Origin of the sequence: Streptomyces paromomycinus, from assembly GCF_003865155.1 — a bacterium.
Lineage (GTDB): Bacteria > Actinomycetota > Actinomycetes > Streptomycetales > Streptomycetaceae > Streptomyces > Streptomyces chrestomyceticus.
In genome coordinates this window covers 402,808-459,153 of sequence record NZ_BHZD01000001.1, presented here as the reverse complement: position 1 = coordinate 459,153, position 56,346 = coordinate 402,808, and the positions used below count along the sequence as shown (strand labels likewise).

The following is a 56,346-nucleotide window of genomic DNA, read 5'->3' as shown; positions in this document are numbered from 1 at the left end:
ACGGGTACCCGTCGGGCGCGGTGCGTGACGTCCCACGCGGGAAGCTGCCGAAACACGTCTCAGGCCACCGCACTCAGGTGTCACTGCGAGGGACTCGCAACTGTGCGGTAGTGCGGACCAGTTGCGCCAGGGACAGGGCGCTGTGCGCCGCGAGAGGGTGTCCGGCGGGCAGGATGACAATCTGCCCCTCGGTCATGAAGGCTTCGCTGCCGAGCCCGAGGCGCTGCACCCCTGTCCGGCCTCACTGCGCCTTGTGACCGGCGGGGCCGTCATGCCGGTGTGCTACCTGCTCGCCGTGGCAGGGGAGTTGGGCCGGTCCGACTGACGCCGAGCGGAGGGGCGGCGGAGCTGCTTCGCCGGCCCCGCCACTCGGCTGAGTGTCAGGCCGCGTGGGGGCCGGGGGCGGCGCTGCCTTCGTACTGGTTGATGTTGGAGACGAGAGCGGTGAGCTCGGGATCGGTGTCGAAGCGTCGCTGGTGGAGAGCGGCGATCCGCTTGCCCGTCTCGGGGTCGGGGTCGTCAGTGATGTCGAAGGAGACGAACTGGTCGACCAGGGGCAGCCCGACCTCGTCGGTGCGACGGTGGGCGGGGTGGATGAGGTATTCCCAGTACCCCTCCAAGTCCGCTATCTGAAAGGTGGCACCCCACTCGTACGCGCCGCCGTGGTCGCGGCCGACGAGGAAGGACTGCACGGAGGGGATGGCCTCGCCCTGGTGGCGCAGGCTGGCGAGGGCGTCTTCGAGCTGTTCCGGCGTTGTGCCGGGCTTGATGGTGAAGCGGACGCAGTGGTGAATCATGGGAATGTTCCTTCCGCAGTTTTTTTCGCGTTGTGCAGGCCTGGTTGCGTAAGCCGAGTTGTGCGGGCGAGGCCGGGCCGGAAGGGGTTTCAGCCCGTCGAACGGTCCGAAGGGGCGCGGCTCGAACATCGTGACGGTACGGAGCGGAGGGCCGACCAGGTCGCCCCGCGCGGTGAAGATCTCGCGTGTGGTGCGAGCGGGGCGGTGGGCAGGTGCCAGGTCCGGCCGTCGCCCGAGGGATTCTCACCGAGTACGGCCAGGCCCCGGGGCACGTCGAGAATGTCGGTGCAGCTGTGCTTGAGGTCGATGTCGCCCAGCGCCGGCACCTCGTCCCCGGTGAGCCGCTGGACGCCGTCCAGCGGCTCACCGGAATCGGAACGGTCGACCAGCCGGACCGCATGCCCGCGGCGCGCCAGTTCCAGGACGCCGGAGGTGCCCGTGGGGCCGGCTCCCAGAACGGTGTGGAGTGCACCCGGTGTCGCGGTCATGTCGAGACCCCTTCAGATGAGGCGGCGAAGACATTCGCCGTTATCGCTACACGCTTTAGTTTTAGCCTATAACTAAAGCGGTTGGCTATAGCGATCGGCTGGTCGCGGCGCGTGCTCAGGCCTCGGGGAAATCCGTGATCGCTGCGGAGGCCGCAGTCGCGTCGAGGTCGGCGCGCAGGGCGTCGACCTTCGCGGTGGCGTAGGCGTGGGCGTCGGAGCCCAGCAGCTGGCGCAGGGGACCGTCGTCGAGGCCGGCGCGCTCGATGATGGCGGCGGCTCCCTTGACCGGGTCGCCGAGCTGGCGCCCCTGGAGCTTGAGGTGGTCGTCGACCATGGCCCGCACGGCCGGGTAGTGCTCCGAGGTCTCGGCGGGCAGGGCCAGCGACTCCGTGGTGAGGAAGGAAGTGCGGAAGTAGCCGGGCTCCACGACGGTGACCTTGATGCCGAAGTCCGCGACCTCGGCGGCGAGCGCCTCGCTCAGCCCTTCGAGGGCGAACTTGCCCGCGCAGTACAGGGCCCAGCCGGGCATCGTGGTCAGACCCAGGATCGAGGAGATGTTGATGACACGGCCCGCGCGCTGCTCACGCAAGACCGGCAGTGCCGCGCGCAGCACGTTCCAGACGCCGACGACCTGGACGTCGAGCATGTCCCGCACGTCCTTGGCGCTGGTCTCCTCGACGGCGGCGAGGTAGCCGTAACCGGCGTTGTTCACGACGACGTCAAGGCGGCCGAACCGCTCGGTGGTCCGGTCCACGGCGTGCTGGACCTGCGCCTCGTCCGTCAGGTCGACGTTCAGCGCGAGGAGCCGGCCGGTGTCGGCCGCGCCGCCGAGCGCGGTCGTGAGGCGTTCGGGGGAGCGGGTGGTGGCGGCCACGTTGTCGCCCTGGGCGAGCAACTGCCGGACCAGCTCCAGCCCGAGTCCGCGGGAGGCGCCGGTGACGAACCAGGTGGCGGGGACGGTGGTGGCAGACATGAGTGTTCCTCTTTCGTACGTTCGGGACGGGAAGCCGGACCAGGGCTGCTGGTCCGGCGCTGACTCAAGCCTGTGCCGCGGGGGAGCGGCTTTCGGGGCCATGCCACGCCCTGTGCGCCCTAGGCCGCGGCTGACTAGGACTGAGAGACCCAGCTTGGGCGGCCATCAGCGCATTTCGTGCCACAGACTTGTTCCCATGGCTTCCGTCAACCGTGAAATCGCCGACTTCCTCAGGCGCTCCCGTGCCCAGTGCGACCCCGAACGGGCGGGGCTGCCACCGGACGGACGGGTGCGGCGCGTACCGGGACTCCGGCGAGAGGAGGTCGCCCTCCTCGCGGGGGTCTCCGCCGACTACTACGCCCGACTTGAGCAGGGCCGCCCCATCAATCCGTCCCCTGCCGTCGTCGAAGCCATCGGGCACGCCCTGCGGCTGGACGAGGCAGGTCTTGCCCATCTCAAGAACCTCGTCGGTGTCACCGCCACCCGCCCTCCGGCACGTACGCCCGGCGTCCAACGCCTGCGCCCCGGACTCCACCGGCTCCTCGACTCCCTGGACCATGCCCTTCCCGCCCTCATCCTGGGGCGTCGATCCGCAGTCCTGGGGGCGAACCGGATGGCCAGAGCCCTGTTCGCCGACTTCGACGCCATGCCGGCCACTGAACGCAACTACACCCGCTGGCTCTTCCTCGACCACGGCGCGCGCGACCTGTTCGTCGACTGGGAAGTGCAGGCCCGCGCCGCGGTGGAGAACCTGCGCCTGGACGCGGCCCGCGCATCGGAGCGGCAGGCCACGGAGGCGCTCGTCGCCGAGCTGCGGGGACTGAGCGACGACTTCGACCGCTGGTGGCAGCAGCACCGCGTGCACCAGCGCACCCACGGCTCCAAGCGGCTGCGGCACCCCTTGGTCGGCGAACTCACCGTGGAGTACGAGACTCTCGCACTGCCCGGGGACAGCGAGACCACCCTGTTCCTCTACACCGCCGAACCCGAATCGGCATCCGCCCAGGCGCTGAGCCTGTTGGCGTCATGGACCCTGGCGGCGCCGCCGACCTTCCCGGACCGGTCGCGCGACTGATCCCGGAAAGCACCAGCATGTGCTGCCCGGCGTGGACGCTGCCTCGGCGGTGACGTTCCGCCCGAGCCGTGTCGGCGAGCAACCGGGCGCCCGGTCGGGATCAAGGGCGCGGCGCGGGAGGAACTGTGGGCGCGGGCCAGCCGGTCCATCGGTCAGCCAAGCGTGGGCCGGGGTCCGCGGATTCCGTCCAAGAGGTATGTGGTGCGGCGGTCGTACTCGTCCCGGGGAGGCCGCTGTCCGTGCTTGAGGGCGAGGGCGGTGTCGACGACGAGCGCGTGGAGGTCGCCCGCCGTGAACTCCGGCCGCACTGCGCCGCCGGCCCGCGCGGCCGCGACGATTTCGGTGTTGGCCTCGCTTCCCGCTCGGCAGATCTCCATGAGCTGCTGTGAGTGCGGATAGGTCTGCAGCAGGACGTCGTTGACGGCGGGCTGGCGGTACTGCAGATCGCGGAGCGCGGTGAGGTAATACGCGGTTCGCTCGCCGGCGTCGGCGATGGTCCGGGCGCGGTCGATGACGGCGAACAGTTCCGTGGCGACGACTTCCTCGATGACGGCCTCGATGAGGCCGATCCGCCCGCCGAACCGGTTGAAGATCGTGGCCTTGCTGACCCCTGCCGCTTTGGCGACATCCTCCAGCGGCACGGTCAGGCCCCGCCCCTGGAAGGCGCCGATCGCGGCGGCGCGGATCTGCTCGGAGTTGCGCCTGGCATCGGCGCGCAGCCGGGATGCGGAAGGTGCGGCGCCGCCCGAGGCACCGGCTCCCGCCGACTCAATTTGACCCATGGGGTCAGTTTACCTACTGTCGTAAACAGGCAGAAACTGACCACCATGGTCAACTTGAGGCTCTCCGTCCCTCCGAACCGGACCCTGCGGGTAATCAGGAAGAGGCCAGGAACATGATCGTTGTCACCGGTGCCACCGGCGGGCTGGGCGGCGCCACCGTCGAGCACCTCCTCCAGCGCGTGCCCGCCGACCAGATCGGCGTCAGCGTCCGCGAGGTGGCCAAGGCGCAGCACCTCGCCGACCGGGGTGTGCGCGTACGGCAGGGCTCGTACGAGGAACCGGCCGTGCTGCGCGGCTCCTTCGCCGGCGCCGATCAGGTGCTTCTGGTGTCCGGCAACGATCCGACCGCCGACCTGGTCCACCTGCACCGCAATGCCATCGACGCCGCCGTCGCGGCCGGTGCCCGGCGAATCCTCTACACGAGCCAGCACGGCGCCATCCCCGGCAACCCGTACCCGGCCTCAGACATCCACCGCGCCACCGAGGCCATTCTCGCGGACTGCGGCGTTGCCTGGACCGCACTGCGCAACGGCGCCTACGGCCCACTCGACCAGGTGCTCGGCCCGTGGCGACGCACCGGCGAGATCGCCCAGCCGGCGGACGGCCCGGTCCCCTACACCGACCGCGATGACGTGGCCGAGGCCGTCGCGGTCATCCTCACCGGTGACCGCTCCTTCGAAGGCCCCGTCACCCTCACTGCACCCACCGCCGTCACCTTCGACGATCTCGCCACGATCGCCTCTGATCTCACAGGCCGCACCGTCAAGCGCACCGTCCTGGACGACGAGCAGTGGGTCGCCGACCAGCTCATGACTGGTGTTCCAGAGCGAGCGGCCCGGTTCATGCTCACCTGGTACCAGGCCAGCCGCGCCGGCTACTTCGCGGAGGCCGACCCCTTGCTGGCCCAACTCCTCGGCCGAGAGCCCCGCAGCGCTGCCGACCGGCTCGCAGCCGACATCGCTGCGTGAGAAACCGCGTCGCCTCTTCGCTGTGAGCAATCCGTGCCTGTCGGTCGCTGGGGGCGGTGCCGGGCGGGGGGCGGGCCCGGTGCCGCGGCCCGGCTCGCGGAGTGCGGGCCGGGCCGCGGCGGCGAGCCCGCGTCCGCTGCTGCCGCGCCGCGGTGACCTGGTGGTTTCTGCGGCGGTGCTCGCTGGTGGTCACCGGCCGCGGTGGCGGGGGCGACCGTGCGTGGCTAGCCGGTGGGCGCGGCTCCGGGCCGCCCCGCGAGCCCGTTCTTGATGGCCTTCATCAGCGTGCCTGTCGGAGTGTCGCCGGACATCTCCCAGATCATGGCGCCCAGAAGCCCTTTGGACTTGACCCAGTCCGTCTTCTTTCCGATTGACCAGGTGTCGTCGAAGGACCACCACTGACCGTTCGCGCCGGTGTACCCGTACGTCGAGATGGACTGTTCGTCGTGGTGGACGGTCATGTCGGGGACGTTGGTCAGCATGTTCTGGTAGCCCCGGATGCCGGCTTCCTCGGGGAACTGGCCGGGGGCCGCGCCGTCCGCCGACTGCCATTCGCCGTGCGCCCCGCCGTCCGCGACGGTCTTCCAGCCACGGCCGTAGAACGGGAAGCCGATGGTCAGCTTGCGCGGGCTGACTCCCGCGTCGGTGTACGCCTTGACGGCGTTCTCGACGCTGAAGTGGAAGTCGTACGGGTCCTGGGTGTCGCGGTACAGGTTGGCCTGGTGGCCGGTGCGCTTGGGTTCCCAGGAGTTGTCGCTGCCGGAGCCGTGGAAGTCGTAGCCCTGGACGTTGGCGTAGTCCAGCGACGTGAAGATCGAGGCCAGGTCCCAGCCCTGCTGGATCTTGACGGGGTCGGCCGGGGTGAAGGCCGTCAGCAGCTTGTGCGGGCCGCCCAGCGCGTCGAGCTGCCGGCGGAACTCCTTGATCAGCAGCGCGAGGTTGGCCTTGTCGTCCGGGCTGTAGTGGTTGCCGGGGTGGCCTTCGGCTCCCGGCCACTCCCAGTCCAGGTCGATTCCGTCGAAGATGCCCGCTCCGGTCCCGGGGCCGCCCGCGCCGTTGTAGACGGGCAGGTTGCCCTTGATCCAGATGTCGATGCAGGAGGCGGCGAACTTCTTGCGGGAGGCGTCGGTGGCCGCGGCGTCGGAGAAGAACTTCGAGTACGTCCAGCCGCCGAGGGACATCACCACCTTCAGATGCGGATGCTTGGCCTTCAGCTTCTTGAGCTGGTTGAGGTTGCCGCGCAGCTTGCCCCAGCCGTCGTCGGCCACTCCGTCGACCGACTGCGCGGCAGGGAAGGCGCGCCCGTAGTCGGCGTCCGCGTCGCCCGCGCCGGTGCCCTCGTCCGGGTCCTGCGGATTGCCGGAGACGCCCTTGGTCACACCCGCCAGACAGGTGAGATTCTTGGGGTCGATGTTGGCGAAGGCGTAGTTGACGACGTCCAGGTCGGCGGCGGCTCCCGAGGTGTCCAGGTTCTTGACGAAGTACTGGCGTCCGTAGATGCCCCACTGCGCGAAGTAGCCGACCTTCAGGTACTTGCCGGGCCCGGCCACGTCGTCCGTGGTGACGGTCAGGGCGTCGGAGGCGGGGGAGGCGTTCTCGGCGGCGTCGCGCGCCGTGACGGAGAAACGGTACGTGGTGGCAGGCGTCAGGCCGTCGACCGTGGCGGCGGTGGTGCTGCCGGGAACCGTGGTGACCAGGTCGGCGCCCCGGTACACGTCGTACGCGACCACGCCGACGTTGTCGGTGGCCCGGTCCCAGGCCAGGGAGACGCTGGAGGCGGTGACCGCGGTGCTGCGCAGAGCGCGCGGCGCGGTCGGCGGTACGGGGTCGCTCGCCGGGTCCACGGTGTCCGCGGTCACCGGCGCGCTCGGCGGACCGGTGTTGCCGCGCCTGTCCTTGGCCCGGACGGTGAAGGTGTACCGGGTGGCCGGGGTCAGGCCGGTGACGGTCGCGGTGGTGCCGGTGGCGGTGGCGACCGGGCGGCCCTCGCTGAGCACCTCGTAGGAGGTGACCGGGTGGTCACCCGGCGAGGCGGCCGGCCAGCTCAGTGCGACGCTGCGCGCGGTGGTGCCGGTGACCTGGGGCGTGCCGGGCGCGGACGGTGGCACGTCCGGGCTGCCGTCGCACTTGTCACCGTTGACGGTGCAGGCCGTGGGGGTGCCGACGGGGCCGTTGGCGACGAACCAGTAGCTGAACGGTTCGGTGCTGCCGCCGGCCGGAACGGTCGCGTTGTAGTGGGCGTTCTTGACCGTCACATGGCGACCGTTCACGGTGGCGTCGCCGTAGTAGTGCCCGCTGACGGTGACACCGGCCGGCAGGTCGAACTCCAGGGTCCAGCCGGTGACGGCGGCGGACCCGCTGTTGCGGACGACGTAGGTGCCCTTCCACCAGGGGCCGTTGTCCTGGGTGGAGAAGGCCGCGGTGAGGGTTCCCGCGGCCTGGGCGGGGGCCGCCGGGCCGGTCAGCACGGCGGCCACGGACAGGATGAGCGTGGTGAGCAGGGCCGCGGCGCTGCCACGGAGTCTGCTGCGGAATCTGCGCCGGTCTTTCATGGGGCACCCCTGTGAGTGTGGGTGGTACAGGGTGTGAGAACCGAAAGTGCGCATCCCCGGCCGCGCGCCAGGTTGCGGAACCGGTGCCGCCGGGTGCCGTATGGCAGTCGCACCCTAAAAGGTCTGGACCAACCCGTCAACGGGTGGGGCGGCGGCGGCCGTTGGGGGATCTGGGGTGTGCGGAGATGCGTGGAGACGGGTGGAGATGCGCGAGATGCGTGGAGGTGTGTGGAGGTTTGCAGGGATCTTCGGGGGTGAGTGCCGGGGGGTTCGGGAGGGGCGGTCGAGCCGCATCGTGTGACCGGTCCCGGCCGCATCGCGTGACGGGGCCCAGTCGCATCGCATGACGGGTTCCGGCCGCATCGCGTGACCGGTTCAGGGCGGTCGGCTCTCGGTCGCGCCGACCGTGCGCCGGTGGCTGGTTTTCGCTGCCGGTGTGGTCAGGGCGGTGGCCGCGTACGGTCGGTTCCTCCCCTTTACCACGAATGGCGCTTCGGGGCGGCGGACTTCGGAATGGGTGGCTGTGAAGCGCTGTCGGGTCCGTCTTCCGTCGGCGCGGAGCGGCGGCGTGAGTGAAGGTGACGGGTCGTCGGGGTGGCGGCCGGTGCGTCGATGTGGTGGGGGAGAGGGTGGGATGGCGCGGTGTGCGTCCGGTGGGAGGTGCCGGGTGTCCGGGGGGAGTCGGCCGCACTGGCGGGGATGTCTGGTCGTGTGGCGGTACTCAAGTTGATGGCATGTCAGTTTCTGGGTGACCGGGCCCGGGGCGGATGGGTCCGTGTCGAGTTGGCGGCTGCATACCGCGTCCAAGAGGTGGTGCGCGCCCGTGCGGGAGTCGGGCGGTCGTCGGGGCCGCCTTGGTGGTGGCCGACGCTGTGAGCAGGGAGTTCGGCGTGTCCAAGGCCCGACAGGCCCTGGGGTGGCGGGGGTTGTCGGCGGGAGGAGGGGTGTGCGGCCCGCTGGGAACGGTGCGGAGGCCCCGGTCTCCGGCCAGGGTGTGAAGCGTGCTGACGGGCGTCCGCGAACACCCGCCGTACGGCCGGTCGCGGGCCGTTTCGGTGGGGCGCGTCTCGCCGGTGGTCTCGTCGGGGTCGGCGGGGCGGGGTGCGGACGGGTCGGTCGTACGTCGCCGGAGCGCCGGAGCGTTCGGGCGGTGTGCGTTCCTCGGCGGGGGCGGAGCCGACCGTGGCGGGCATGTCGGCGGGAAGCGAATGCGGCCCGATGCGGGCCGTTCGGGGCGCAGCGCCGCGCCCCTGGGTGCGTCTTCGCCGAGGGCAGGTGATAGAGGCATATTCGGCCAGCGGGTTGGCTCGAAATGCGCCAAACCGTGGCGTCCGGTTCAGCGACGCCGTACCGTGACAGTCGTCCGCTCCAGCGGAGGGAGCAATTCCCTGGCGGAGATCGAGAAGGGCGACGCATGAGCGACAGCGAGGTGGCGCGTTCCGAGGGCCGCCATCGGTTATCGCGGGAGCCCGCCTCGGCGGTCACTCCGCTTCCGGACGGGTCGCCGATGAGCGTCCCGCCGACGCACGCCCCTTCGGTCACGGACACTTCCGGCGTACCGTTCCGCTGCGACGCACGCCGGGCCGCCTGTTGTCCGAACGGCTCCCGGATGTTCCGGATGTCCGGCGGCCGCCGCGCCGCCCGCTGTCCGCACGGCCCCGGGACGTTCGGCCCGGCGTGCGCACCACGCCGCGAAAAAACGTTTACCCGCTCCCTGCTCCTCCCGCGCCGCGGGCTGTCCGGCGACGCCGCCCCCGCGGCCGGCGCGCAAGCACCGACGGCGGAGCTGCGACGCACGGTCTACTGGGGCGGCTCCCCGGACGCGCTGCGGGGACCTCCGCGCTGACGCCTCCCGGCCTCTCCCCGCACACCCCCGCCGGACCGCGCCCGGGCCGGGTGGGTCCGCATCGTGCTACCAGCCGTCGGAGCACGGGGCAGCGCGCGCAAGAATGCGCTGCCCCTCACAGAAGAAATGGCAGTTCTCCCACATGCTGTACGGGTACTCCACATTGCGCCGGCGGTGCCGGGCGAAACTGACCGACATCACTTTGCCGACTCCCTTTTCCGTCGAGGAATTCTGCCGGAGCATTTCCGAGCAGCGACAGCGTCCGCTGCATCTGCACGCCCTGCCCACGCACGTCGCGAAAATGGCGGCGTGCGGACTGTGGCTGGCCACCGACACGGACGACCACATCTTCTTCGAGGCCCGTACCGCGCCGCTGCACCAGGAACACATCGTGCTGCACGAGATCGGGCACCTGCTCTTCGACCACCAGATGCTGGCGGACGGAAATTCCGGCGGTATCAGTTCGGTGCTGGCCGACCTCAGTCCCCGTCTCATCCAGCGGATGCTCGCCCGCACCAATTACTCGACGCGTCAGGAGCAGGAGGCGGAAATGCTGGCGAGCCTGATCAGGACGCATGCCACGGGTCCGGGCCGGGGGCCGCAGCGGTGCGCCACCACGGACCGCGCCGACCGGGCCCTGGGCATCACCCATGACTGACCGGGGGCCGCACGGCCTGTTCGTCCAACTGGAGTGGCTGGGCCTCGCGCTGATGTGGGTCGTCACCCTGCTGCGGGCACCCGTCGCGGTCCGGACGCCGCAGCAGCGGCCCCTGTGGCTCGCGGTGGGTCTGGCCTCGGTGGCGATGACCCTCCAGCTGCCGCAGGTCTCGTCCGTCGCGACGGCGGTGCTGGACCCGCACACCGTGTTCCTGGCCAAGGAGATCGTCGGACTCCTGGCCGCCACCGCCGTGTTCGAGTTCATCTCGGCGATCGTCGGCCTGCGGCGGACCCAGCTGGCCATCCTGGCCGCGGCGGTCCTGACGCTGGCCGCGCTCGTCACGCTGTGCGTCCTCTCGCCGCCGCACACCCGGCACGTGGTCCCCAGCGGGCCCGGCCAGGAGGCGAGCCCGGACACGTACTACTGGGTCGTCCTGCTCGGCTACCACCTGGTGGCGAACACGGCCTGTGTCGCCGCGTGCTGGGCGTGCGGGCGGCAGGTGAAGAACACGCCCACCCGGGCCGGACTGCTGCTGTTCGGAACCGGAATCGCCCTGTCCGCGGTGCTCATGGCGCTGTCACTGGTCCATGTGCTCAGCCGCGATGCCACGATTCCGCACCTTTTTCCCGCCATCTCCGGGGCGGAGGCGGCGTTCATGGCGGCGGGTGCCGCGCTGCCGCTGCTGCGCCGGCCGTGGCGCACCGCGCGGGACATGGCGGTCATGTACCGGCTCCATCCACTGTGGCGGACGCTCGTACGCGTCACCCCGGACGTCACGCTCACCGACCCGCGTTCGCGCGCCGTCGACCTGCTGAGCGCGGTCCGCCACTCGGACCTGCGGCTGTACCGGCGCGCCATCGAGATCCGGGACGGCCTGCTCGCGCTGGAGGACTACTCCCCGGAGGGCACCCTCGCCCGGGCCCGCGAGCACGTGCGCGCCGCCCGGGTCGCGGACGCCTCGGTGGAGGCGGCGGTGACGGGGTGCTGGGCCAGCGCGGCAGTGGCGAACAAGCGCTCGGGCGCCGCCACGTCGGGGCGGCCGTCCGGGCTGCCGCAGAGCGGCGGCGGCGACATGGCCGAGGAACTGGATTTTCTCCTGCAACTGGCGCGCTTCTTCCGTTCCCCCCTGGCCGCCTCGTTCCTGAGCGCCGAGGAGCAGCGGCACCGGGCGGCCCCTACCGGTCAGGCGTCATGACGGCGCCCCGTACAGACGGACGGTGACATGGAAACCGATGAGTGCGGCAGATCGTGCCCTTTCCACCAGGGCGGGGAGCAATCTCCGGCCCCGCGCGGCCGCGAAAACCCCTCGCCCCGCGGAGGCCTCTCGCGCCGCGCCGCCCTCGGCCTGACGGCGGCCGGTGTCCTCGGCGTCACGGCCACAGCGTGCGGCGGGAGCGGCGCGGCGAAGGCCCCGGAACGGGCGGCGGCCACGAGCGGGGCGCCGGCCACGGCGGGTGCCCGCGGCAAGCAGCCCGAGACGGCACGGCTGCTGGGCATGCGGGCACATCCCGAGGGCGGCTGGTACAAGGAGACCTGGCGCAGCGGGAAGACCTTGCGGGTCGAGGAGTACGCCGGGAACCGGCCCACCGCCTCCGCGATCTACTTCCTGCTGTCGGCGGGGGAGGAGTCGCGCTGGCACACCGTGCGCTCGTCGGAGCTGTGGTTCTGGCACCGGGGCGGCCCGTTGCGTTTCCAACTGGGCGGTACGGGCGAGCGGCCGGCGGCCCGCCCCACGGACGTACTCATGGGCCCCGACCTGGCAGGCGGGCAGCGGCCCCAGGTGTTGATACCGGCGGGCACCTGGCAGCGCGCCCGTCCGGTCTCCGACGAGGAGGTGCTGGTGAGCTGTGTGGTCTCACCGGGCTTCCAGTTCGAGGACTTCCACCTGCTGCCGGAGGCGCCGGCCCGCTGAGGGCCGGCACGACCGCGCGCATGCGCAGGGCTCTTACGCCGGGCCGTGGCCCGCGTCCCGGACGTGGGGCGCGGGCCGCCGGCTCTAGAAGAACTCGTCCAGCAGCTGGTAGTAGGCCGTCTTCGTGGCGTCCACGCGCTCGGCGCCGTACCGCTCGACGAACCGCTCCACGCAGTGCGGCCCGAACCACGGGTCTTCTTCGCGGGACAGTTCGCGCATCGCGAGGGCCAGGTCGGCGTGCCGGTCGGCGCGGCCGAGGCGGCCCACGTCGATCACTCCGGTCAGCCGGCGGGTCTCCGGGTCGAGCAGGACGTTGTTGGGGCACAGATCGCCGTGGCAGACGACCAGGTCCTCCTGGGGCGGGCGGGTGCCTTCGAGTTCGGCGCGAAGTCGACCTTCCGACCAGCCCGCCCGCTCCTCCTCCAGGTCGTCCATGTCGACCAGGCCCGCTTCGAGGTGGTGCAGGGCCTGCGGGATCATCACGTCCAGGCTCGCGTCGAACGGGCAGTCGGCGACGGGCAGTCCGTGCAGCTGCCGGGCGACGTCGGCCATCACCTCCGCCACCTCGGCGCGCTGCGCCGACGGCCACTCCTCGGCGGCGGAGACACCCGGTACGGCCTCGGTGATCAGCCAGGACGCGGCGTCCCCGGAGCCGAAATCGACCACGCGGGACACCGGGACGCCCTGTCCGGCGAGCCATTCCAGGCGGTCGGCCTCGGCCTTGAGGTCGAGACCGGTGTCCGGCCGGGCGGGGACGAGTTTGGCGTACAGCTCGCTGGGGCCGGTGAGGTGGTGGACGAAGGCGCCTGAGTCGCCGTCGGTGACCGGCGTCCAGGTATGGCGGGGGTAAAGCTTGAGTACTTCTTCGTTCATGGGCGACATCTTTGCCGACAACCGGCCCCGGTCGAACGGGCCGTGCGGGCCGGGGGCGGGAATGAGCCGTTCCCGGGCGGTCACGGCGCGGCGGCGGGCGGTTCTTGCGTGCCGTCGCCGCCGGCCTCCGGGGGTGCCAGGTTCTGCACCTTGCGGGCCTCGTCGACGATGGTCAGCAGGGCGTCCAGCGCGGCCGGTGACAGGCCCTCGGCGCGCAGCGCCAGGTTGCGCACCCGGGTGTCGCGCAGCGCCACGGCCAGCCGGAGCTGGGAGTTGACCCGTTCGGCCACGTCGTCGCTGAGGAAGTATTCGGGGGGCACGCCGAAGTACTCGGCGAGCACGTCGAGTTGTTCCAGGGTCACGTTGCGCTTCTTGCCGGTGGCCAGCTCCCAGAGGTACGTACCGGAGATGGCGCCGCCCGTGGTCTCCCGGATCTCCTTGGCGAGCCGGGCGTATCCGGGGCGTTTGCGTTCGTCGGGGTGCAGAGCGGCGATCAGCTCGTTGAGGCGCTGCCCGAACGCGCGCAGCAGCGGGCGGCCCTCCTGGTCGGTTGCCGATGTGCGGTCACTCATGCGCCTTTTCCTGCCTGCGGTGATTCGGCCGGACGGGCGTCGTTGCCCGCCAGGGCGGACGACTCTATCGCGTTCGCGTGCGTACTTGTTCGCTCTTGTTGGCGCCTGGCCGATTAGTTGGCGTACGCTCGCTGCCTATTCTATCCGCTAGAGCTGATGACGCTGGCGGGGCCGCGCGCGGTTCCGCCGGTTCGGAGGTCCAGCACGATGAGATCGACGTCATTGCCCCCGCAGGTCTTCCGCCGCCGGCTTGCCTGGTCGGCCGCCGCCCTGGCCGTCGCCGTGACGGCCACCACCGTCGTCACCGCCACGGCCGACGCCGGCGCCGGTCACCGGCCCCGGACGGCGAAGAACGTCATCCTGCTGATCGGCGACGGTATGGGGGATTCGGAGATCACCCTGGCCCGCGACTACACGGTCGGCGCGGGCGGACGGCTGCACATGGACGGCTTCCCGCAGACCGGTACGTACACCACCTACTCGGTCGACAGCCACGGACGGCCGGACTACGTCACCGACTCCGCCGCCAGCGCCACCGCCTGGTCCACCGGCCACAAGACCGTCAACTACCGTATATCCAAGACGCCCGGCACCGACCGCCCGATGCCCACCATCCTCGAACTGGCCCGCCGCCAGGGCCTGGCCACCGGGTCGGTCACCACCGCGGAACTCACCGACGCCACCCCCGCCGCGATGGCCGCGCACGTCGGCGACCGCGACTGCCAGGGCCCGGCAGACATGGAGGGGTGCCCCCGCGACACGATCGGCCGGGGCGGCCTCGGGTCGATCGCCGAACAGTCCGTACGGCTGCGGCCCGACGTCCTGCTCGGCGGTGGCCGGCAGCGCTTCGACCAGAAGATCACCGAGGGGCCGTACCAGGGCCTCACGGTGGCCCAGCAGGCCGAGAAGCTGGGGTACCGCATCGTGAGCGACGCGCGCGGCCTGCGCGCGGCCGGTCCCGAGCGCCCGGTGCTCGGTCTGTTCGCGCCCGGGGCCGTGCCGGTGGAGTGGACGGGCCGGCCCGCGGCCCGCGGCGGCACCGAGGCGCAGCGCTGCGTCACCGCCAACCCCCGCCGCCCGGCCGGGACTCCCACGCTGGAGGCGCAGACCCGCAAGGCCGTCGAGCTGCTGGAGGCCAAGGCGCGGACCGGCGGGACGGGCAAGGGCTTCTTCCTCCAGGTCGAGGGCGCCTCGATCGACAAGCAGAACCACGAGGCGGACCCCTGCGGCCAGATCGGTGAGACCGCCGCGTTCGACCGGGCCGTCAAGGTGGCCCGCGACTACGCCGAGCGCCACCCCGACACCCTCGTGATCACCACCGCCGACCACGGGCACAGCAGCCAGATCGTGCCGGTCGACGCGGAGCCGATGGGCCTGTCGGCCACGCTCGTCACCGACGAGGGCGGCCGGATCAAGGTCAGTTACGCCACGACCACCACGCCCGAGGACGGGCAGGAGCACACCGGCACCCAGGTCCGTATCGCGGCCCAGGGGCCGTTCGCCGAGCGGGTCAGAGGCGTCACCGACCAGACCGAGCTGTTCACGACGATCACCCGCGCGCTGGGTCTGCGCTGAATGCCACCGCACGACGGCAGCACGGCATGACGGCGCGGGCCGACGCTACCGGGCCGCTCCGGAGGGAACGGCGGGAACGGCGGCCGACGGGCCGCCGAGGAACACCGGATGCGTCTCGTCGATCTTCGACCGGATGTCGGCGCGCAGGCGTCCGCCGGCCGCTGCCACGGCCCGCTCCAGCGCCGCCTCCGCGTCGGCGTCGTACCCGTACGGCACCACTTCCAGATCCTCCACCAGCGGCCCGAGGAGGTCCGCCGCCTCCAGCGCGACGGCGTGGCGGTGCGCCAGGTACTGCTTGCGACGGCGGTGCGCCTTGGGTGCGCGCAGCGCCGCCCGGGCGAGTTCCGCCGCGTCGGCCGCGGTGACCACCAGATGCGGTGCGTGCCGCAGTACCAGCGTGGTCAGTGCGCCGTCCGGCCCGTCCTGGCGCAGCGCGGCCCGCAGGGCTTCGCGCAGGTCGGCGCGGGGCAGTACGGCCGTGGCCAGGATGTTCGCCCACGCCGCCGTGGGGCGGGCGGCGAGGGCGACGAGGGCCTCCCGGGGATGGTGCGCGGCCAGGAACAGAGCCGTCTGCTGCGTCCGGTGGAACAGCAGCGTCCAGGCGGCCGGGGCGGTCTCCTCCCGCAACTCCTCGATCAGCGCGTCGAGTTGCGAGACCGCCGCGTCGGGGCTCTCGTCGGCCAGGCGCAGCACCGTCTCCCGGGTCCAGGTGTCGGTGCACAGCATGCCCATCGAGAGCGCCAGGGGCAGCGTCTCCAGGGTTTCGTACTGCGCCGAGTCGTCGTAGTGCGTGCGGTACTCCACCAGAGAGGCGAAGACGGCTGCCCAGCGTGCGGAGGCGAAGGCGTCCGACAGGTGGGTGACTTCCTTGACGGGCACGTACGAGAAGTCGTACGAGCCGTCGAACAGCGTCCGCAACAGCCCCAGAACGAGCCGCATCCTTGGCAGGTCGAAGTGCCCCTGCCCGGTCGGGCGGGCCTCGATGCGCAGCGTCCACGTCCCCGCGGCCAGCAGGCGTTCGGAGCGCAGCTCCACGCCGGGGAACCAGTCGCCGAACCGGGCGAGCAGCACCTCGAAGGCGGCGATCCGGCCGGTCTCCTCCTCGGTGACGTCCGGCTGCTCGCTCCACTCGGCCTCGATCCTGCCGGGCGTGAACAGCAGGCTCGCCTTGTGCAGCGACAGAGGGACGTCCAGCTCGAAGGAGTCCCGGGTCAGCCGCAGCAGCTTGTTGCCGCCCCGGCAGAACCGGTCCGCCACCGCGTGGAGCCCGGCGACGCCGCTGGGGGCCCGCTCGGCCGGATAGCGGTCCGTCGTCGCCAGCAGCCACTGGTGGAGGGCGTTGTGCAGCCGGTGCGCGTTGGCCGGGGCAGGGGGCGGTACGGTGGCGTCGGCGGCGCTTTCCAGCAGCCGCTGCCACGAGGCGCCCTCCTCGATGGTGTGGTCCTCGGCGGGCGGCCCGGCCCGCCACTCTTCGATCCACGTCCGGAACACCTCGACGGCCCGTGCCTCGCGGGCCGTCGGGCCGAATGCCTCGGCCAGCTCCAGCCAGCCCAGCATGACGCCCAGATACCCCTGGTGGAGCACCGGGCCGGGGCGGTCCACCAGCTTCAGGAGCAGATCCTTCAGCGCCGCGTCGTAGGTCTCGATCAGATCGCAGCGGACCAGGTTCAGCAGGACCCGGCCGTCCCCGTCCAGCAGCGGACCGCGGGCGAACGCACGGTAGGCGGCGGCCAGCTCACGGGCGCGGCGGGGTGCGGCGGCGGGGTCGGCGGCGGACAGGGCCACCCGGCAGCGCTCCAGCGCCAGGTGGCGGGCGGCGAAGTCCGGATCGGCCGCGGCGGTGGCCACCAGGCGGGAGGTCTCACCGGGCGGCAGGGACGAACGCCGGGCCAGCCGGCACAGTTCCCCGGCCGCCTCCGGGTCTTCCAGCGGCAGGGCGTCCAGCAGGCGGACGAGGATGTCGTCGCGCTCGTGGTCCGCGTGGATGTCCAGCGCGTCCATGGCGTCGGTCAGGGACTCGACCGCCAGCAGCGGGTCCAGGGCCGCGTCCGCCCCGCCGTCGGCGTCCGCCAGGGCGAGGACCGGCGGCAGGAGACGCCGCAGGACGGTGTCGGACAGTGCGTCGCGGCCGTCGAACCGGGCCAGGGCGGCCGCCAGCCGTACGTCCGGCCCGCCGGTGGCCGCCGCCAGGCGCTGCGGGCCCATCAGCCGGGCGCAGCGCGGCAGTACGGCCGCGACGTGACCGGCGGAGCGGGCGGCCACGAGGCCGCGTACGTATCCGGCGGCCTCCTGCGGCACGGCCTCCAGCAGGCGCGCAGGATCGGCCCCCAGGCCGAGTGCGGCCGCGGCCGCCTGGGCCACGAAGGCGGGGGAGGTCACCGCCGTGCCGTCCCGGTGGTGGCATTCGGGGTCGGGCAGGAAGCTGCGCGCGACCAGGCGATCGCGCGCTGTGGGGGAGAGGTGGGCCGCCGTCCGCAGTTCCTCGTAACCCGGCATCGTCTCGGGGCCGGGCCGCCGCCCGTCCACCAGGGCCTCGGCCGCCCGTCCGCAGGCCCGCTCGTCGAACAGCAGCCGGCAGCCGGACGGGACGGCCGCGACCCGGCGCGGCACGGTACGGGCCCGGGGCGGGTGGCCGGTGCCGAAGTAGCAGCGTTCCGCCCACGGGTCGGCCAGGACGTAGGACGCCGACTCCGGCACGTCCTCCGCCCGGCACCGCAGCACGGCCACGCCGTACTGCCGGAACATCACGGCGGCGTGCTCGGCCGGGCTGCCGCGCTCGACCAGGACGTGCCCGGTGGCGGCCCGCTGCCCCTCGTCCAGCCGCAGGTACTGCGTCCAGGCGTCGTCCAGCCGGGCGGCGGCCAGGAACGCGGTGGCGGCCACCTGCCGCGGGGGCACCAGCAGGTCCACCGGGCGCCCGGTGTGGGCGTCCTCCCAGACCTCCCGGTCCTCGTCGGTCAGCACCTGTACCGTCGGCGCCGGGTCGAACGCGACGGCGGGCCGGACCTGGACCAGGTGCGCGGCCCGCACCTGTACGGACCGCAGCACCTCACCGCGCCACAGCGGCGTCCGGCCGTCGCCGGGCAGCCACACGACGCTGTTGTCGGTGCCGTCCAGCCGCTGGGCGGAGGCGAAGCCGAAGCCGAGGGAGAGCTGCCCGACGACACCGCTGCCCTCCTCGTACTCGGTGAGGCTGGTGACGGACACGGTGCCCGCGTCGGTCTCCAGCACCCACTCGCAGTCCAGACGCGCCATGCCGAAGTGGTCGTGCAGGGCGGCCAGCAGGCGGGCGGTCCGGTCCGTCTCCGGGCGGCCGAGCCGCGGGGTCTCCTGCGGGGCGGGCGGCGGCCCTGAGACGGCGGAGGCGTCGATCAGCGGCTGTACGAACGCCGCGATCGGCGCGGGGCGGAAGTCCGGGTCGGCCAGGCGCTGCTGGGCCACGGCGTGTTCGCCGTACCCGCTGAAGACGACGGCCGCGACGACGGCGGGCAGCTCCTCGGGCCCGGCGCAGACCAGGCTGTCGTAGCCGCCCGCGTTGATGTTGTCCTCCTGGTCCTCGGCGCCCGAACTGCGCACGATCCAGGGGGCGGGTCCGCAGGTGCGGGCGATCTCGTCGGCCAGGCCGGGCCACTGCCGGCGCAGGAATCGCGCGTAGCCGGTGACGAGTTCTTCGGCGGTGTCCTGCGGGAGCGTTTCGCCGGTTCCTCCGGCGGCGTTCTGCGGGAGCGTTTCGCCAGTATCCCCGGCGGCGTTCTGCGGGGCCGCTCCGCCGGTTTGCCCGCCCGCGTCCCGGACGCTCTTCAGGAATTCCCGGGCCGTCCCGTCCGCCAGCGGGAAAACGGGCAGGGCGACGGAGGTGAACCGGGGGTGGGTGGAAAGTTCCAGGAGGCGGGCACATTTGGCGCCGTACGCGCTTTCCGGGTCGGCCGGCCTGGGGTTCGACGGTCTGTCCATGGGAATGGTGCTTGCCCTTTCGTGTCCGAGGGTGCGAGCGGCGCGTACGGTCAGTCGTCCAGGAACCGGTCGACCCACTCCCGGGTCTCCCGCGCGTCGCGCTCGGCCTCGCGCAGCCCGTCCATGACGCTCCAGGCAGCCTGGTACCGGGCCTCCTCGCCGACCGGTCCGGCCGCGGCGAACGGGGCGAGCCGGTCGCAGACGCGGCTGAACCGCGCCCGCGCGTCGTCCAGGACGTCCGGGCCGAAGGCCGCGGAGACGGCCTGGTTGTCGTTGCGGTAGAAGAGCAGCCCTTCCTCCTCCGTCGCCTTGTAGAAAGCCTTCTTGACCTCGCGGGTGGCCGGCACGAACTGGAAGAAGGTGCCGTTGCCCGCCACTTCCAGGGGCAGCGAGGCCGCGGCGAGTGCGGAGCGCGCGTGCTCCACGAAGAGGTCGCCCGTCTCCCGTACGGTGCGCTGCGGCTCGCCGGTGGCCACCCGGGCCAGGGTCCGCTCGGCCGCGGCCAGCACGGTGGGCTCGAAGAAGGAGGTGTACGACACCTCGCGCAGCGGCTTGAGCAGGGTCCGCGACCCGCCGACCGCGGCCGTCGGGAAGCCGTTGGCCACGCCCTTGGCCGTCACCCACACGTCCGCGTCCAGCAGCCCGGCGGTGGACAGGCCGGGCCCGTAGCGCAGCCCGACCTTCACCTCGTCGACGATCAGCGGGACCGCCGCCTCGGCGAGCAGCGCGCGGGCCCGCTCGTACCAGCGCGGCGACAGGTGCATGTGGTCGGGGGAGACGACCACGGCGGCCACCCGCTCGCGGCCGTCGCGCAGCAGCCCGGCCAGGACGTCGAGGTCGAAGAAGAAGTCGACGATGCCGTCCGCGTTGGGCTCGAACGGCGCCTTCGCCGGGTACCACATCGGGTCGTAGCCGTGGTAGCCGGAGCTGAGGACGAGGGGCGCGCCGACGGCCTCGCGCACCGCGAGCACCGCCGCGCGCACGGCCGAGGTGCCGGTACGGAAGAGGCCGACGACCTCGCCGCCGCACAGCTCCAGCAGCCGGGAGGTGACCGTGTCCAGCAGCGGGCTCCAGCCGGTGGCGGTGCCCAGCGCCCCGGTGGCCGCGCGGCCGACGGCCTCGGCGACCTCCGGGTCACCGTGGCCCAGCAGGACCGAACCCCGGGTGTTGTCGAAGTCGATCCAGCGTTTTCCCGCGTCGTCGGTCACATAGGCGCCCGAAGCCGAGACGAATACGCGGGGATTCCCCTCCGCATTCCGCGGGCAGGTGGGGATTTCGGCCAGGGTCGCGAAATTTTGAGTCATCGTCAGCCTTTTTCTCGATGAACTGTTGAACGTGGATCGACGACGCGTCCACAGTCATTTCCTGTCGGTCGTGCAAAAAGATCGGACCAGGGTCGGACAGGAAACCGTACGGCAGGAGGAATAACGTGGAAACGGCGAATGCGCGGACGGTAGAGGTGTTTTCCGGGGAAAGCCCCGGGGCGTTCGCGGGACGGCCGGACGTACGCGCCGACGGTGTCGCGGCCCCGGCCGCGGAAGCACCGGCCGCAGCGGCACCGGCCACGGCAGCACCGGCCACGGCAGCACCGGCCGGTCCGCCCCCGCTGCGCCGCGCCGCCGTGGCCTCCGCGGTCCGGCTCGGCAGCGCCGAGGCCCGCTACGCGTGCGCCTGCTCCATCGAGCAGCTCCTCGCCGACACCGCCGCGTGCCCCACCGCGCCCGAGTCCGCCCGTGCTCTGCTGGACGAGGTCCGGCAGGCGTGCCAGGACCTCGCGCGGGCCGTCGCCGCCGGTCCCGGGGGGCAGTTCGCGCCACCGGCGCCCGGGCCGGGCTTCCTGGAACGCGCCATGGCACGGACCGCCGCGTACACCGCCGGCCTGTGGCGGACCGGCGCGGCACGCGGCGACACGGCGGCCGAGGCGCTGCTGCGGCACGCCACCGACTGGAAGACGCCGGAGTGCTACGCGTACGACCTCGCCGACGTGGGGCTGGTCCACGGCCAGGCCGCCGCATGGCTGGCGGCCACCGAGGAGCCGGTCCCGGTGTTCGTGGTGGGCATCCGCACCGGCGGCTCCTACCTCGCGCCCCTGTGGGCGGCGGCCGTGGCGGCCGCCGGGCGCACGGCCGCCCCCTGGACCTCGCTGCGCCCGCTGCGCACCGGGGGCCGGATCTCGCTCGTCCCGGCCGAGACCGGCCGGCTGCCCGCCACCCTGCCGCCGGGCACGGTCGTCGTCGCCGTCGACGACCAGCCGGACACCGGCGGCACCGCGCGGGCGGTCCGTGACGCGCTGGCCCGGCGCTACCCCGAGGCGCGCGACGTCGTGTGCGCCTCGCCGGGCCGGACGTACGCCGTGGACGGAGCCGGGATACGGCCGCTGACCCGGACCTCCGCCGTACGCGAGGACGCCGGGCGGCTGTGGCAACTGCTCGCCCCCGCCGACGCGGACCGCCTGACGGACCGTGCCAGGTCCGGGGGCGCGGTGCCCGCCGACGCCACCGTCTACCGGGTGACGCCGTTCCGCGGCCCGTTCCTCGCGGCGTACGGACCGCGCGCCACGGCCACCGACGCGCCCGGGGCGGGTACGAGTCCGGCCGGCCCGGCCGACAGCGCGGGTACGAGACCGGCCGGCCCGGCCGACGCCACGAGCACACCCCCGGCGACCGGAGCGCTCCGCATCAGCCCCCGCAACACCCCCTTCTCGCTCGTCGCCGACGAGCCCGCCACCGGAATCCCCGGCGCGCCGGACGCCCGCCCCCGCGCCTATCACTTCCGCTTCATCGGCACCGGCCCGCACGGTGCGCAGGGCGCCGAGGCCGTCGAGGCGCTGGGCGAGTTCCTGCCGCCCGTCCGCCACCACCTCGACGGCTACCTGGTGACCGGGCACGAGGACGGTCTGCGCCCGCTGGCCACCGAACTGCCCCGGATGACCGGGCGGCACCGCCGCCAGGCCCTCGAAGCCGTGGCCCGCTACTGGCACGCGCTCGACCACCTCGGCGGCCTGGGTCCGGTGGACCCGACCGTCACCTACGCGCCGCGCGAACGGCTCGCCACGGCCCTGGAGCGGCTGCGCGACCGGCTGGCCCGCCCGCTCCCCGTGGACGGTGCCTGGCTCGACCGCCACCTGCCGCGCCGCGCCGCCTTCGGCGGCACCCGCGCCCGGGTCTTCCGCACCTCGCTGCCGTACTCGCACCAGAGCTGGCACTGGCAGGTCGGCGCGCCCCCGGCCCCGGGCGCGCCGCCCGTGGTCCGCCGGTTCGGGCTCGACTGGATCTGGGGCGGGACCGGCCCCCTGGAGGCGGAGATCTCCTCCTTCGTCGTCGAACACCGCCTGGACCCGGCGGACCTGGCCACGCTGCGGACGGCCGTCGGCGACGACCGCGCCTTCGACGCCGCCCTGGAACTGGCGGGCGACGCCCTGTGGTGGAACGTCAAGAGCTGGCTGCGCCGCTGCCCCGCGCCCGCCCCGGACACCGCCCGCAGGATCGCGGACGACCTCGGCGAACTGGCCCGGTACGTGACCGGGCTGCGCTGACCGGGCCGCCGCGCGGGACGGCCGGCCGCGGCTCATCCGGCCCGGCCGGCCGCGGCCGGCGACGGCGCCCACACCCGCTCCACATGGGTGCCGTCCCCGGGCCCGGCCGCCTCGCGGGCGTACCCGGTCACTTCCTGGACGCACTCGTCGTCGGTCTGGCAGCCGTAGATGTACATGCCGCGCACCTTGTCCTCAAGGACGGACCCGATGCCGGTGACGGCGTACAGGGACAGCCCCTCCTCGCCCAGCGCCTTCTCCGTGGCGGCGCGCGGGTGGTGCGCGGCGTAGGGCAGGTCCTCGTAGTACAGCCGCCGCACGCCGTCACCGGCCGACCGCCGTACGGCCTCGTGCACCAGCCGGTGGTCCACATGTCCGCCCACGGCCGCCGGGGCGAGCACCAGGCTGGGGCGCAGTTCGGCCACCGCCTCCGCCACGGCCTCGGCGATCCGGTCGCGCAGCGGGTCGGCGGCCGGGTCCGCGGTCAGCTCCGTGTCGTCGTCGTAACCGCGCAGGCTCGCGTCGTCGAACCCCAGCGGCACGTACCGCGCCAGGCCGCGGGCCCGGCAGTACCGCCGCTCCTCCTCCGCACGGCGGGCGCTGATCACCTCGGGCCCGGCGGCCCGCAGCCGCTTGGGCAGCGCCCACGCGGAACGGGTGAAGACGGTCAGCAGCAGCCCCGGCGCGGAGCCCGCGCACGCGGCCAGCACACCGCCGCAGGAGTAGGCCACGTCGTCGGGGTGGGGCGAGATCCACAGCGTGGTGTGGTCCCGGAGTTCCTCGATCAGACCGGTCATGGCCTTACACCCCCAACGCCGGTGCGCGGCGCGGTGCGGCGATGAGCGTCGCGTACCGGTGGGCGACCTCGCGCCAGCCGGTCCACGGACGCCGCGCCGGACGGACCGACTCGCCGCGCGCGACGACCGCGTCCATCAGCTCCGCCACCGTCTCCGCCCGCAGCGACGCGAAGTCGGCCAGGGCCCCGCAGTCGCCGAGCGTGGCGACCGGCAGGCCGAGCTGGAGCGCCTCCGCCGCCGCGAAGTTGAACGTCTCGTGGAAGACGGAGGGCAGCACGAACAGCCGCGCTCCCGCGTACACCCGCTTCCACTCGGTGCGGATGTCGTAGGAGTCCAGCACCTCGACGGCGCCGGACGCGGCGTACGGCGCGACCAGTTCGCGCGCGGCCCGCCCCTCCTTCGACCAGGTCGCGAACACCACACGGACCGGCAGCCCGGCGCCGGTGAGCCGTTCCAGGCATACCCGGGCCTGGTCCACCGAGGTCTTGCCGAGCTGGAGCAGCACCGGGCCGAACGGGTCGCGCAGATCCGCCGGCGGCAGGTGGTCGACGGCCCACGGGATGTACGTACGGGAGCCGAAGCAGCGGGTCCACGGCAGGTCGCGCAGGAACACCTCCCGCGCCGGGCCGTCGGGGAACACTCCCGCCGCCGCGCAGACCCCGCCGGACGGGGCGGCCGCGCCGGGCGTGTGCACCGGGCAGGGCGGCGGGGTGGACAGGCCGGGCGACAGGCGGCTCACGTCGTGCCAGATCCGCACCACGCGCCGCCGCAGCTCGCGTACTTCGGGCTGGCCCTCGCCCGCGGCCGGACGCTCCGAACGGGACGCTCCGCCCACGAACAGTGGGCTCTCCACCAGCGGAAACACCGCATCCACCCGCTCCCGCACCACCCGCTCGGCCAGCGCGCCGAGGTCGGCGCCCTCCGTGGAGCGGTAGAACTCCGCCTCCACGCCGTGCTCCCGCAGCCCCTCGGCCAGGTGCCACAGGGCGGTCTCCACCCCGCCCCAGGTGTCGCAGGTGAAACCCTCGTCGTAGATCTCCAGCAGCGCCCGGAGCGGACCCGGCGGGTCCAGCGGCGCGCCCAGGGATGCGGCCGGCGGCTCAGACATGGACCGCCTCCAGGGGCAGCAGGCCGAGCCGGTCGCACAGGTCGTCCACGACGAGCCGCCGGTTGCCGCCGGCCAGCAGGTCCAGCGAGCAGTCGAAGTACGACTCCAGCCGGTTGACGATGTTGGCGTAGTCCCGGTCGCCCACGTCGAGGTGACCGCGGGCGACGATCGCGTCGGGGTCCTCACCGGTCTCGTCGCTGAGGCACTTGACCACCAGCAGCCGGACGCGGTCCCCGGCCGCGCCGGCGAGCGGTGCGCCCGTCACGCCGTACGGGCCAGGTGGCTCTTCGAGTTGGCCACCACCAGGGAACTGCATGGCTCCTCCGTTCCGTCCAGGGTTCGGTCCACGATGAAGACGCCGGTGTTGCTGACCTTGAAGCGGGCCGAGCGCAGCATCCCGTCGCCGAGGTCCAGCAGTTCCATCAGCAGCGCCTGGATCGTCTCGGCGTGCGAGACGAGCACGAAGCCCGCCGCCGGCGGGCCGGCCAGGCACTCGCGCAGGAACTCCCGGGCGCGGGCGCGCTGCGCCGCCCAGCTCTCCACCCCGGCGAACTCCCGCTCCGGGTGCCGCAGCCGCTGCTCCAGCAGGGCGTCCCACTCCCGTACCGCCAGCGGGCGCGGGAACCTGCGCGGTGCCCGCACCTCGGCCAGCCGGGCGTCGCTGACGGCCGTCAGCCCCAGCGCCGCGGCCAGCGTCTCGGCGGTGCGCACGGCCCGCCGCAGCGGGCTGGTGCGGAGCCGGTAGCCGCCGGGCCCGGCCGGGCCCGGCCAGGACGCGTGGTCCCCGGCCAGGTGCCCGGCCAGCGCCCGTGCCTGTTCCCGCCCGAGCGGCGTGAGGTCCGCGTCGGTGTCGTACCCCTCCATCAGGTCGTCGTCCGCCAGGACGTTGACCTCGGCCTGGGCGTGCCGGACGAGCAGGAACCGCCGGGTGACGGGCGTACCGGTGCCGTCCGTCATACGAGGGGCAGCGGGATGCGGCCCTCGGGCGCCAGCATGCGCGGCCGGGAGCTGTTGAACTCCTGGTTGGCGATGCAGGTGCCGCACGGCCAGTTGTCGAACTCCCGGATGGGGCCGAAGTCGTGGTACAGGTGCTTCGGCACCGAGTAGCAGTCGCACTTGACCATCTGGATCTTGTCGTCGGCCACCGAGTAGTTGTAGCCGTTGGTGATCTGGTCGCAGACCGCGTCGCGCTTGCCCGTCTCGAAGATGTGGTTCCAGCGCCGGAAGTACTCCGGCGGGGCGAGGAACTCCGCCGGGTGCAGGTCCTCGTAGCGCAGGTTGACCTCCAGCGGCTGCCCCTTGAAGGCGAGCAGCGGCATGAAGTGCAGCAGGCCCTTGTAGCCGCGGGCGGACAGCGTGTCGATGAAGGCGTTCACCTCGTCGATGGTCTGGTCGTGGTAGACCGCCTGGAGTTCGGCGTCCAGCTCCACCGCCGTGTCGATGATGCGGTCGACCTGCGCCTGGCTCAGGCCGCGCTTCTCGTTCATCCGGGCGGTGTGGCCGTCGACGGAGAAGACCCACATCAGGTTCTCCCGGCCCTCCAGGCACCGCGGCAGGCGGGTGCCGTTGCTCAGCACCTCGATCTGCCAGCCCTCGGCGGCACGCTGCTGGAGGTGGTCCAGGATCTTCGGGTAGAGGCAGATCTCACCGTTGGACTCCACCCGGAACAGCACGTTGTCCTGCTCGTACTTGGCGAAGATCCGGTCCAGCGAGTCGTTGGTGGCCGGCTGGTCGACCTTGATCGCCTTGACTTCGCAGTAGGTGCAGCGCAGGTTGCAGGCGCCGTCGATGACGATGTTGCGGTAGGCGCGGACGCGCCGGGTACGCGGCGGCCATTGCACGGTGGTCATGATCGGGGTGTCCTCTCGTACGGTTCACACATGGGCGGCGTGCGGGGCTCACGCATGAGCGGCGTGCGGGGCCGCCAGCTGGGACGCGACGGCCTTGCTGGTGCGCAGGGCGTGGGCCTGGATGGTCAGAGTGGGGTTGAGACCGCCGGGGTACGGCATGAAGCTGCCGTCGACGACGTAGACGTTGTCCGCCGAGTGCACCCGGCCCCAGCCGTCCACCACCGAACGGGCCGGGTCGTCACCGGCCCGGCAGGTGCCGTGCAGGTGGGAGCTGCCCTGCGCGAAACCGGTGGCCTTGTGGCGGATGCCGTCCGCTCCGGCGGCGCGCAGCAGCCGCTCGCAGCGTCCGGTCATGTAGCGCAGCCGGGCCTGGTCGCGCGGGTCGGTGCGGTAGTCGAGGACGATGGCGGGCAGGCCGTCCTCGTCGACGTAGCGGGACAGCCCGACGCGGTTGTCCAGGTTGGGGTGGTCGGACAGGATCGTCTCGATCCGCAGTTCCAGCGCGTCCCGGACGAGCTTGGGCGCCCGGTCCCGCTTGGACTCGTAGATCAGGCCGCCCACGCCCGTGGGGCAGTCCTCGTCCAGGTAGTGGTCCAGGAACGCCACGGTGGAGAACGGGCCCTTGTGGACGTCCGGGTCCGCGAGGACCTCCGGCGCGGCCTGCACGACGCCGCTGACGTACTCGCTCAGCTTGACGCACAGGCCCCGCCCCACCAGGCCGGAGTGGTTGCCGACGCCGGAGGGGGAGTACGCCGTGCGGGAGCGCAGCAGCAGGGCCGCCGTCTGGATCGCGTTGCACGCCAGGACGAACGCGCGGGCGCGCACCTCCCTGGTCTGCCCGCTCACCCGGTCCAGGCAGCGCAGCGCGGAGACCTCGCCGGTGCGGTTCTGTTCCAGGCGTACGGCGCGGACGCCGGTGCGCAGCATGAAGTTGGGGTGGGCGGCCAGCGGCGCCAGGAAGACCGCGACGACATCGCCCTTGGCGCCGGTGGGGCACGCGTGGCTGACGCACAGCGACACCCGGTCGCACCCGGCGCGCCCCTCGTACGGGTCACGGTTGATGGCCAGCGGCGTGGGGAACGGCTTGTAGCCCAGCGACGTGCCGGCCGTGTACAGCACCCGCGCGGCGGCGGACGGCTCGTGGGCGGGGCCGCGGCTGTGCCGCGCGCCGTTCGAGCCCTCGGCCGGCGGGCCGCCGCACACGCCCAGACGCCGCTCCAGCACCTCGTAGTAGGGCGCCAGCTCTGCGAGGGTGTACGGCCAGCGCACCTCGGTGGTGCCGGTGTCGATGAGGGTGCCCGGGTCGAAGTCGAAGGGCTGGTAGCGGAACGAGGCGCCGCCGTAGAAGACCGTGCCGCCGCCGAGGTTGGAGGTGGTCCACGGCCAGCCCTCGTCGGTCCAGTTGCCTTCGTCGTCGCGGGCGACGGCCTGCCGGCACAGGGTCTCGGCCTCGTCCAGGTCCACGTGTCCGGCGAGCCGGAAGCCCTCCTCGACCATCAGGACGTCGAGCCCCTGGCGGACCAGCCGGTCCGCGGCGACGGCCCCGCTCGCCCCGCTGCCGATGACGCAGACGTCCCACACGCGGTCCGCGGCCTCGTCGCCGAAACCGTCGCGGTGCGCGGGCCCGAGGAGTTCCGGGTGCCGGGCGCCGGGATTCGCCAGCGGCGAGGGTCCCCGTAGGTGCTCCATGGCGTGCTTGCCTTTCGGTCGGTGGTGGGCGGCGGTCAGGGGTGCGCGGCGGTCAGTGGTGCGCGGGGTGGTGGGTGCGCCCGTCGGTCGCGGACAGCCAGCCGCGGTACAGGCCGGCGAAGGGCCCGTCGCCCGCCGCCAGTACGGCGGGCGGCCCGTCCTCCACGACCACGCCGTTCTCCAGGACCAGCACCCGGTCGGCGATGGCGGCCGTGGTCAGGCTGTGCGCGATGATCAGGGCGGTACGGCCGGCGAGCACCCGGTGCAGGGCCGTGTGCACGGCCCGCTCGGTGGGGGCGTCCATGCTGGAGGTGGCCTCGTCGAGGATCAGGACGCGGGGGGCGCTGAGCATCACCCGGGCCAGCGCGACGAGCTGGCGCTGGCCGGCCGACAGACCGGCGCCGCGCTTGTGGACGTCGCTGTCGTACCCCTCGGGCAGCGCGCTGATGAAACCGTGCGCGCCGACGGCCTCGGCCGCCGCGACGATGTCCTCGCGGGTGGCGTCCGGCCGGCCCAGGGCGATGTTGTCCGCCACGGAGCCGGAGAAGAGGAACGGTTCCTGGGTGACCATGCAGACACCGGAGCGCAGTTCGGCGTCGGCCACCTCGCGCAGGTCGGCCCCGTCCAGGGTGATCCGGCCGCCCGTCGGGTCGTACAGCCGCGCCAGCAGCTTGGCCAGCGTCGACTTGCCCGCCCCGGTCGTACCGACCAGCGCCACGGTCTCCGCGGGCGCGAGATCCAGGTCCAGCCCGGCCAGTACGTGCGGTGAGGCGGCGGTGTAGCGGAAGCGCACGTCCTCGAAGCGGACGCGGCCGGGGGCGGCCACCGCCGGCAGCGGCCTGGGGTCGGCGGGCTCGGGCAGTGTGTCGGGTGCGTGGAAGAGGACGCCGATCCGTTCCAGTCCGGCCGACGCGGCGGAGAACGCGTTGGCGAACGAGGCGAGTTCGTCGATCGGGTCGTACAGCCGGTGCACGTACAGCAGGAACGCGGTCAGCGCGCCCGCTTCGAGGTGGCCGCTTGCGATACGGAACGCGCCCAGGGCCAGCAGCAGAGCCAGCGAGAGGTTGCCGATCAGCTTGACGCCGCCGCTGAAGAAGGCGCTGACCCGCCCCGAGGCGGCCCGCGCGGTGGCATAGGTGGCGTCCATCTCCCGCAGCCGCGCGGTGTTCTCGCCCTCCTTGCGGAACGCCTGCACGGCACGGATGCCGTTGTACGTCTCGCCGGTGTGCTGCACGATCCGCTCGGTGGCGCCCCGGGTGCGCCGGTAGGCGCGCCGCGAGCGGTCCCGGAACCAGCGGGTGAGCAGGTAGAGCGGGATGAACAGGGCGAGTACGACGGCGGCCATCGGCAGGTCGAGCCAGAGCATCACGGCCACCGTGCCCACCATCGAGAACAGGGCGGAGAACAGGCCGTCCAGACCCATCTCCAGCACCTCCTCGACGGACTCCACGTCGCTGGAGAGCCGGGCGACGACGCTGCCCGAGGGCGCGGCCTCGTGGTAGGACAGCGGCAGGCGCACGGCGTGCGCGAAGGTGCGGCAGCGCAGCCGGAACAGCAGGGTCTGCGCGATGTTCCCGGAGTAGCGCAGGAAGCCGTACCGCAGGGTGGCGGTGGCCGTCCCGGCGGTCAGCGCGAGCGCCGCGTAGGCGGTCAGCGGACCCCAGCGGCCGTCCGCCGCCGCGGGCACGCCCCGGTCGATGGCGGCGGCGATCAGCAGCGGGGTGACGAGCGCGCAGACGTTCTCCAGCAGCGCCAGGCCGACGGCGCGGGTCAGCCGGCGCCGCTCGGGCGCCAGCAGGGTGCGCAGCAGCTGGTTGCGGCGTTCCCGCAGCCGCCGGTCGTCCGGCCTGCCGTCGGCCTCGTCCGCAGCCCGGTCCACGTCAGGGGCGCCCGAGGGCCGGGGGGCGGCCGTGTCGTTCTCCTGCCGGTCCTCGGGCATCAGGCGCGTACCTTCCGTGCGGGGTCCTGGGACGGCGGGCCCTGCGGTCCGTCCGGCACCAGGTCGTTGACCGGGGAACGCAGCAGGTGGCGGTAGCGCCGGTCGGTGGCCATGAGTTCGTCGTGGGTGCCGGTGGCGGCCACCCGCCCGTCGGCGATCAGCGCGACCCGGTCCGCCGCGCGCAAAGTGGCCGGGCGGTGGGCGACGAGGACGGTGGTGACGTTCGCCATCACGGTGCGCAGCGCCGCCTCCACCTCCCGCTCGGTGTGCACGTCCAGCGCGGACAGCGCGTTGTCCAGGACCAGGACGGCGGGGCGGGGCAGGACGGCGCGGGCGAGCGCCAGCCGCTGCCGCTGCCCGCCGGACAGGCCCACCCCCTCCTCGCCGACCCGGGTGTCGAGCTGTTCGGGCAGGGCCGCGACGAAGTCGGCGGCGTGCGCCAGCCGCAGCGCCTCCCAGATCCGGGCGTCGTCGCGCTCCTCGGGGGGCAGGCCGAGGGCGACGTTGTCCCGTACGGTCCCCGAGAACAGCACGGGATCGTCGAACGCGCAGGTCACCACCGACCGCAGCGCGTCCAGCGAGAGGTCGCGCAGATCGGTGCCGTCCAGCGTGATCCGGCCGTGGGTGGGGTCGTCCAGCCGGGACAGCAGCGAGACGAGGGTGGACTTGCCCGAGCCGGTGGCGCCGACGAGGGCGAGGGTGCTGCCGGGACGCACCGTCAGGTCGATGCCGCGCAGTACGGCGTCGCCGGCGCCCGGCAGCCGGTAGTGCACGTCCTCGACCCGCAGCTCGCCGCGCACCGGACTCGCCAGCGGGCGGGGTGCGGCCGGTTCGCGCACGGCGAGCGGGACGTCCCGCAGCTGCCAGTACCGGTCGGCGGCGGACGCCGCGGTACTGGCGTCGGCGATCAGCCAGCCCAGGGTGTCGGCGGGCCAGCGCATGTAGGTGGCGACGGTGATCGCCGCCATCAGGGTGCCCAGGGTCAGCGTGCCGGTGGCGGTGCCGTAGCCGCCGAATCCCATCAGGGCGACGATGCCCACCTCGGGCAGGGCGGTGATCAGCCACCACAGGGCGGCGGTCAGGGAGATCTTGCGCAGTTCGGTGCGGCGCAGCGCGCGGGCCTGCGCGGTGAAGCGGCGTACGGTCTCCGGGCCGCGCCCGAACGCCTTCAGCACGCGGATGCCCAGTACGGACTCCTCCACGGTGGTGGTCAGGTCACCGCTCTGGTCCTGCGCGGAGCGGGCCGCCACGTGGAAGCGCTTCTCGAAGAGGATGGTGGCGAGCACCATCGGCAGATACGTCACCAGCACGATCAGCGCGAGGAACGGCGACAGGTACGCCAGCACGGCCAGACCCGCCACCAGCGCCGCCGTGTTGACCAGCAGATACACCGCGGAGAACGCGAAAAACCGGCCCAGCTCGGCGATGTCGGAGACCGTCCTGGACAGCAACTGCCCCGAACTCCAGCGGGTGTGGAACGACGAGGGCAGCCGCTGCACATGACGGAACAGGCCCGCGCGCAGCGTCGTCTCCAGCCGTGTCGACGGCCGGACGACCAGCAGCCGGCGGGCCCCCAGCAGTACGGCCTCCAGGCACCCCAGCACCGTGAAGCCGATGAGGGTCCACGGCAGCGCCGCCATGTCCTTGTGGGCGACGGGGCCGTCCACCAGCCGCTGGAGGACCAGCGGCATGGACAGCCCGGCGAGCATCGAGCCGAGGGCGGCGGCGCAGGCTCCCACCATCAGCCAGCGGTGCGGACGGAGATAGCGGGCACAGCGCCACAGCGATCCGGTGCGGGCGGGCGGGGCGCTCATCGCGCGCTTCCCGCGGCGCGCAGCGCGTGGGCGTAGTGCTCCAGTGCCCGGTCGGTGGCCGACCCGCTGCCGTACGCCGTGCCCAGCCGCTCCCGGGCGCCGGCCACCCGCCCCCGGGGTCCTTCGGGCTCCTCCACGACGCCGCGTACGGCCTCGGTGAGGGCCGCCACGTCCCCGCGCGGCACCAGCAGACCCGGCGTGACGGTGCCCACCGTCTCCCGCAGTCCGCCCACCGAGTAACCGGCGACCGGCGTGCCGCACATCATGGCCTCGATGGCGCTGCCGCCCAACTCCTCGTGGGCGGACGGCATGACCAGCACGTCCAGCGCGGTCATCACCGCCGGGATGTCGGCGTGCGGCAGGAAGCCGGTGAAGCGGAACCGGTCGGTCAGCCCCGCGTCGGCGACGGCCTTGCCCATCCGCTCGCGCTGCGGCCCGTCCCCGACCACCAGGAACACCGCGGGCGGCGTCCCCGGCAGCGACTGCCAGCGGCGGGCCAGGGCGACGAAGTCCCGCCACCCCTTCTCGTGCGCCACCCGCCCCACGTAACCGACCAGGGCGGCCCCCTCCGCGATCTCCAGCGAACGCCGCAGCCCGGCCACCTCCCCGGCAGGCCGGGGCGACAGGTCGCCGACCGAATCGGGCACGATGTCGATGGACGCGGGGTCCATCGACAGGGCCCGCGCGACGACACCCGCCGTACGGGAGGTCAGGGCGGACACCCGGGCCGCGCGCCGCACCGCATGACTCTCGACGGCGCGCACCAGCCGGTGCTGGAACTGGTCGACCCGGGACATCGGCTCGTAGACCGACAGCCGTGAACAGTGCAGCGTCAGGCAGTACGGCACGCCCATGACGCGGGCCGCCAGCGGCCCGGCCAGCAGCGCCCACAACTGCCCGTCGGCATGCACATGGATCAGGTCGGGGCGCCACCGCCGGCGCAGCCGCACACAGGCGGCCAACGCCCCGGCCAGCCAGGCCTGGTTGAGGCCGACGAGCCCGGTGAGCTGCGACCGGATCGGGGGCAGCGGCGCGCGGGTCACGCGCACCACCAGCCCCGGCCGGTCCAGGCGCCGCTTCGGCAGGCCGGGGAAGCCGACGGTCAGCACCTGCTGTTCGACACCGCGCGCCGCCAGCTCACGCGACAGCCGCAGGATCTGCACCTGCATCCCGCCGACGGCGTCGTACTCGGCGGGCCAGCTCTCGACCTGGTCGTGGTGGAAGAACGGGGTCAGCCGCAGCACACGCACTAGAACTCCACACGGGACGGAACGGACGGCGGGAACAGGGACGGGGGCGGGGTCCGCCGCAGGTCAAGCCGGGGCGGGCGACAGGCGCTCGGCACCGGCCGACTGCCCCGCGGGCGCCGCCAGCGCGTCGACGGCGCGGCCCAGCAGCTCCAGCGGCACGGGCACCAGCGGCAGCGGGCCGCTGCGCAGCACCTCGCCGGGAGCGGACAGCAGCACCATCGGGGTGGCGGCGGGCGGGCAGGGCAGATAGCCGCGCTTGTTGTCGTAGGTCAGCCAGTGCTTGACGTCCGCCGGGTCCACCAGTGCCGGGACGGACCCCTCCAGACCTGCCTTGGCGACCAGTTCACGGTGCAGACCGACCAGGTCGCCGGAGGCGTGCCCGAGCAGCCGGGACACCTCGGCGGCCACGATCATGCCGATGGCCACCCCCGCGCCGTGCGCGACCTCGCCCCGCGCGGCGTGCTCGATGGCGTGCCCGGTGGTGTGCCCGTACTCCAGCACCAGACCGTCCCGCCGCTCGTGCTTGTCCGCACCGGTGACCTGCGCCTTGGCGGCCACACTCTCCTCGATGATCCACCGCATCGCGGCGTCCTCGTACCGCGCGTCCGGCCGCAGCTCCGCGGCGAGCCGCTCGATCATCGACGGGCGGATGGCCAGCGCGTTCTTGACCACCTCACCCATGCCCGAGCGCAGCTCCCGCGCCGGGAGCGTCCGCAGCATCGCCGTGTCGGCGAGCACCTCGGCCGGCTGGTAGAAGGTGCCGACCAGGTTCTTGCCGAAACTCGCGTTGACCGCCTGCTTCAGCGACAGCACCGAGTCCAGCATCGCCACCACGGTGGTGGGCACGTGCACCAGCGTGATGCCGCGGAACAGCAGGGAGGCCAGCAGCCCGGCGATGTTGCCGGTGATGCCGCCGCCCAGCGCCACCACGACGCTGCGCCGGTCGGCACCCGCGGCCAGGGCCTGCTCGGCGAGGTCGCCGACGGTGCCGATGCGCTTGTGGACCTCGCCCGCCGGATGGGTCAGGAGGACGGCGGGACCGGCGTCCTTCTCCAGCCGGGCGACCAGGTCGCGTCCGTAGAGCGCGGCCACCGTGGTGTCGCACACCACGAGATAGCGGCTGGCCGCGCGCTCGCCGAGGCGCGCGACGATCTCCTCGGCGCACTCGGTCCCGAGCCGGTAGGGAAAGCTGGTGTCTTCCATGGTGATGGCGGTGACGTGCATGGTCTCCCCGATTTCGTGGGCGGGTCGCGGGACGGTTGCTCCGGCGGGCCGGCTGCGGCCCGCCGCCTTCAGCCGGTCAGCAGGGCGCCGTGCCGCACGACCTTGCCGAAGGCCGTCGCGATGTCATGCATGTCGCTCTCGTCCCCGAGCAGGGCGGCGTGGTGCACGGTGACGGTGCGCCGGGCCGCCTCCTCGCACACCGGCAGCTCGAAGCGCTTGGGATCGATGCGGCTCTCGTGCTGGACACCCAGCGCGAAGCGGCCACGGCTCCTGGGGTCGTACAGGCGGTTGCGGGTGATCGGCGCGTAGCACGGGGCGACGGGGAAGCCGAGTTCGGCGGTGAGCGCCTCGCCGACGGCCGCCGCGTCCACGTGCGTCAGCTCGCCCTCGGGCAGCCGGGCGGCATAGGTGTAGTACGTACGGGTACTGGTGCCCTCGGAGGTCGTCTGCGGCCGGTAGCCCTCGTCGGCCAGCAGCTTGTCCAGGAGCGCGGCGTTGCGCCGCCGCCGCTCGTTCTGCTCGTCCAGCACACCGAGCTGCTCGACGAGCAGCGCGGCCTGGAACTCCGACACACACCGGTTCGAACCCATCAGTTCGCCGGTCTCCACCAGCTCCATCTGCCCGTCGCCAACCGGCTGCCCGGCCAGGCAGCGCCCGTCGGCGCGCAGGTGCTCCACCCGGCGCGCGAACTCCGCGTCCCGGGTGATGACGGCGCCGCCCTCACCGCTGGTGAGCACCTTGCTGTGCTGCATGCTGAAGGTCCCTGCGGTGGCCAGCGCACCGACCTTGACGCCGCGGTACTCCGCGCCGTGCGCCTGCGCGCAGTCCTCCAGCAGCGGCAGCCCGTGCCGGTCGGCCAGGGCCCGCAACGCGTCCATGGCGGCGACCGCCGAGTACAGGTGGACGACGACGATCGCCTTGGTGCGCTCGGTCAGCGCGCTCTCCACGGCGGCGGGGTCCAGACACAGCGTGTCGGGGTCCACGTCGCAGAAGACCGGGACCGCGTTGACGCCGAGCACGGTCGAACCGGACGCCACCCAGGACAGCCCGGGGACGATCACCTCGTCGCCGGCGCCGATGCCGCACGCCTCCATGGCGAGCATCAGGCTGGCGGTGCCGCTGGCCGCGGGTACGCAGTGCTCGACCCCGTTGTACGCGGCGAACGCCTGCGCGAAGCGCCGCTCCTGGGACGCGGCGCCCCGGTAGGGTCCGCTGATCGACCAGCGGCCGGAGGTGAGCACCCCATCCAGCGCCCGGACCGCGCCGGGAGCCGGCTGCGGCCACAGGGGCCAGGGGCGGGTACGTACCGGACTGCCGCCTTGCACGGCCAGGGACCGGGTCATCTGATCGTCCTTCCTGAGCACGGGGCTGGGGGAGTGGGGGAGAACGGCCGGGCGGTCAGGCGCGGAGGTTGAAGTACGAGCGGGTGTTGCCGTCGGCGCGGCGCAGCGCCACGTCCAGCGCCCGGTCGTGGTCGGCCAGGCCGAACTCGTGGCTCAGCAGCGCGTCGACGTCGACCGCCCCGGCGGCCAGCAGCTCGATGGCCTCGCCGAACCGGTCCCCGGGCCCCATCGACGCCTGGAGGGAGAGGACCTTCACCACGATGTGATGGGGCGCCATCGTGGCGGCTTCCTCGATGCGGTAGCCGATCAGACCGATGCGTCCGCCAGAGCGGACAGCCTCTACCGCTTCCTGCACGGCGAGGGGGTAGCCGGACGCCTCCAGCACCACGTCCGGGGTCAGCTCGGGGTGCTTCTCGACGAACCCGACCAGCTCGCCGGGGTCGCCGCCGACGGTGTGCGGCACGCCCAGCGCGTGGGCCGCTTGGCGGCGTTCGGTCACCGGCTCGGCGAGGACGGTGACTTCGGCGCCGCGCAGCCGTACGGCCTGGGCGAGCAGCAGGCCGATGCCGCCGGCACCGGTGATCGCCACCTTCTCGCCGGCCGTGACCGCGAGCCGGTCGACCGCGTTCAGCGCCACCGCCAGGGGCTCCACCTGGGTGGCCTCGCGCAGCGAGAGGCCCTCGGGCAGCCGGTGCAGGTTGCCGGTCGGCACGGTCATGTACTCGGCGCACGCGCCGTCCCGGGTGAACCCGAGTTCTTGCAGGTCGGCGCAGAGGGTGGGCTTGCCGACGGTGCAGTGGCGGCAGCTTCCGCAGGCCACGGTGAGGTCGCCGACCACGTTCTGGCCGACCAGGTCGGCAGCGCCGCCACCGGCCTCGACCACGGTTCCGCTCCACTCGTGCCCCGGCACCACGGGGTAGGTGAAGCCGTGCCAGACCCCCTTGTAGAAGGAGAGGTCGCTGCCGCAGATCGAGTTGTAGGCGAGCTTCACGAGCGCCTCGCCGGGCGCGGGCTCCGGCACGTCGCGCTCGGTGAGCACGGCCTGCAGGGGAGCTTTGAACATCAAGGCTTTCATCGTGCAGACCTCCGTGTCACGGGACCGGGCGGATGCCGGGCGTCACGCATAGCGTCCGCTCCAGCGAATGAAGCGCCCGGGGAGCGTACGCCAAGCTGTGGGGCGCTTGTCAACTAAAGCGGGCGATGGGGCGGGTGGCGCATGGTTCGGGCGGGTGTGGGGCCGCCCGCCGGCGCCGGGGGGAGCGTCGGTCAGGGCCCGGCCGGCGCCGTCCGGAGAGACAACGACGAACAACAAGGCCTCCAACTCGCCGCGCCGGCCGGGCACCGGTGGCAGCGCAACTTCTCCCCCTGACCGGCGGACCGGTGCCTCGAACACCCCACGGCCACCCCGGAGCCGGGAGGCCGGATCAGGGCTGGCCGAATCCGTACGGCCCGAAGGTGGCCCGCGGACGGCCCGGAAGGAAAAGTAGGGACCGTTCGGCCCTAGTCACCGGCCCGGCCGTCATTCCGCCCGGTCGGCCCGGTTCCGGACGGACTCCGCCCGTGCACCTGCAACAGCCGCCCCGAGCTGGGTATGTTGGACGCCGTACCGGCCCGGTCACATCCCGTGAAGCGGCCGGCCGTGGTGCCTCGGCGAGGTGCCCGAGCGACGGGAGAGCAGCGAATGAGCCAGGAAGTGCGACCACAGTCCGGCACCGTCGACGTCAGCGTTCCGAGTGTGGCGCGGATGTACGACTACTACCTCGGCGGCAAGGACAACTACGCCGTGGACCGCGAGGCGTGCGAGGAACTGAACAAGGTCGTGCCGAGCACGCAGGTCCTGGCGGTGAACAACCGCCGGTTCCTGCGACGGGTGGTCCGCTGGCTGGCACAGGAGCAGGGCATACGGCAGTTCATCGACCACGGGTCCGGCCTGCCGACCCAGGACAACGTCCACCAGGTCGCCCAGCGGGTCGCCCCGGAGTCCCGGGTGGTCTACGTGGACAACGACCCCATCGTGCTGGCCCACGGCCGTGCGCTGCTGGAGGAGAACCGCAACACCGCGGTCATCCAGGCCGACATGCGCGACACCGACGGCATCCTGGGCCACCCGGAGGTGGCACGGCTGATCGACTTCGACCAGCCGGTGGCCGCGCTGTTCGTGTCCGTGCTGCACTGCATCCCGGACGAGGACGACCCCGCCGGCCTGATCAGGCGGGTCGCGGAACGCCTGGCCCCGGGCAGCTTCCTGGTCGTCTGCCAGCTGGTCAGCGAGGACGCGGCCACCCGCGACTTCGTCACCGAGTTCATGCGGGTCAGCACCCAGGGCCAGTGGGGCCGGGTGCGCACGGCGGCCGAACTGGGCTCGTTCCTGGAGGGGCTGGAGATCCTCGAACCGGGCCTGGTGGAGGTGTCGACCTGGAAGCCGGACGCGGACATCGGACCCAAGCAGCTCACCATGGAGTGGATCGAGTACGGCGGGGTGGCCCGCAAGCGGTAGGCGAGACGGCAGCTCCGCCCGGGTCAGTCCCCCTCCGTGCCCCCGATCAGCTCCTCCAGGATGGCCTGGGTGCCGCGCGGGGACTCGGCCTGGGCGCTGAGCCGGTCCATCACGGCGAGGTAGTGGTCGACGTCGTCGCGCTTGTCCAGGTAGAGCGCACTGGTCAGTTGCTCCAGGTAGACGATGTCGGGCAGGTCCGGCTCCAGGAAGCGCAGGATCGTGATCGGCCCGCCCGCCGCCGCGTGCCCGCCGAGATGGAACGGGGCGACCTGCACGGTGACGTTGGGCAGCTGCGACATGGCCAGCAGGTGTCGCAACTGGCCGGACATGACGTCGGGTCCGCCGAGCGGACGTCGCAGGGACGCCTCGTCCAGCACCGCCCACAGCCGGGGCGCGCCGGGCGCGGTGAGCAGCGCCTGCCGTTGCAGACGCAGTTCCACCCGGCGGTCGACCTCCTTCCTGGACGCCTGCGGGTTGCCGAGCCGGCAGACCGCGTAGGCGTACTCCGGCGTCTGCAACAGACCCGGCACGAACTGCACTTCGTAGGTGCGGATGACGGAGGCGGCCTCCTCCAGGCCGATGAGTGTCTCGAACCAGGTGGGCAGTACGTCGTTGTAGCGGTGCCACCACCCGGGTGTGCTGGTCCCGCGGGCCAGCGCCAGGAACTCGGCGCGCTCCTGCTCGTCCGTGACCCGGTAGAGCGTCAGCAGGTCGGCCACGTCGCGTTCTTTGCAGCCGACGCGGCCCAGCTCCAGCCGGCTGATCTTGGCATGCGACCCGCGGATGGCGTCGCCGGCCGCCTCACGGGTGACGCCCGCCGCTTCCCGCAGCCGGCGCAAATGGGTGCCCAGAATGATCCGCAGGACCGTCGGGCCGCCCCGGGGATGTTCGATGTGACGGCGCAGGGGCGGAACGCGCCCCGGCTGCGCGGCGACCATGATGACTCCCCTGTTGGTCGGATGAACGCTCAGTGTCCCATCGCCTCAACTGTTCGTACAGCGGAGGTGACTATCCGGCCGACATATGCGTCAGCCGGTCCCGGCCAGGTCGTCGAAATCCCCGTCCTTGGCTCCCTGGACGAAGGCCGCGATCTCGTCACGGGTGTAGACCAGTGCGGGCCCTCCCGTGTGCCGGGAGTTGCGTACCGCCACCCCGCCGTCGGCGAGAACGGCCAGCTCGACGCAGTTCCCGTTGGGGTTGCTGCGGGAGCTCTTGCGCCACACCGCCCCCTCGATGGCGCTGGCGCATATGCCGTTGGGCAATGACTCCATACCGCTGTCTCCTTACTGGAGGATCTGGCTCCGCCCGGTACGGCCCCGTACGTACGGTGGCGTGAAACGGGCCCCACGCGGCCGTACTTACCGATGCAATTCCAGATGTACTTGCAGCGGAAGGCGGCCGACGAGGATATTAGCCCTCCTGAACTGCGCGGCCCAGCCCCCGAAATGCCCCATGGCGGAGATCGTGATGACTACACATCCGGCACCGACCGTGCACGACGTGCGCCACGCGGAAACGGGTGCGGAACAGCCGGCGACGAGCCTCGACGCCTTCGCCGTGTGCGCGCTCAGCGGCGCCTACAGTGCCGTCGCGGAAGCCCGCCGCTTCACCGCCGCCACCCTCGAAGGGTGGGGCGTCTGTGCGCCCGTCGTCTCGGACGCGGTCCTGGTGGTCTCGGAACTCACCGGCAACGCCCTGCGCCACGCCGTCCCCAGGCACCCGGACGCCGAATCGCCCCGGCCCGAGCTGGTGTGCGCGGCCTGGCTGGCACTGGCGCACCAGGACGCCGGCGTCCTGTGCGCCGTCTCCGACTCCAGCCGTGCCGTCCCGGCCCTCGCGGCTCCGGACCCCCTCGCGGAGGAGGGGCGGGGCCTGTGGATCGTCGACCGGCTCAGTGAGTCCTGGGGCTGGACCCGTCCGGACCGCACGGGCAAGACGGTCTGGGCCCAGCTCCCGGTCCCGCGACCCACCGGGTGAGCGGCGGCCACGGCCCTGTTCGTTGACGCGGACCTGTCTCCCACGTTCACTTAGGGAAAACTGGCGTCCACGATCGAAGGCGGTCGAGCATGGCAGTGGCAGTGCGAAGGCCCGGCGTCCCGGAGGGGGCGGCCGACGGCGCCCGCGCACGGGCCGTGGACCACGAGGGATGACGGCCCCCTCGGCCACGGCGGCCGGCACCGAGGAGAGCCCGGCTCCGCCGGTCAATTCGTACACCGAGTGGGACCCGCTGGAGGAGATCATCGTAGGCCGCCTCGACGGCGCGACGATCCCGTCCAGCCACCCGGTCGTGACCTGCAACATCCCGCCGTGGGCGGCGCGGCTGCAAGGGCTCGCCGCCGGCTTCAAGTACCCCCGGGTGCTGATCGAACGGGCCCAGCGGGAACTCGACGCGTTCGTCGCGCTCCTGGAGTCGCTCGACGTCACCGTCCGGCGTCCGGACGCGGTCGACCACCGGCAGCGCTTCGGCACCCCCGACTGGTCGTCCCGCGGCTTCTGCAACACCTGCCCCCGCGACAGCCTGCTGGTGATCGGCGACGAGATCATCGAGACGCCGATGGCCTGGCCGTGCCGGTACTTCGAGGCGCACTCCTACCGCACGGTCGTCAAGGACTACTTCCGGCGGGGCGCGCGCTGGACGGCGGCACCGAGACCACAGCTCACGGATGAACTGTTCGACGCGGAGTTCCGTGTCCCCGAGGCCGGCGAGCCCATGCGCTACATCCTCACCGAGTTCGAGCCGGTGTTCGACGCGGCGGATTTCGTCCGCGCGGGACGCGACCTGTTCGTCACCCGGAGCAATGTCACCAACCGGATGGGCATCGACTGGCTGCGCCGCCACCTCGGCCCCGGCTACCGCATCCACGAGATCGAGAGCCGCTGCCGCACCCCGATGCACATCGACACCACATTCGTCCTGCTCGCACCCGGAAAGGTGCTGGTCAACCCCGAGTACATCGACGTCGACCGGCTGCCCGACGTGCTGTCCTCGTGGGACGTCCTGATCGCCCCGGAACCCACCCCGGTCGACGGCCGGCTGCTCAGACTCACCTCGCTGTGCGGCAAGTGGCTCAGCATGAACGTGCTCATGGTCGACGAGAAGCGGGTGATCGCGGAACGGCACCACACCGGGATGCTGCGCGCGCTGGAGAAGTGGGGATTCGAGCCCATCCCGTGCGACCTGCTGCACTACGCGCCGTTCGGCGGCTCGTTCCACTGCGCGACCCTCGACGTCCGGCGGCGCGGCACGCTCCAGACGTACGTCTGACCACGGCCGCACGGCGTGCGGAGGCAGCCCCGGCCGTGCCGCCGGGGCTGCCTGTCTCATACGCCGGGTCCGGCCCTACCTCGCCTGGTGGTGGGCGCAGACTTCGGCGGCGGCCGTCAGCTCGCGCAGCCATTTTTCGAGGCCCTCGCGCAGAATCCGCGTCGCGGCGGGGACGTTCGCCTCGACCTGGTCGCCGGTGTGCGTCTCTTCGGTGCTCACCCGGACGCCGCCGGGGACCTTGGTGAAGTTCCATACGTGGACGCCGTCGATGCGCAGCCCTTCGGCGGACGCCGGGCCGGTCCAGCGCAGGCAGGAGCCGTGCCGGAGCTGCTCGACGGTGGAAGTGATCTCCAGGCTGGTGGCGGGGGTCGCGGGGTTGGGGGGAATCGGGGTCGTCCACCGGAACGCCGAGCCCCTGCGGAGCGGGCCGTGGTCGAGGCGTTCCGCGGTCTCGACGGAGGACTGCCAGGCAGGCCAGCGGGCCACGTCGGTCTGCAGCTTCCAGATGGTGTGCAGCGGCGCGTGGATCACGGTCTCGGTGCGGTGGCGGACGGCCGCGTCGGGATCGACGCCCTTCCCGCGGCAGGTGAGGGACTTGGCGGGGTGCGAGGGGGTGGCCCCGGCGGGCACGGCGGCGGTTCCGAGGAGGCCGAGGGCGAGCGGGACGGTGAGGAGGGCGGCTCGGAGGCCGGTGCTGCGGAGGGCGGGCATGGTGTTCCCCTTGTCGGTGGTGGAATCGTCGGGTTGCCGGCCGGCGGTCGGGCGGACGTGCGGCCGGGCTCGGGCGGCGTGGGTCAGCGTGCGGCCGGGCGCCGGGTGCGGGCCCGGTGGAGGGCGACGACGAGCCCGGCGGACGCGACGACCATCAGCACGGCGAACGCGGGGTGCATGTCCTTGGACAGGCTCCGCGCGGGGTCGGCACGCGTCAGCCACACGGTGAGTGGGACGGCGTACGTGACGGCGAGCAGGGCCGCTGTCCAGCGGACTGCCCGGTCCGGCACCTGCCGGAGAGCGCCGGCCAACGCGATGGCGACCGGGATGCCCGACAGCAGGGCGAACTGGCCGACGACCATGACGGGGACCGCCCAGGAGGAGACGGTCAGCGACAGCGGCACGCGATCTGTGCGGGTGCGGGTGCGGGTGCGGGTGCGGGTGCGGGCGCGGTTGCGGGTGCGGGCGCCGGGTGGCTCAAGTGTGGTGGTCATGCGGGTCCCTCGGTCCGGTGGAGCGCGGTGCGGGGGCGTGCGGGGCGCCGCACGTCCACTGGGTTATAAGCTCGCGCTGTAGTTATAAGCTATAACCAAAAGGGGTGAGGGGGCAACAGTTTGGTGAGAGCTTCTAACTGTGGAGTTGGGTCCGAGGGGTGAGGCGCCGGTTTCGCCCTTACGTGCCCGTGTCCGGTGCGAGGGCCGGCGACTCGGCCGACCGGTCGTCCTTCGGTGGTGCGGTCGTCGGCTCCGCGGCCCTCGTCTGGACGGCCGCGCGGACCCGCCGGGCGGCCCGGCGGGCCCGTTCGGCGCGGACACGGTGGTCGTCCGCGTCCGGGTGGCCGTCGGCGGCCAGGCGTTCGTGATGGTGCGCCAGCTGGTCCTGGGCCTCGGCCAGTGCGGCCGCCGCCGTGCGGAACCGTGCCTGCAACTGCCCCACCAGGCTCTCCAGGGCGGCCTGTTGCGACATTTCGTCGCCGAAGGCCCGCCGGATGGAGGCGGCGATCTCCTGCTCGGCGCTGCGCCGCTCGCGCGCGTCACCGGATTCCGTGTGGCTCAGAGTTGCTTCGGTGCGGTCCAGCCGCACCTGGCTGGAAGCGAGCAGGACCCGCGCGCGGCCGATCGCCTCGAAGGACCGCTTCCGGCGGGTGGGCACGGTGATTTCCGTGAGCCGGCTGAGCCGGTCCGCGTGGATCTCCCGCGCGTCGAGGAAGTGCTGACGGGGGTCGGCGACGGACTCCCGGGGGCCGGTGAGCCGGTCGCGTTCGCCGGTCACGTCCTCGCGAGCGTCGGCGAGGCACTGCCGTGCGTCGGCGGCGGACTCCCGCTCGTCGAACTGTTCCTGGTCTGCGGGGCCGCTCGCGGTGGTGGGGGCCGGTGGGGTGGCCGGCGACTCGGTATCCGTATCCACGGAGGCAGTATGCGATGCCCCGGGGCCCGCCGCGCAACTTGTCGCCACGGGCCGGGAGGCGTTTCATCGTGCCTGGTCGGCCACCTGTTCACCCGCACCTCGTACGCGCTGGGAAGATCCGCCGCCCGCCCGCTGCGGCAGGCCGCCGCACGTGCGTCTCTTTCAAGTCGGTCTGCCGGGGAGGCGTGGGCGTGGGGCCGTGCCGGGTCGACTCCGTACGGTGTCCGCGCGTTACGGCCGGTAAGCCCAGCTGTCGCGCGGGACGGGGGCGTCAAGCAGGCGCGGGCGCAACGGTTTTCGGCGGGGGAGGCTCCCCGGGGCGCCCGCGTCGCGCCGTGCTGCCAGCGGCTCAAAACCGCCTAAAGGGTATGTTTGCCCGTCATTCGGCAGGGGAGTGATCTCCTCGTTCTCAAGATTGTTATCGCGGCGAGCTTGCCGCAACACCACCTCTTCAGCCGCAGTGCCGAGACAGGAGTCCTCCCATGCTGCCCGCCATGTCGCGCCCCGACCGTGAACGCTTCCTCGCCGAACCGCGCGTGGGGGTCCTGGGTGTGACGGACTCCAGAGGCGGTGACCGGGGGCCTCTGATCGTGCCGGTCTGGTACAGCTACGAACCCGGGGGCGAGGTCGTCGTCGAGACCGGCCGCCAGACCGTCAAGGCCCAGCTCCTGCGTGCCGCCGGGCGGTTCAGCCTCTGCGCGCAGGACGAGGGACGGCCGTACCGCTACGTCAGCGTCGAAGGGCCCGTCACCGCGATCGACGACCCGCTGGACCCGGCGCTGCGCGAGGCCCTGGCCCACCGCTACCTGGACGCCGAGGAGGCCCGCGGCTACCTGGCGGCGACCTCCGGCCAGCTCACGGAGGACATCGCCTTCCGGATGCGCCCGCAGCACTGGCGCAGTGCCGACTTCGCGGCCTTCGCGGCCGACTTCGCCGAAGGGGGCGCCGGGGAGGAAACCGTCCCGCGCTGAGCGGACCTGCCCGCGCACCGCCGTACCGCACGCAAGCCGTTGGAGCGAGAGAGATCACATGACCGACACGTACGTTTCTTCACGCCCGTTATCCAAGCGGCCCCAGGTCCCGGGTGCCCGCACGCCGGCGCCCGGCTACCCACGGGACAGCCGCATCCCGGAGCTGTTCGAGGCACAGGCCGCGGCGCTGCCGCAGGCCCCGGCGGCCCGGCACGGGGACCGCACCCTGACCTACGGCCAACTCGACGCCCACGCCGACGCGTTGGCGGACCGGCTGGCTGCCGGCGGGGTCCGGCCGGGTGACCTGATCGGCGTGTGCGGCAGCCGTTCCCTGGAGGCGCTGGTGGCGCTGCTGGGCATCCTCAAGGCCGGCTGCGCGTACGTACCGCTCGACGAGGAACTGCCGCCGGCCCGGCTGCGGGCCATGGCCGAGGACGCGGGCATCAGCGCCGCGGTCACCCTGCCGGGCAGCACGCGCCGGGTGCGGGGTCTACGCGTGTCAGTCGAGGTCGGCTCCCTCGGCCGGCCCGCCCCCGAGCGCGCGAGCGGCCCCGCCCCCGACCGGGCCACCGGCTCCGCCGCCGACTGCGCCTACGTCGCCTTCACTTCCGGCACGACCGGCCGGCCCAAGCCCGTAGCGCTGTCCCACCGGGGCGTGGTCCGCCTCGTGCTGTCCGACCCCGGCCTCACGCCACCCGGACCGGGCGACGGAGTGCTGCACGCCTACAGCCTGTCCTCCGACGCCTCGACCATCGAGATCTGGGGCGCGCTGCTGACCGGCGCCTGCCTGGTCGTCGCCGACCGCGAGGAACTGCTCTCGCCCACCGCCCTGGAACGGCTGCTCCGCGCGGGCGGCGTCACCGTGGCGTACCTGACGACGAGCGTCTTCCACCTCGTCGCCCGGACCCGCCCCGAGGCGCTGGCCGGCCTGCGGTTCGTCTCCGCGGGCGGGGAGGCGATGGACCCGCGCCTGGCGAACGCCGTCCTCGCGGCCTGCCCCCGCACCACGGTGGTCAACTTCTACGGCCCGACCGAGAACGCCGTGGTCTCCACCGCCCATGTGCTCACCCCCCTCCCCGAGGACGCCGCACACGTCCCCCTGGGACGCCCCTTCGGCGCTTCCACCTGCCACGTCCTGCGGGCCGACGGCTCGCCCGCGCGGCCGGGCGAGGAAGGGGAGCTGTACGTCGGCGGGGACGGGCTGGCGCTGGGCTACCTCGGCGACCCGCAGCTGACCGCCGAGCGGTTCGTGACGCTGCCCGCGGTCGAGCCGGACGGACCGCTGTACCGGACCGGCGACCGGGCCGTACGGCACGCCGACGGGCTGCTGGAGTACCGCGGACGGCTCGACCGCCAGGTCAAGCTGCGCGGCGCCCGCATCGAGCTGGACGAGGTGGAGACCCGCTTACGGGCCCACCCCGAGGTCGGCGAAGCGGCCGTCGAGGTCGACGGGCACTCCCTGACCGCCTACGTCACGGCCACCGTCCCCGGCCGCCCGCTGCCGCTGGCCGACCTGCGCGCGTACTGCGCCAAGTGGCTGCCCCCGCAGGCCGTCCCGGCCCTGATACCCCTGGACCGCTTCCCGGTCACCAGCGGCGGCAAGATCGACCGCAGCCGTCTGAAGCCGACCGCGCCACCGCCCGGCCCCGAAGACACCGCGGAGGCCGCGCGGCGCCCGGACGAGCCGGAGGCCACCGACGGCCTGTCCGGTCTCCTCTCGGAAGTGTGGCACCAGGTGCTGCGTGTCCGGCCCACGCCCCGGGACGACTTCTTCCTCCTCGGCGGCGACTCCCTGCTCGCCTCGGAGACCGTCACCCGCACCCTCGCCGTACTCGGCCTCGACGCGGCCCTGGGCTCCACCCTCATCAGGGCGCTGCTGGCCGCGCCCACCCTCGAAAGCTTCACCGCCGCCGTACGCGGAGTCCGCGGCGGCACCGGCGGACCGGCCGGCGGCCAGGAACCGGCCGTCGACTTCGCCGCGGAGACCGGACTCGGCTTCGCCCTCCCGCCCGCCGAAGGCCCGGCGCCGAACCCGCACGACCCCGAGGACGTCCTGCTCACGGGCGCTTCCGGCTTCGTCGGCGGATTCCTGCTGCACCGTCTGCTGCACGCGACGGCCGCCCGCGTCCACTGCCCCGTACGGGCGACGAGCCCCGCCCACGCCCGGCAGCGGGTCCGCACCGCCCTCACCCGCTACGGGCTGCACCTCGACGAGGCCGACTGGCAGCGCGTGGAGTGCTTCCCCGGGGACCTGACCCAGCCGCGCCTGGGGCTCGACCACGAGCGCGCCGACGCACTGGCCCAGCGCCTGGACCTGATCGTGCACAACGGTGCCCGGGTCAACTTCCTCTACCCCTACCAGCAGTTGCGCCCGGCGAACGTCGACGGAACCCGCGAGGTCGTCCGGATCGCCGCGCGCCGCCGGGTGCCGGTGCACTTCGTGTCCACCGTCGCAGTCGTCGCGGGCTTCGGCACCGCCGGGGTGCGCGAGGTGGACGAAGATCTGCCGCCGGCCCACGCCGACGGGCTGACCATGGGGTACGCGGAGAGCAAGTGGGTCGCCGAAGGGGTGCTGCGGCAGGCGGCCGCGCAGGGCCTGCCGGTGGCCGTGTACCGGCCGTACGAGGTCACGGGCGACCGGACGCACGGCGCGTGCAACACCGAGACGGCCATCTGCTCGCTGTTCAAGATGATCGCCGACACGGGAGTGGCCCCCGACATCAAGCTGCCGATGGACTTCGTACCCGTCGACCACCTCGCCGAGTCCCTGGTGCACATCGCCACGCACCGGCCGGCCGACGGCCGGGTCTACCACCTGACCAACCCGCGCCCGGCGATGCTGTCGGACGTCCTCGACCGGATGCGCGCGGCGGGCTTCACCCTGCGCACCCTGCCGTACGACGCGTGGGTCGGCGAGCTCGTCCGGCACGTCGCCGAGAACCCGACGAGCGCCACGGCTCCGTTCGTGTCCCTGTGCGTGGACCGCAGCCGCACCGCCGACATGTCCGTCAAGGAGATGTACCTCAAGGGCACCTTCCCGGTCCTGGGGCGGCGCAACGCCGAGGAGGCGCTGGCCGGCAGCGGGCTGCACTGCCCGCCGGTCGACTCCGCTCTGCTGGACCGCTACCTGGAGTACTTCTTCACCTCCGGCTACCTCACGCGCCCGGCGGCCGGCCCCGGGCCCGAATCCGAGGCCGAGCGAATACCGGAGGACGAGCCGGTGTCCGGGACCGAACCGATATCCGGGACCGAACCGATTTCTGCCGCCGAGCCGATATCCGGGACCGAACCGATTTCTGCCGCCGGGCCGATATCCGGGACCGAGCCGATACCCGCCGCCGAGCCGATATCCGGGACCGCAGCCGCAGCCCGCACGGAGCGCAGCCGATGAGCCGCCCCGAAGCCGCCGTCCCGGACGCCGCCGCCCCCGAAGCCCTCATCCCCGTCCCGGAGACCGCCCCCGGCACCCCCGGACCGCCGTGCGCGTACGCCCGCCTGCGTACCGAAGCACCCGTCGTCAAGGCCCAGCTCCCGAACGGCGAGACGGGCTGGCTCATCAGCCGCTACGAGGACGCGCGCGCCGCGTTCGCCGACCCGCGGCTCGTGCGGCCCCTGCTGTCGGCCTGGCCGCCCCGCGAGGGGGCCGACGCCCCGCCGCCGTGCCTGCCGACCTTCCTGGAGATGACGGGCGCGCACCACGAGCGCGTACGGCGCACCGTCCTGCCGATGTTCGGCCGACGGCAGCTGTCCTTCATGGAGCCCCGGATCCGTGCGATGGCCGGGGACCTCGTCGACACGATGGTGGCCGGGTCGGACGGCGGCCCCGCGGACCTCGTCGCCTCCTACGCCGAACCGCTGCCCCTGCGGGTGCTGTGCGAGACCGTCGGCCTGCCGTACGAGGACCGGGAGATCTACCTGCCGCACACCCTCGCACTCCTGGGCGCCGCCGGGCTGACGATGGAGGAGGTGCTCGCCGCCCTGTACGCCCTGCAGGACTACGCCGGCGACCTCATCGCCCGCAAGGAACGCGACGGCGACGGCGAGGACTACATCCGGCTCCTGCTGGCCCTGGCCCGCCGGCCGGACAGCGAGATCACCCGGGACGACGTGGTGAGCTTTGTCGTCACCATGCTCATGGCCGGCTACAAGACCAACATCCAGCACACGGGCAACGCCCTGCTCGCCCTGCTCACCCACCCCGAGCAACTGCGCACCCTGCGTGCGGCGCCCGAGCGGATCCCCACCGCGGTGGAGGAACTGCTGCGCTACGTCCCGCTGATGAACGCCATCAACATCCTCGTGGCGACCGAGGACTTCACCCTGCACGGGCAGCACATCCGGGCCGGGGACGCGGTCGTGCCCGTACCGGCGTCCGCCAACCGCGACCCGGCGGCGTTCGTCGAGCCCGACCGCCTCGACCTGGCCCGGACCCCCAACGCGCACATCGCCTTCGGGCACGGCCCGCACGCGTGCACCGGCGCGAACCTGACCCGTATGCAGCTGACCATCGCGATCCAGGTGCTGCTGGAACGGCTCCCGGACCTCGAACTCGCCGTCCCGGCCGAGAAGATCGACTGGGACCAGTCCACCCCGCTGCGCGCACCGGCCCGGCTCCCTGTGCGCTGGTGAGACCGGCCCGCTCGGGCCCCGTGGCCCGAGCGGGCCTTGTCCGCGCCCTCCCCACAGCAACGAGAAAGAGGCTCATCCCACGTGTCCACACCACCGCAAGCGCCCGCGTCCGGCCAGGCAGCCCACGAGGAGCCCCTCCCGCGCTACCCCTTCAGCACCCGGGGCGACCGGCTCGCCCCCGAACTCGACGAGCTGCGCGGCCGCTGTCCCGTGGCCCGGGTCAACACCAACTCCGGTGAACAGGCTTGGCTGGTGACCGGGTACGAGCTGGCCCGGCACGTGCTGCGGGACCGTTCCTTCGCCCGCTCCGTGCTGGGCGAGGCGGACCGCCCCGCCCAGGACGCCCCGATCCTGGCGCCCGAGCTGCTCGACGCCATGAACCACCTCCAGCAGGCCGGATTGCGCGACGAAGTGCTCAAGGCGCTCGGCCGCGACCAGCCCGACCTGCCCGCCGACTGGGTCGCGGAGGTCACCGCCGAGGGCCTGGACACCATGGTCCGGGGCGGCAGCCCCGGCGACCTCCAGCGCCACTTCGCGGACTGGGTCGCCGCCCAGTGCATGTGCCGACTGCTCGGACTGCCGTTCGCGGACCGCGACTGGCTCGCCGTACGCGCCGACCTGGACCTGACCATGGTCACCCCGGCCCCCGAGGAACTCGCCCGCAACTGGGAGGAGATCCGCGCGTACATGGACGCGCACATGTCCGATCGCCGCCCCGGCGAGCCGCGTGGCCTCATCGACCGCCTCGCCGACCTCAACGCCCCCGACGAAGGGCTGACGCGACGCCAGTTGTCCAACATCGTGGCCGTCCTGTTCGTCAGCGGATACGAGGACTTCGCGAGCTTCCTCGGCGTCGCGGCGTACAACCTGCTCCAGCGTCCCGAGGTCATGAGCGCGGTGCGGGCCGAGCCGGAGACGATGCCGCAGTGCGTGGAGGAACTGCTGCGGTGCAGCGTCGTCCTGGGCAACGCGATCCCCCGCTTCGTCACCAAGGACGCGGAAATCGGGTCGGTCCGGGTGAAGGAGGGCGAGATGATCCTGCTCTCCCTGGACGCGGTCAACTACGACTCCGCCGCCTTCCCGGACCCCAAGTCCTTCACCCCCGCCCGCACCCCCAACCCGCATCTGCGCTTCGGCTACGGCCGTCACCACTGCCCCGGGGCCCACCTGGTCCGCCGCCAGTCCGAAGTCGCCTTCCGCGTCCTGCTCGACCGCCTGCCCGGCATCCGCCTGGCCGTACCGCCGGCCGAGGTCCCCTGGCACCCGAACCGTATGGCCATCATGTCGGCCGAGGTCCCGGTGACCTGGTGACCAGGGCCTGTTCGACGAGGCCGCGCTCGGCCGACTCGTCGAGCACGCCGACCTCGACCGACGATGTACATTCGCTCGGGCCGGGAACGTCAGTGCAGCCAACGTTGCCCGAGTGAACCCAGCGGAAGGACGACTGTGCCCACCAAGATCCTGCAGATTCCCACCCCGGACGGCCAGGCCGACGCGTTCGCCGCCTTCCCCGACGACGGCGAGCGGCACCCGGGGGTGCTGCTGTACCCGGACGCCTTCGGTGTACGGCCCGAGCTGGAGCGCAAGGCCCGCGAACTGGCGGGGCACGGGTACTACGTGCTCGTTCCCAACCTCTACTACCGGCGTGGCCCGGCCCCGGTGATCGACCTTCCCGAGCACATCGGGGAAGAGGCCCGCCCCGCGGTCTTCGCCCAGGTGATGCCGCTGATCGAGGAGCACACCACCGAGCGGGTCCGGCGCGACGCCGAGGCCTACCTCACCTTCCTCACCACCCGGCCCGAGGTCGGTGCCGGGCCGGTCGCCGTGCTGGGCTACTGCCTGGGCGCAGTCCTGGCGATGCGTACCGCGACCGCCCACCCCGGCCAGGTGGCCGCCGTCGCCGGGTTCCACCCCGCCCCTCTGGTCACCGACGCGCCCGACAGCCCGCACCGCCTGGTGTCCGAACTCACCGCCGAGGTCCACATCGGACTCGCCGAAGGCGACATGACGCCCGAGGCCCTCAGCGAGTTCACCCGGGCACTGGACGCCGCCGGGGTCGTCCACACCACCGAGATCTACCCCGACACCGTCCACGGCTTCACCATGTCCGACACCGAGGCCTACAGTCCCGCCGGACTCCAGCGCCACTGGGACCGCCTGCTCCCTCTGCTGGAGCGCACCCTGACCAAGGGCTGAGACTCCCGCACCGGTCAGGTGGTGTGCGGTGCAGGGCGTGGGACGGGGGGACGCCGTGGATCCGACGGCATTCGGTGACGGTGGCTCCCCGTCCGGGACCGACGGCGCTCAGTTGGAAGATGCTGGGCCCCGCCCCCGACATGCTCTGTTGCTCTGGACCAAGGCGCCGCCCAGCCCCCGCCCCCTAGGGTTGTACAGGCCTCGGCAGCGGGGTCCGGGCCGACGGGAGGCCCACGGACCGCCGTACGAAGCCGCGGTACGAAGCCGCGGTACGAAGCCGCGGTACGAAGCCGCGGTACGAAGCCGCGGTACGCATCCGGCGCGGGGAGGCGTGATGACCAGGGTCGAGGAACAACTGACCATCGGCTGCACGGCGGAGGCCTTTCTCGGCTTCGTCATGGACGTCGAACGGTACGCCGAGGTCGACGACAAACTCCGTACGGTCTTCTGGGTGCGCAGGGACGGCGACCTGACGGAGTTCGCGTTCCGGCCCGCGCTGCCCGGAGTGCCCTTTCCGCAGCCGAAGGCGGTGGCCCGGATGCGGCTGACCCCGGGGGAGCGGATCGACATCCGGCTGGCCCCCCTGCCCCTGAACAAGGTCAATCACCGCATGGCCCGCTTCGCCGCGTGCTTCACCTGCGATCCGGTGGACGGGGGCGTCCGCGTCACCCGCATGATCGAATTCCGGTTCCGTCCCGGCCCGGGCCGGCTGCTCGCCCCGCTTCTCCGTCGCACGCTGCCGGGTTCGGTCGCGCGCGAACTGCGGCTGGCCAAGGAGATTCTCGAACGCGGTGACAGCGGCACCTGACCGGTGCGCCCCGGTTACGAAGCGGGGGAGAGGCGTGCGCGCAAGGTGGTGGCGAACTCCTCGGCCCGCGCCAGCTGGGTGCGGAGCTTTTCCACCTGCTCGGTCGCGTCCCGCTCGTATCCACGGATCCGCTCCAGCAGGGCGTCCCGCTCGGAGGCCGGCAGGTTCCCGGCGTCGAGCCGGTCGGTGGCGTCCAGCAGGTCGCGCATCTGGTCGAGCGTGAAGCCGAGCGGTTTCATCCGGCGGACGACCGTCAGACGGGCGACGTCGGCCTCGGTGTACAGGCGGAAGCCGCCCTGGGAGCGGGCCGAAGGGGTGACCAGACCGGTCTCCTCGTAGTGCCGGATGGTGCGCAGGGACAGCTCGGTCCGTGCGGCGACCTCGCCGATCTGCATGTGCTCGCTGCTCACGTGGGCGCCCGTCCTCTCTGTACGGCCGGGACCAGGTCGCCGGGACCACGGACGGCCCACCCTGATCTCTACCCTAACGTCAGGGTAGAGTAGGGGATCGTCGGTGCCGACGACGCCCCGGCGAAGACCGTAACCTGCAGGAAAGAGCGTGCGCATGCCTACCCCGCCCAGCGCCGCCGCCTGTCCGCCGTGACTCCTCGCCGTACGCCTTCGCTCCGCGACACGAGCCGGAGCTGCTGAGACAGAACGGGCTTCGCTGCCGTCAGCCACCGGCCACCGGCCACCGGCCACCGACCGTCGATCACCGGCCGACGGCCGACGGCCGCCAGACTTCCGGCCCTGTGTCCGCAGGGCTGCCCGCGGGGCGCCGACCGGCCTCCGCATCCCCCCGCACACCCGGCCTGCCCCGCGGGGCGTGCCCGAGTACGACAGGTTCCCCCCTTGTCATCTGCTGCCTCTCCACCGTCCCCGGCCGCGCGCCTGCGCGGTCTGAAGCCCGACTGGCTGTCCGACCCGAAGGTCTGGCGTACCGAGATCCTGGGCGGCCTGGTCGTGGCGCTGGCCCTGATCCCCGAGGCGATCTCCTTCTCCATCATCGCGGGGGTCGACCCGGCGATCGGCCTGTTCGCCTCCTTCACGATGGCCGTGACCATCTCGGTCGTCGGCGGGCGCCGGGCGATGATCTCGGCGGCGACCGGCGCCGTCGCCCTGGTGATCGCCCCCATGAACCGCGAACACGGCCTGGGCCACCTGATCGCCACCGTCATCCTGGCCGGCGTCTTCCAGATCGTCCTCGGCGCTCTCGGCGTGGCCAGGCTCATGCGGTTCGTGCCCCGCTCGGTGATGACCGGCTTCGTGAACGCCCTCGCCATCCTGGTCTTCATGGCCCAGGTGCCCGAGATGCACGACGTGCCCTGGGCCGTCTACCCGCTGCTCCTCGGCGGGCTCGCGCTCATGGTGCTCTTCCCCAAGGTCACCAAGGTGATCCCGGCCCCGCTGGTGTCCATCGCCGTCCTCACCGCCGTCACCGTGGCCGCCGGGATCGCGGTGCCGACCGTCGGCGGCAAGGGCGAACTGCCGTCCTCGCTGCCGGTGCCGGGCCTGCCGGACGTGCCCTTCACGCTGGACACCCTGACCACCGTCGCCCCCTACGCGCTCGCCATGGCGCTGGTCGGCCTGATGGAGTCGCTGATGACCGCGAAACTCGTCGACGACATCACCGACACCCACTCCTCCAAGACCCGCGAGTCGATCGGCCAGGGCATCGCCAACATCGTCACCGGCTTCTTCGGTGGCATGGGCGGCTGCGCCATGATCGGCCAGACGATGATCAACGTGAAGGTCTCCGGCGCCCGCACCCGGCTGTCCACGTTCCTCGCCGGATCGTTCCTGATGGTGCTGTGCATCGCCTTCGGCCCGGTCGTCTCCGAGATCCCCATGGCCGCCCTCGTCGCCGTCATGGTGATGGTGTCGTTCGCGACGTTCGACTGGCACTCGGTGGCGCCCAAGACCCTCAGGCGGATGCCGGCCGGCGAGATCGCCGTCATGGTGATCACCGTCGCGGTCGTGGTCGCCAGTCACAACCTCGCCGTCGGCGTGGTCGTCGGTTCCCTCACCGCGATGGTCGTCTTCGCGCGGCGCGTCGCCCACCTGGCCGAAGTCACCCCGGTGGCCGGACCCGACGACGGCACCGTCGTCTACCGCGTCACCGGCGAGCTGTTCTTCGCCTCTTCCAACGATCTCGTCGGCCAGTTCCGCTACGCCACCGACCCCGACCGCGTCGTCATCGACCTGTCCGCCGCCCACATCTGGGACGCTTCCTCGGTCGCCGCCCTCGACGCCATCGAGAACAAGTACCGGCAGCGCGGCAAGACGGTCGAGATCACCGGCCTGAACGACCCGAGCGCCCTCCTCCACGGCAGACTCTCGGGCGAACTCACGGGCTGAACAGCCCACCCCGGGGCCGGAGAACACCCGCGCCGCGCCGCACGAAGCCGTCGGCTCCCATCGTGCGGCGCGGTCTCTGGCCCCGGCTTCCCGGCCCCCTGGCCCCCGGCTTCCCGGCCCCCTGGCCCCCGGCTTCCCGGCCCCCTGGCCCCCGGCTTCCCGGCCCCCTGGCCCCCGGCCTCCCGGCCCTTGGCCCCTTGGTCCCCGGCCTCCCGGCCCTTGGCCCCTTGGTCCCCGTCCTCCCGGCCCCTGGCCCCTTGGTCCCCGGCCTCCCGGCCCCTGGCCCCGGCCCTCGCCCCGGCGCTTCAGCCCTCGCCCCGGCTCCTCGGCCTGGGCCCGGCCTCAGCCCCTGGCAGCCACCGCGTAAACCCGCTCCACCTCGGTGGTCACCCCTTCGTCCGCCGGCCGCACGACGCACCGCCCGCCGAGTTCGACCAGCCCGTCACCGGCCGGGGCGGTGCGGATGACCGAGCCCCGGCCGTGCAGGACCCGCAGCGGCCGCCCGTGCCGAAGGGTGAGCAGCATCGACGCGCTGCCGCACGCCTCGTCCTCGCCCTTGCCGATCCGAGGGGCCCACAACCGCGCCCGTACCTCGCCGGCGGCCTCGTCCGTCCAGGCCCAGACCTGCGTGAAGTCCTCCCCGTCCGGCAGCCCGGTCAGTGCCTCGATCTCCGCGGCGGACCCCATCCGCAGATGGCGCCAGGGCTTGGACCAGGTGGCGGGGGCGGTCAGCCAGCAGATCCCCTGTTCGTCCCGTCGGCAGGCCACCGGCCCGGCCTCCGGGACGAGTTCCTCGACGGTGTGCCCCCGGTGGTGCAGGGCTTCGAGCGTGCCGAGCACGGGGTGGCCGCCGAACCGGATCGGCAGCCCGTAGGAGCCGTGAATGGCGATCTCCGTGCGCCGCGCGGGCGCGGAGCGCACGAAGGCGACCGCGGGGATGCCGAGCCGGTCGGCGAGTGCCTGCCGCCGCTCCTGGGGCAGCCCGCCGCCGTCCGGTTCGATCACCACGAGTACGGGGTTGCCGAACGCGCCGTCGTCGTCGACGAAGGCGTGTGCCAGTAAGCAGTCCACCATGGCTGTCTCCTCAGGTGCCGATGGGATCTTGTGCCGTGGCCGAGCATGCCGCACCACGCGTGCGGACGTGCCACCGCGTCACCGTGCCACCGGCCGTCCTGGCTCCCCGTTTCGGCCAGGTCATTCCTTGTGCGGTCCGCTGAACAGCTACTGCCTGACTTGCTCGGCGCTGCTGACGCTCTCGAAGTCGTCGTACGTGCCGCGCGTACTGCCCAACCTGCGACCGTTGGGCGCGATCGACGGAAAGGACCTGGGGGTCTGCGGCCCGCTCGTACAGCTCGACTTCGAAGGAGTCTGCGTCCCTCTCGACAAGCCGAGCCAGGGCATCCCGATCCTGCTCAGCTGTCGGACCCACTCGGACCCCGTCCCTCCACACTTGACCGCTCGCTTCGGCTTCGTCCACCTCGCCAATATACGAGGGCGACAGCGCGTGAAGTCCGCCCGGACCAAGGACACTCGGTCTCGGCCCGAGCTGGCCGCTACCTTTACTGGATGTCTGAGTCCGCGGAGAAGTTCAACACGGCCATGTCCGCCTGGCAGGAGTGGCAGGACGCGCCCTGGGGCCGTCTGCGCTACACGGTCGCCGAGGCGAACCTGGTCCGCCGTCTCGATGCTCTGCCGGACGGGCCGCTGCGTGTTCTCGACCTTGCGGGCGGGGACGGCGGTGACGCCGTGCGCCTGGCCGCTCGCGGGCACCACGTCACGATCGTCGACTACGCGCCCGCGATGCTCGCCGCGGCGGCCGAGCGGGCCGCGGCGGGCGGCCTGACGGAGCAGATCACCTGCGTCCGGGCCGATGTGCACGCGCTGCCCGCCGGCCTGGCCACCGGGGCGTTCGACGTGGTGCTGTGCCACAGCCT

At 72.8% G+C, this 56,346-nt stretch carries 46 protein-coding genes and 1 pseudogene (2 of these 47 cut by a window edge); 19 read left to right on the top strand and 28 right to left on the bottom strand.

The window, feature by feature from the left end; all coding sequences use genetic code 11:
• On the top strand, window positions 1–28 hold the 3' end of the coding sequence (locus OEIGOIKO_RS01770; protein ID WP_125051157.1) for an MFS transporter. 1,556 nt of this gene lie to the left of the window's left edge; 28 of the gene's 1,584 nt are visible here — the last part of the coding sequence; its start codon lies beyond the left edge, outside the window; it ends in the stop codon at window positions 26–28.
• 352 nt (window positions 29–380) lie between these two features.
• Here OEIGOIKO_RS01770 and OEIGOIKO_RS01760 read toward each other — a convergent pair whose 3' ends face one another.
• The 3 genes and pseudogenes from OEIGOIKO_RS01760 to OEIGOIKO_RS01750 form a co-directional block, all read right to left on the bottom strand.
• Entirely contained in the window at window positions 381–797 is a 417-nt protein-coding gene (locus tag OEIGOIKO_RS01760) for a Dabb family protein (RefSeq protein WP_125058380.1), read from the bottom strand.
• 96 nt (window positions 798–893) lie between these two features.
• Window positions 894–1,138, bottom strand: a pseudogene (locus OEIGOIKO_RS43820) (epimerase); the annotation flags it as partial.
• A gap of 262 nt (window positions 1,139–1,400) precedes the next feature.
• The gene (locus OEIGOIKO_RS01750; protein ID WP_125051155.1) at window positions 1,401–2,258 is read right to left on the bottom strand and encodes an SDR family oxidoreductase; all 858 of its coding nucleotides are present in this window, start codon (window positions 2,256–2,258) and stop codon (window positions 1,401–1,403) included.
• 196 nt (window positions 2,259–2,454) lie between these two features.
• On the opposite strand from OEIGOIKO_RS01750, the gene OEIGOIKO_RS01745 reads away from it, so the two are divergent.
• Window positions 2,455–3,333, top strand: coding sequence for a helix-turn-helix transcriptional regulator (locus tag OEIGOIKO_RS01745; RefSeq protein WP_125051153.1), 879 nt, complete (start codon window positions 2,455–2,457; stop codon window positions 3,331–3,333).
• 152 nt (window positions 3,334–3,485) lie between these two features.
• On the opposite strand, the gene OEIGOIKO_RS01740 is transcribed toward OEIGOIKO_RS01745, so the two are convergent.
• Entirely contained in the window at window positions 3,486–4,115 is a 630-nt protein-coding gene (locus OEIGOIKO_RS01740) for a TetR/AcrR family transcriptional regulator (protein WP_125051151.1), read from the bottom strand.
• A 113-nt stretch (window positions 4,116–4,228) separates the two neighbouring features.
• On the opposite strand from OEIGOIKO_RS01740, the gene OEIGOIKO_RS01735 reads away from it, so the two are divergent.
• Complete coding sequence (locus OEIGOIKO_RS01735) at window positions 4,229–5,083, top strand: NmrA family NAD(P)-binding protein (RefSeq protein WP_125051149.1); 855 nt, start codon at window positions 4,229–4,231, stop codon at window positions 5,081–5,083.
• Between the two features lie 224 nt (window positions 5,084–5,307).
• On the opposite strand, the gene OEIGOIKO_RS01730 is transcribed toward OEIGOIKO_RS01735, so the two are convergent.
• On the bottom strand, window positions 5,308–7,635 hold the full coding sequence (locus OEIGOIKO_RS01730) for a glycosyl hydrolase family 18 protein (RefSeq protein WP_125051147.1): 2,328 nt from the start codon (window positions 7,633–7,635) through the stop codon (window positions 5,308–5,310).
• A gap of 2,048 nt (window positions 7,636–9,683) precedes the next feature.
• Here OEIGOIKO_RS01730 and OEIGOIKO_RS01725 point away from each other — a divergent pair.
• From OEIGOIKO_RS01725 to OEIGOIKO_RS42460, 3 genes are read left to right on the top strand one after another with little or no spacing between them, the layout of a single operon-like run.
• Window positions 9,684–10,139, top strand: coding sequence for a hypothetical protein (locus tag OEIGOIKO_RS01725; protein ID WP_125051145.1), 456 nt, complete (start codon window positions 9,684–9,686; stop codon window positions 10,137–10,139).
• Window positions 10,132–11,334 carry an MAB_1171c family putative transporter gene (locus tag OEIGOIKO_RS01720; RefSeq protein WP_125051143.1) on the top strand — a complete coding sequence of 401 codons (1,203 nt, stop codon included), beginning with the start codon at window positions 10,132–10,134 and terminating at the stop codon, window positions 11,332–11,334. Before OEIGOIKO_RS01725 ends, OEIGOIKO_RS01720 begins: the two co-directional genes overlap by 8 nt.
• A gap of 27 nt (window positions 11,335–11,361) precedes the next feature.
• The gene (locus OEIGOIKO_RS42460; protein ID WP_246177122.1) at window positions 11,362–12,051 is read left to right on the top strand and encodes a cupin domain-containing protein; all 690 of its coding nucleotides are present in this window, start codon (window positions 11,362–11,364) and stop codon (window positions 12,049–12,051) included.
• An 84-nt stretch (window positions 12,052–12,135) separates the two neighbouring features.
• Here the strand turns inward: OEIGOIKO_RS42460 and OEIGOIKO_RS01710 are convergent, their stop codons facing one another.
• Window positions 12,136–12,924 (bottom strand): APH(3') family aminoglycoside O-phosphotransferase, encoded by a 789-nt coding sequence (locus OEIGOIKO_RS01710; protein WP_125051140.1) that lies wholly within the window; start codon window positions 12,922–12,924, stop codon window positions 12,136–12,138.
• Between the two features lie 80 nt (window positions 12,925–13,004).
• The gene (locus OEIGOIKO_RS01705) at window positions 13,005–13,496 is read right to left on the bottom strand and encodes a hypothetical protein (protein WP_174857110.1); all 492 of its coding nucleotides are present in this window, start codon (window positions 13,494–13,496) and stop codon (window positions 13,005–13,007) included.
• Between the two features lie 207 nt (window positions 13,497–13,703).
• On the opposite strand from OEIGOIKO_RS01705, the gene OEIGOIKO_RS01700 reads away from it, so the two are divergent.
• Window positions 13,704–15,071 carry an alkaline phosphatase gene (locus tag OEIGOIKO_RS01700; RefSeq protein ID WP_125051138.1) on the top strand — a complete coding sequence of 456 codons (1,368 nt, stop codon included), beginning with the start codon at window positions 13,704–13,706 and terminating at the stop codon, window positions 15,069–15,071.
• 45 nt (window positions 15,072–15,116) lie between these two features.
• On the opposite strand, the gene OEIGOIKO_RS01695 is transcribed toward OEIGOIKO_RS01700, so the two are convergent.
• Complete coding sequence (locus OEIGOIKO_RS01695; RefSeq protein ID WP_125051136.1) at window positions 15,117–19,025, bottom strand: hypothetical protein; 3,909 nt, start codon at window positions 19,023–19,025, stop codon at window positions 15,117–15,119.
• A 50-nt stretch (window positions 19,026–19,075) separates the two neighbouring features.
• Window positions 19,076–20,329 (bottom strand): aminotransferase class III-fold pyridoxal phosphate-dependent enzyme, encoded by a 1,254-nt coding sequence (locus tag OEIGOIKO_RS01690; protein WP_125051134.1) that lies wholly within the window; start codon window positions 20,327–20,329, stop codon window positions 19,076–19,078.
• A 125-nt stretch (window positions 20,330–20,454) separates the two neighbouring features.
• Between OEIGOIKO_RS01690 and OEIGOIKO_RS01685 the strand changes: the two genes are divergently transcribed.
• Window positions 20,455–22,560, top strand: coding sequence for a hypothetical protein (locus OEIGOIKO_RS01685; protein ID WP_125051132.1), 2,106 nt, complete (start codon window positions 20,455–20,457; stop codon window positions 22,558–22,560).
• 32 nt (window positions 22,561–22,592) lie between these two features.
• On the opposite strand, the gene OEIGOIKO_RS01680 is transcribed toward OEIGOIKO_RS01685, so the two are convergent.
• The 12 genes from OEIGOIKO_RS01680 to OEIGOIKO_RS01625 form a co-directional block, all read right to left on the bottom strand.
• Window positions 22,593–23,354 carry a PIG-L deacetylase family protein gene (locus tag OEIGOIKO_RS01680; RefSeq protein ID WP_125051130.1) on the bottom strand — a complete coding sequence of 254 codons (762 nt, stop codon included), beginning with the start codon at window positions 23,352–23,354 and terminating at the stop codon, window positions 22,593–22,595.
• Window positions 23,355–23,358: 4 nt separating this feature from the next.
• Window positions 23,359–24,462 (bottom strand): glycosyltransferase, encoded by a 1,104-nt coding sequence (locus OEIGOIKO_RS01675; protein ID WP_125051128.1) that lies wholly within the window; start codon window positions 24,460–24,462, stop codon window positions 23,359–23,361.
• Window positions 24,455–24,727 (bottom strand): DUF6137 domain-containing protein, encoded by a 273-nt coding sequence (locus OEIGOIKO_RS01670; RefSeq protein WP_125051126.1) that lies wholly within the window; start codon window positions 24,725–24,727, stop codon window positions 24,455–24,457. The genes OEIGOIKO_RS01675 and OEIGOIKO_RS01670 overlap by 8 nt, the downstream gene beginning before the upstream one ends.
• Window positions 24,724–25,419 carry a histidine phosphatase family protein gene (locus tag OEIGOIKO_RS01665; RefSeq protein ID WP_125051124.1) on the bottom strand — a complete coding sequence of 232 codons (696 nt, stop codon included), beginning with the start codon at window positions 25,417–25,419 and terminating at the stop codon, window positions 24,724–24,726. Before OEIGOIKO_RS01665 ends, OEIGOIKO_RS01670 begins: the two co-directional genes overlap by 4 nt.
• A complete protein-coding gene (locus OEIGOIKO_RS01660; RefSeq protein ID WP_125051122.1) occupies window positions 25,416–26,312 on the bottom strand; it encodes a radical SAM protein in 897 nt (298 codons plus the stop codon). The genes OEIGOIKO_RS01665 and OEIGOIKO_RS01660 overlap by 4 nt, the downstream gene beginning before the upstream one ends.
• A gap of 48 nt (window positions 26,313–26,360) precedes the next feature.
• On the bottom strand, window positions 26,361–28,001 hold the full coding sequence (locus tag OEIGOIKO_RS01655; protein ID WP_125051120.1) for a GMC oxidoreductase: 1,641 nt from the start codon (window positions 27,999–28,001) through the stop codon (window positions 26,361–26,363).
• A gap of 52 nt (window positions 28,002–28,053) precedes the next feature.
• Window positions 28,054–29,940 (bottom strand): ABC transporter ATP-binding protein, encoded by a 1,887-nt coding sequence (locus OEIGOIKO_RS01650; RefSeq protein ID WP_125051118.1) that lies wholly within the window; start codon window positions 29,938–29,940, stop codon window positions 28,054–28,056.
• Entirely contained in the window at window positions 29,940–31,754 is a 1,815-nt protein-coding gene (locus OEIGOIKO_RS01645; protein ID WP_125051116.1) for an ABC transporter ATP-binding protein, read from the bottom strand. Before OEIGOIKO_RS01645 ends, OEIGOIKO_RS01650 begins: the two co-directional genes overlap by 1 nt.
• Window positions 31,751–32,998 carry a glycosyltransferase family 4 protein gene (locus OEIGOIKO_RS01640; protein WP_125051113.1) on the bottom strand — a complete coding sequence of 416 codons (1,248 nt, stop codon included), beginning with the start codon at window positions 32,996–32,998 and terminating at the stop codon, window positions 31,751–31,753. Before OEIGOIKO_RS01640 ends, OEIGOIKO_RS01645 begins: the two co-directional genes overlap by 4 nt.
• 69 nt (window positions 32,999–33,067) lie before the next feature.
• Window positions 33,068–34,228, bottom strand: coding sequence for a 2-deoxy-scyllo-inosose synthase (locus tag OEIGOIKO_RS01635; protein WP_125051111.1), 1,161 nt, complete (start codon window positions 34,226–34,228; stop codon window positions 33,068–33,070).
• A 68-nt stretch (window positions 34,229–34,296) separates the two neighbouring features.
• A complete protein-coding gene (locus tag OEIGOIKO_RS01630) occupies window positions 34,297–35,571 on the bottom strand; it encodes a DegT/DnrJ/EryC1/StrS family aminotransferase (RefSeq protein WP_125051109.1) in 1,275 nt (424 codons plus the stop codon).
• A 55-nt stretch (window positions 35,572–35,626) separates the two neighbouring features.
• Window positions 35,627–36,634 carry a zinc-dependent alcohol dehydrogenase gene (locus tag OEIGOIKO_RS01625; RefSeq protein WP_170251487.1) on the bottom strand — a complete coding sequence of 336 codons (1,008 nt, stop codon included), beginning with the start codon at window positions 36,632–36,634 and terminating at the stop codon, window positions 35,627–35,629.
• Between the two features lie 618 nt (window positions 36,635–37,252).
• Here OEIGOIKO_RS01625 and OEIGOIKO_RS01620 point away from each other — a divergent pair.
• A complete protein-coding gene (locus OEIGOIKO_RS01620) occupies window positions 37,253–38,068 on the top strand; it encodes an SAM-dependent methyltransferase (RefSeq protein WP_125051105.1) in 816 nt (271 codons plus the stop codon).
• Between the two features lie 23 nt (window positions 38,069–38,091).
• Here OEIGOIKO_RS01620 and OEIGOIKO_RS01615 read toward each other — a convergent pair whose 3' ends face one another.
• Both OEIGOIKO_RS01615 and OEIGOIKO_RS01610 read right to left on the bottom strand, forming a co-directional pair.
• Complete coding sequence (locus tag OEIGOIKO_RS01615) at window positions 38,092–39,006, bottom strand: helix-turn-helix domain-containing protein (RefSeq protein WP_125051103.1); 915 nt, start codon at window positions 39,004–39,006, stop codon at window positions 38,092–38,094.
• Window positions 39,007–39,096: 90 nt separating this feature from the next.
• Window positions 39,097–39,339 (bottom strand): DUF397 domain-containing protein, encoded by a 243-nt coding sequence (locus tag OEIGOIKO_RS01610; RefSeq protein WP_030999084.1) that lies wholly within the window; start codon window positions 39,337–39,339, stop codon window positions 39,097–39,099.
• 196 nt (window positions 39,340–39,535) lie between these two features.
• On the opposite strand from OEIGOIKO_RS01610, the gene OEIGOIKO_RS01605 reads away from it, so the two are divergent.
• Window positions 39,536–40,045 carry an ATP-binding protein gene (locus tag OEIGOIKO_RS01605; RefSeq protein WP_246177120.1) on the top strand — a complete coding sequence of 170 codons (510 nt, stop codon included), beginning with the start codon at window positions 39,536–39,538 and terminating at the stop codon, window positions 40,043–40,045.
• A 169-nt stretch (window positions 40,046–40,214) separates the two neighbouring features.
• The gene (locus tag OEIGOIKO_RS01600) at window positions 40,215–41,333 is read left to right on the top strand and encodes an amidinotransferase (RefSeq protein ID WP_125051099.1); all 1,119 of its coding nucleotides are present in this window, start codon (window positions 40,215–40,217) and stop codon (window positions 41,331–41,333) included.
• Window positions 41,334–41,408: 75 nt separating this feature from the next.
• On the opposite strand, the gene OEIGOIKO_RS01595 is transcribed toward OEIGOIKO_RS01600, so the two are convergent.
• The 3 genes from OEIGOIKO_RS01595 to OEIGOIKO_RS01585 form a co-directional block, all read right to left on the bottom strand.
• Window positions 41,409–42,044, bottom strand: a complete 636-nt coding sequence (locus tag OEIGOIKO_RS01595) for an SRPBCC family protein (protein WP_125051097.1) — start codon at window positions 42,042–42,044, stop codon at window positions 41,409–41,411.
• 83 nt (window positions 42,045–42,127) lie between these two features.
• Window positions 42,128–42,538, bottom strand: coding sequence for a hypothetical protein (locus tag OEIGOIKO_RS01590; RefSeq protein ID WP_246177118.1), 411 nt, complete (start codon window positions 42,536–42,538; stop codon window positions 42,128–42,130).
• A gap of 178 nt (window positions 42,539–42,716) precedes the next feature.
• A complete protein-coding gene (locus OEIGOIKO_RS01585; protein WP_125051095.1) occupies window positions 42,717–43,451 on the bottom strand; it encodes a hypothetical protein in 735 nt (244 codons plus the stop codon).
• 482 nt (window positions 43,452–43,933) lie between these two features.
• On the opposite strand from OEIGOIKO_RS01585, the gene OEIGOIKO_RS01580 reads away from it, so the two are divergent.
• The 6 genes from OEIGOIKO_RS01580 to OEIGOIKO_RS01555 all read left to right on the top strand — a co-directional run bounded on the left by OEIGOIKO_RS01580 (window position 43,934) and on the right by OEIGOIKO_RS01555 (window position 52,055).
• Complete coding sequence (locus tag OEIGOIKO_RS01580) at window positions 43,934–44,422, top strand: pyridoxamine 5'-phosphate oxidase family protein (protein WP_125051093.1); 489 nt, start codon at window positions 43,934–43,936, stop codon at window positions 44,420–44,422.
• 58 nt (window positions 44,423–44,480) lie between these two features.
• Window positions 44,481–47,813, top strand: coding sequence for an amino acid adenylation domain-containing protein (locus OEIGOIKO_RS01575; RefSeq protein WP_246177116.1), 3,333 nt, complete (start codon window positions 44,481–44,483; stop codon window positions 47,811–47,813).
• On the top strand, window positions 47,810–49,051 hold the full coding sequence (locus OEIGOIKO_RS01570) for a cytochrome P450 family protein (protein ID WP_125051091.1): 1,242 nt from the start codon (window positions 47,810–47,812) through the stop codon (window positions 49,049–49,051). Before OEIGOIKO_RS01575 ends, OEIGOIKO_RS01570 begins: the two co-directional genes overlap by 4 nt.
• Window positions 49,052–49,132: 81 nt before the next feature.
• A complete protein-coding gene (locus tag OEIGOIKO_RS01565; RefSeq protein ID WP_125051088.1) occupies window positions 49,133–50,362 on the top strand; it encodes a cytochrome P450 in 1,230 nt (409 codons plus the stop codon).
• Between the two features lie 135 nt (window positions 50,363–50,497).
• Entirely contained in the window at window positions 50,498–51,247 is a 750-nt protein-coding gene (locus OEIGOIKO_RS01560; protein ID WP_125051086.1) for a dienelactone hydrolase family protein, read from the top strand.
• A gap of 334 nt (window positions 51,248–51,581) precedes the next feature.
• The gene (locus OEIGOIKO_RS01555) at window positions 51,582–52,055 is read left to right on the top strand and encodes an SRPBCC family protein (RefSeq protein WP_125051084.1); all 474 of its coding nucleotides are present in this window, start codon (window positions 51,582–51,584) and stop codon (window positions 52,053–52,055) included.
• Window positions 52,056–52,069: 14 nt separating this feature from the next.
• On the opposite strand, the gene OEIGOIKO_RS01550 is transcribed toward OEIGOIKO_RS01555, so the two are convergent.
• Entirely contained in the window at window positions 52,070–52,450 is a 381-nt protein-coding gene (locus OEIGOIKO_RS01550) for a MerR family transcriptional regulator (protein ID WP_125058376.1), read from the bottom strand.
• Between the two features lie 456 nt (window positions 52,451–52,906).
• Between OEIGOIKO_RS01550 and OEIGOIKO_RS01545 the strand changes: the two genes are divergently transcribed.
• On the top strand, window positions 52,907–54,412 hold the full coding sequence (locus tag OEIGOIKO_RS01545) for a SulP family inorganic anion transporter (RefSeq protein WP_125051082.1): 1,506 nt from the start codon (window positions 52,907–52,909) through the stop codon (window positions 54,410–54,412).
• Window positions 54,413–54,754: 342 nt separating this feature from the next.
• Here the strand turns inward: OEIGOIKO_RS01545 and OEIGOIKO_RS01540 are convergent, their stop codons facing one another.
• Window positions 54,755–55,486 (bottom strand): PhzF family phenazine biosynthesis protein, encoded by a 732-nt coding sequence (locus OEIGOIKO_RS01540; RefSeq protein WP_125051080.1) that lies wholly within the window; start codon window positions 55,484–55,486, stop codon window positions 54,755–54,757.
• Between the two features lie 492 nt (window positions 55,487–55,978).
• Between OEIGOIKO_RS01540 and OEIGOIKO_RS01530 the strand changes: the two genes are divergently transcribed.
• A protein-coding gene (locus OEIGOIKO_RS01530) for a methyltransferase domain-containing protein (protein ID WP_125051078.1) crosses the window boundary here: on the top strand, window positions 55,979–56,346 show its 5' portion. The gene runs 430 nt beyond the window's last position; only the first 368 of its 798 coding nucleotides appear in the window; it begins with the start codon at window positions 55,979–55,981; its stop codon lies beyond the right edge, outside the window.

Coding starts and splice junctions, on each gene's coding strand:
- OEIGOIKO_RS01600 (WP_125051099.1), top strand. CDS start 40,215: ATGACGGCCCCCTCGGCCACGGCGGCCGGCACCGAGGAGAGCCCGGCT.
- OEIGOIKO_RS01705 (WP_174857110.1), bottom strand. CDS start 13,496: ATGAGTGACCGCACATCGGCAACCGACCAGGAGGGCCGCCCGCTGCTG.
- OEIGOIKO_RS01550 (WP_125058376.1), bottom strand. CDS start 52,450: ATGCAGATCGGCGAGGTCGCCGCACGGACCGAGCTGTCCCTGCGCACC.
- OEIGOIKO_RS01615 (WP_125051103.1), bottom strand. CDS start 39,006: ATGGTCGCCGCGCAGCCGGGGCGCGTTCCGCCCCTGCGCCGTCACATC.
- OEIGOIKO_RS01590 (WP_246177118.1), bottom strand. CDS start 42,538: ATGACCACCACACTTGAGCCACCCGGCGCCCGCACCCGCAACCGCGCC.
- OEIGOIKO_RS01650 (WP_125051118.1), bottom strand. CDS start 29,940: ATGCCCGAGGACCGGCAGGAGAACGACACGGCCGCCCCCCGGCCCTCG.
- OEIGOIKO_RS01700 (WP_125051138.1), top strand. CDS start 13,704: ATGAGATCGACGTCATTGCCCCCGCAGGTCTTCCGCCGCCGGCTTGCC.
- OEIGOIKO_RS01660 (WP_125051122.1), bottom strand. CDS start 26,312: ATGACCACCGTGCAATGGCCGCCGCGTACCCGGCGCGTCCGCGCCTAC.
- OEIGOIKO_RS01625 (WP_170251487.1), bottom strand. CDS start 36,634: ATGTTCAAAGCTCCCCTGCAGGCCGTGCTCACCGAGCGCGACGTGCCG.
- OEIGOIKO_RS01680 (WP_125051130.1), bottom strand. CDS start 23,354: ATGACCGGTCTGATCGAGGAACTCCGGGACCACACCACGCTGTGGATC.
- OEIGOIKO_RS01635 (WP_125051111.1), bottom strand. CDS start 34,228: ATGCACGTCACCGCCATCACCATGGAAGACACCAGCTTTCCCTACCGG.
- OEIGOIKO_RS01570 (WP_125051091.1), top strand. CDS start 47,810: ATGAGCCGCCCCGAAGCCGCCGTCCCGGACGCCGCCGCCCCCGAAGCC.
- OEIGOIKO_RS01745 (WP_125051153.1), top strand. CDS start 2,455: ATGGCTTCCGTCAACCGTGAAATCGCCGACTTCCTCAGGCGCTCCCGT.
- OEIGOIKO_RS01730 (WP_125051147.1), bottom strand. CDS start 7,635: ATGAAAGACCGGCGCAGATTCCGCAGCAGACTCCGTGGCAGCGCCGCG.
- OEIGOIKO_RS01710 (WP_125051140.1), bottom strand. CDS start 12,924: ATGAACGAAGAAGTACTCAAGCTTTACCCCCGCCATACCTGGACGCCG.
- OEIGOIKO_RS01695 (WP_125051136.1), bottom strand. CDS start 19,025: ATGGACAGACCGTCGAACCCCAGGCCGGCCGACCCGGAAAGCGCGTAC.
- OEIGOIKO_RS01740 (WP_125051151.1), bottom strand. CDS start 4,115: ATGGGTCAAATTGAGTCGGCGGGAGCCGGTGCCTCGGGCGGCGCCGCA.
- OEIGOIKO_RS01690 (WP_125051134.1), bottom strand. CDS start 20,329: ATGACTCAAAATTTCGCGACCCTGGCCGAAATCCCCACCTGCCCGCGG.
- OEIGOIKO_RS01645 (WP_125051116.1), bottom strand. CDS start 31,754: ATGAGCGCCCCGCCCGCCCGCACCGGATCGCTGTGGCGCTGTGCCCGC.
- OEIGOIKO_RS01760 (WP_125058380.1), bottom strand. CDS start 797: ATGATTCACCACTGCGTCCGCTTCACCATCAAGCCCGGCACAACGCCG.
- OEIGOIKO_RS01580 (WP_125051093.1), top strand. CDS start 43,934: ATGCTGCCCGCCATGTCGCGCCCCGACCGTGAACGCTTCCTCGCCGAA.
- OEIGOIKO_RS01720 (WP_125051143.1), top strand. CDS start 10,132: ATGACTGACCGGGGGCCGCACGGCCTGTTCGTCCAACTGGAGTGGCTG.
- OEIGOIKO_RS01735 (WP_125051149.1), top strand. CDS start 4,229: ATGATCGTTGTCACCGGTGCCACCGGCGGGCTGGGCGGCGCCACCGTC.
- OEIGOIKO_RS01750 (WP_125051155.1), bottom strand. CDS start 2,258: ATGTCTGCCACCACCGTCCCCGCCACCTGGTTCGTCACCGGCGCCTCC.
- OEIGOIKO_RS42460 (WP_246177122.1), top strand. CDS start 11,362: ATGGAAACCGATGAGTGCGGCAGATCGTGCCCTTTCCACCAGGGCGGG.
- OEIGOIKO_RS01675 (WP_125051128.1), bottom strand. CDS start 24,462: ATGTCTGAGCCGCCGGCCGCATCCCTGGGCGCGCCGCTGGACCCGCCG.
- OEIGOIKO_RS01610 (WP_030999084.1), bottom strand. CDS start 39,339: ATGGAGTCATTGCCCAACGGCATATGCGCCAGCGCCATCGAGGGGGCG.
- OEIGOIKO_RS01620 (WP_125051105.1), top strand. CDS start 37,253: ATGAGCCAGGAAGTGCGACCACAGTCCGGCACCGTCGACGTCAGCGTT.
- OEIGOIKO_RS01595 (WP_125051097.1), bottom strand. CDS start 42,044: ATGCCCGCCCTCCGCAGCACCGGCCTCCGAGCCGCCCTCCTCACCGTC.
- OEIGOIKO_RS01665 (WP_125051124.1), bottom strand. CDS start 25,419: ATGACGGACGGCACCGGTACGCCCGTCACCCGGCGGTTCCTGCTCGTC.
- OEIGOIKO_RS01630 (WP_125051109.1), bottom strand. CDS start 35,571: ATGACCCGGTCCCTGGCCGTGCAAGGCGGCAGTCCGGTACGTACCCGC.
- OEIGOIKO_RS01605 (WP_246177120.1), top strand. CDS start 39,536: ATGACTACACATCCGGCACCGACCGTGCACGACGTGCGCCACGCGGAA.
- OEIGOIKO_RS01540 (WP_125051080.1), bottom strand. CDS start 55,486: ATGGTGGACTGCTTACTGGCACACGCCTTCGTCGACGACGACGGCGCG.
- OEIGOIKO_RS01655 (WP_125051120.1), bottom strand. CDS start 28,001: ATGGAGCACCTACGGGGACCCTCGCCGCTGGCGAATCCCGGCGCCCGG.
- OEIGOIKO_RS01555 (WP_125051084.1), top strand. CDS start 51,582: ATGACCAGGGTCGAGGAACAACTGACCATCGGCTGCACGGCGGAGGCC.
- OEIGOIKO_RS01575 (WP_246177116.1), top strand. CDS start 44,481: ATGACCGACACGTACGTTTCTTCACGCCCGTTATCCAAGCGGCCCCAG.